At 44.4% G+C, this 57,671-nt stretch carries 58 protein-coding genes (2 of these 58 cut by a window edge); 25 read left to right on the forward strand and 33 right to left on the reverse strand.

The window, feature by feature from the left end; translation table 11 throughout:
- The 25 genes from fliF to AACW75_RS21055 all read right to left on the reverse strand — a co-directional run.
- A protein-coding gene (gene fliF / locus AACW75_RS20935; RefSeq protein WP_017073205.1) for a flagellar basal-body MS-ring/collar protein FliF crosses the window boundary here: on the reverse strand, window positions 1-191 show its 5' portion. The gene continues 1,552 nt to the left of window position 1, outside the view; only the first 191 of its 1,743 coding nucleotides appear in the window; the start codon lies at window positions 189-191; its stop codon lies off the left edge, out of view.
- Window positions 192-207: 16 nt separating this feature from the next.
- A complete protein-coding gene (gene fliE / locus AACW75_RS20940; RefSeq protein ID WP_017073206.1) occupies window positions 208-519 on the reverse strand; it encodes a flagellar hook-basal body complex protein FliE in 312 nt (103 codons plus the stop codon).
- A gap of 132 nt (window positions 520-651) precedes the next feature.
- On the reverse strand, window positions 652-2,061 hold the full coding sequence (locus tag AACW75_RS20945; RefSeq protein ID WP_017073207.1) for a sigma-54-dependent transcriptional regulator: 1,410 nt from the start codon (window positions 2,059-2,061) through the stop codon (window positions 652-654).
- Window positions 2,062-2,094: 33 nt separating this feature from the next.
- Window positions 2,095-3,135, reverse strand: a complete 1,041-nt coding sequence (locus AACW75_RS20950; protein ID WP_017073208.1) for a sensor histidine kinase — start codon at window positions 3,133-3,135, stop codon at window positions 2,095-2,097.
- Window positions 3,136-3,318: 183 nt separating this feature from the next.
- A complete protein-coding gene (locus tag AACW75_RS20955) occupies window positions 3,319-4,785 on the reverse strand; it encodes a sigma-54 dependent transcriptional regulator (protein ID WP_145570320.1) in 1,467 nt (488 codons plus the stop codon).
- Window positions 4,786-5,013: 228 nt separating this feature from the next.
- The gene (fliS, locus tag AACW75_RS20960) at window positions 5,014-5,424 is read right to left on the reverse strand and encodes a flagellar export chaperone FliS (RefSeq protein ID WP_017073210.1); all 411 of its coding nucleotides are present in this window, start codon (window positions 5,422-5,424) and stop codon (window positions 5,014-5,016) included.
- A 12-nt stretch (window positions 5,425-5,436) separates the two neighbouring features.
- Window positions 5,437-5,742 carry a flagellar protein FliT gene (locus tag AACW75_RS20965; RefSeq protein WP_145570318.1) on the reverse strand — a complete coding sequence of 102 codons (306 nt, stop codon included), beginning with the start codon at window positions 5,740-5,742 and terminating at the stop codon, window positions 5,437-5,439.
- A 3-nt stretch (window positions 5,743-5,745) separates the two neighbouring features.
- A complete protein-coding gene (gene fliD / locus AACW75_RS20970; protein WP_145570316.1) occupies window positions 5,746-7,773 on the reverse strand; it encodes a flagellar filament capping protein FliD in 2,028 nt (675 codons plus the stop codon).
- A gap of 22 nt (window positions 7,774-7,795) precedes the next feature.
- Window positions 7,796-8,221: a flagellar protein FlaG gene (flaG, locus tag AACW75_RS20975; RefSeq protein ID WP_017073213.1), complete on the reverse strand. Its 426-nt coding sequence runs from the start codon at window positions 8,219-8,221 to the stop codon at window positions 7,796-7,798.
- Between the two features lie 81 nt (window positions 8,222-8,302).
- Entirely contained in the window at window positions 8,303-9,433 is a 1,131-nt protein-coding gene (locus AACW75_RS20980) for a flagellin (RefSeq protein WP_135457925.1), read from the reverse strand.
- A gap of 682 nt (window positions 9,434-10,115) precedes the next feature.
- Window positions 10,116-11,249: a flagellin gene (locus AACW75_RS20985; RefSeq protein ID WP_237297507.1), complete on the reverse strand. Its 1,134-nt coding sequence runs from the start codon at window positions 11,247-11,249 to the stop codon at window positions 10,116-10,118.
- A 665-nt stretch (window positions 11,250-11,914) separates the two neighbouring features.
- Entirely contained in the window at window positions 11,915-13,051 is a 1,137-nt protein-coding gene (locus AACW75_RS20990; RefSeq protein ID WP_017073288.1) for a flagellin, read from the reverse strand.
- A gap of 420 nt (window positions 13,052-13,471) precedes the next feature.
- The gene (gene flgL / locus AACW75_RS20995; protein WP_017073287.1) at window positions 13,472-14,662 is read right to left on the reverse strand and encodes a flagellar hook-associated protein FlgL; all 1,191 of its coding nucleotides are present in this window, start codon (window positions 14,660-14,662) and stop codon (window positions 13,472-13,474) included.
- 9 nt (window positions 14,663-14,671) lie between these two features.
- Entirely contained in the window at window positions 14,672-16,552 is a 1,881-nt protein-coding gene (gene flgK, locus AACW75_RS21000) for a flagellar hook-associated protein FlgK (protein WP_102550774.1), read from the reverse strand.
- Window positions 16,553-16,774: 222 nt separating this feature from the next.
- On the reverse strand, window positions 16,775-17,731 hold the full coding sequence (gene flgJ / locus AACW75_RS21005; protein WP_145566039.1) for a flagellar assembly peptidoglycan hydrolase FlgJ: 957 nt from the start codon (window positions 17,729-17,731) through the stop codon (window positions 16,775-16,777).
- A 10-nt stretch (window positions 17,732-17,741) separates the two neighbouring features.
- On the reverse strand, window positions 17,742-18,833 hold the full coding sequence (locus AACW75_RS21010) for a flagellar basal body P-ring protein FlgI (RefSeq protein ID WP_017073284.1): 1,092 nt from the start codon (window positions 18,831-18,833) through the stop codon (window positions 17,742-17,744).
- A gap of 93 nt (window positions 18,834-18,926) precedes the next feature.
- Window positions 18,927-19,703: a flagellar basal body L-ring protein FlgH gene (gene flgH / locus AACW75_RS21015; protein ID WP_017073283.1), complete on the reverse strand. Its 777-nt coding sequence runs from the start codon at window positions 19,701-19,703 to the stop codon at window positions 18,927-18,929.
- Window positions 19,704-19,790: 87 nt separating this feature from the next.
- On the reverse strand, window positions 19,791-20,579 hold the full coding sequence (gene flgG, locus AACW75_RS21020) for a flagellar basal-body rod protein FlgG (protein WP_017073282.1): 789 nt from the start codon (window positions 20,577-20,579) through the stop codon (window positions 19,791-19,793).
- A gap of 21 nt (window positions 20,580-20,600) precedes the next feature.
- Window positions 20,601-21,350 (reverse strand): flagellar basal body rod protein FlgF, encoded by a 750-nt coding sequence (locus AACW75_RS21025; RefSeq protein WP_017073281.1) that lies wholly within the window; start codon window positions 21,348-21,350, stop codon window positions 20,601-20,603.
- Window positions 21,351-21,619: 269 nt separating this feature from the next.
- Window positions 21,620-22,924, reverse strand: a complete 1,305-nt coding sequence (gene flgE, locus AACW75_RS21030) for a flagellar hook protein FlgE (protein WP_102550776.1) — start codon at window positions 22,922-22,924, stop codon at window positions 21,620-21,622.
- 49 nt (window positions 22,925-22,973) lie between these two features.
- Window positions 22,974-23,687: a flagellar hook assembly protein FlgD gene (gene flgD / locus AACW75_RS21035; RefSeq protein WP_017073279.1), complete on the reverse strand. Its 714-nt coding sequence runs from the start codon at window positions 23,685-23,687 to the stop codon at window positions 22,974-22,976.
- 17 nt (window positions 23,688-23,704) lie between these two features.
- Window positions 23,705-24,118, reverse strand: a complete 414-nt coding sequence (flgC, locus tag AACW75_RS21040) for a flagellar basal body rod protein FlgC (RefSeq protein ID WP_004736176.1) — start codon at window positions 24,116-24,118, stop codon at window positions 23,705-23,707.
- Window positions 24,119-24,122: 4 nt separating this feature from the next.
- The gene (gene flgB, locus AACW75_RS21045) at window positions 24,123-24,518 is read right to left on the reverse strand and encodes a flagellar basal body rod protein FlgB (RefSeq protein ID WP_004736175.1); all 396 of its coding nucleotides are present in this window, start codon (window positions 24,516-24,518) and stop codon (window positions 24,123-24,125) included.
- Window positions 24,519-24,773: 255 nt separating this feature from the next.
- Window positions 24,774-25,601, reverse strand: coding sequence for a protein-glutamate O-methyltransferase (locus AACW75_RS21050; RefSeq protein WP_017073278.1), 828 nt, complete (start codon window positions 25,599-25,601; stop codon window positions 24,774-24,776).
- Window positions 25,602-25,612: 11 nt separating this feature from the next.
- Window positions 25,613-26,539, reverse strand: a complete 927-nt coding sequence (locus AACW75_RS21055) for a chemotaxis protein CheV (RefSeq protein ID WP_017073277.1) — start codon at window positions 26,537-26,539, stop codon at window positions 25,613-25,615.
- Between the two features lie 77 nt (window positions 26,540-26,616).
- Here AACW75_RS21055 and flgA point away from each other — a divergent pair, with 77 nt between their 5' ends.
- The 3 genes from flgA to AACW75_RS21070 all read left to right on the forward strand — a co-directional run bounded on the left by flgA (window position 26,617) and on the right by AACW75_RS21070 (window position 28,349).
- Window positions 26,617-27,363, forward strand: coding sequence for a flagellar basal body P-ring formation chaperone FlgA (flgA, locus tag AACW75_RS21060; RefSeq protein ID WP_102550777.1), 747 nt, complete (start codon window positions 26,617-26,619; stop codon window positions 27,361-27,363).
- Between the two features lie 176 nt (window positions 27,364-27,539).
- The gene (gene flgM, locus AACW75_RS21065) at window positions 27,540-27,857 is read left to right on the forward strand and encodes a flagellar biosynthesis anti-sigma factor FlgM (protein WP_032497647.1); all 318 of its coding nucleotides are present in this window, start codon (window positions 27,540-27,542) and stop codon (window positions 27,855-27,857) included.
- A 66-nt stretch (window positions 27,858-27,923) separates the two neighbouring features.
- Window positions 27,924-28,349 carry a flagella synthesis protein FlgN gene (locus AACW75_RS21070; RefSeq protein WP_017073275.1) on the forward strand — a complete coding sequence of 142 codons (426 nt, stop codon included), beginning with the start codon at window positions 27,924-27,926 and terminating at the stop codon, window positions 28,347-28,349.
- A gap of 314 nt (window positions 28,350-28,663) precedes the next feature.
- Here the strand turns inward: AACW75_RS21070 and flgP are convergent, their stop codons facing one another.
- Both flgP and AACW75_RS21080 read right to left on the reverse strand, forming a co-directional pair.
- Window positions 28,664-29,095: a flagellar assembly lipoprotein FlgP gene (flgP, locus tag AACW75_RS21075; protein WP_135455388.1), complete on the reverse strand. Its 432-nt coding sequence runs from the start codon at window positions 29,093-29,095 to the stop codon at window positions 28,664-28,666.
- Between the two features lie 9 nt (window positions 29,096-29,104).
- Window positions 29,105-29,740: a FlgO family outer membrane protein gene (locus tag AACW75_RS21080; RefSeq protein WP_017075191.1), complete on the reverse strand. Its 636-nt coding sequence runs from the start codon at window positions 29,738-29,740 to the stop codon at window positions 29,105-29,107.
- Between the two features lie 192 nt (window positions 29,741-29,932).
- On the opposite strand from AACW75_RS21080, the gene AACW75_RS21085 reads away from it, so the two are divergent.
- Both AACW75_RS21085 and AACW75_RS21090 read left to right on the forward strand, forming a co-directional pair.
- Window positions 29,933-31,066: a flagellar assembly protein FlgT gene (locus AACW75_RS21085; protein WP_017075190.1), complete on the forward strand. Its 1,134-nt coding sequence runs from the start codon at window positions 29,933-29,935 to the stop codon at window positions 31,064-31,066.
- Between the two features lie 139 nt (window positions 31,067-31,205).
- The gene (locus tag AACW75_RS21090; protein ID WP_017075189.1) at window positions 31,206-31,712 is read left to right on the forward strand and encodes a hypothetical protein; all 507 of its coding nucleotides are present in this window, start codon (window positions 31,206-31,208) and stop codon (window positions 31,710-31,712) included.
- A gap of 177 nt (window positions 31,713-31,889) precedes the next feature.
- Here AACW75_RS21090 and AACW75_RS21095 read toward each other — a convergent pair whose 3' ends face one another.
- The 3 genes from AACW75_RS21095 to AACW75_RS21105 are packed head-to-tail and all read right to left on the reverse strand — an operon-like array spanning window position 31,890 to window position 34,648.
- Complete coding sequence (locus AACW75_RS21095) at window positions 31,890-33,131, reverse strand: NAD(P)/FAD-dependent oxidoreductase (protein WP_135455390.1); 1,242 nt, start codon at window positions 33,129-33,131, stop codon at window positions 31,890-31,892.
- A 25-nt stretch (window positions 33,132-33,156) separates the two neighbouring features.
- Window positions 33,157-34,230, reverse strand: a complete 1,074-nt coding sequence (locus AACW75_RS21100) for a methyltransferase (protein ID WP_017076618.1) — start codon at window positions 34,228-34,230, stop codon at window positions 33,157-33,159.
- A 28-nt stretch (window positions 34,231-34,258) separates the two neighbouring features.
- A complete protein-coding gene (locus AACW75_RS21105) occupies window positions 34,259-34,648 on the reverse strand; it encodes a hypothetical protein (RefSeq protein ID WP_145572162.1) in 390 nt (129 codons plus the stop codon).
- A 93-nt stretch (window positions 34,649-34,741) separates the two neighbouring features.
- Between AACW75_RS21105 and AACW75_RS21110 the strand changes: the two genes are divergently transcribed.
- The 18 genes from AACW75_RS21110 (at window position 34,742) to AACW75_RS21195 (ending at window position 50,945) form a co-directional block, all read left to right on the forward strand.
- The gene (locus AACW75_RS21110; RefSeq protein ID WP_135455577.1) at window positions 34,742-35,470 is read left to right on the forward strand and encodes a beta-ketoacyl synthase chain length factor; all 729 of its coding nucleotides are present in this window, start codon (window positions 34,742-34,744) and stop codon (window positions 35,468-35,470) included.
- Window positions 35,467-36,237 carry a lysophospholipid acyltransferase family protein gene (locus AACW75_RS21115; protein ID WP_135455393.1) on the forward strand — a complete coding sequence of 257 codons (771 nt, stop codon included), beginning with the start codon at window positions 35,467-35,469 and terminating at the stop codon, window positions 36,235-36,237. Before AACW75_RS21110 ends, AACW75_RS21115 begins: the two co-directional genes overlap by 4 nt.
- Window positions 36,238-36,341: 104 nt before the next feature.
- Window positions 36,342-36,602 carry a phosphopantetheine-binding protein gene (locus tag AACW75_RS21120; RefSeq protein ID WP_102445120.1) on the forward strand — a complete coding sequence of 87 codons (261 nt, stop codon included), beginning with the start codon at window positions 36,342-36,344 and terminating at the stop codon, window positions 36,600-36,602.
- A gap of 10 nt (window positions 36,603-36,612) precedes the next feature.
- A complete protein-coding gene (locus AACW75_RS21125) occupies window positions 36,613-36,870 on the forward strand; it encodes an acyl carrier protein (RefSeq protein WP_004739745.1) in 258 nt (85 codons plus the stop codon).
- Window positions 36,870-37,427, forward strand: a complete 558-nt coding sequence (locus AACW75_RS21130; RefSeq protein ID WP_145572161.1) for a COG4648 family protein — start codon at window positions 36,870-36,872, stop codon at window positions 37,425-37,427. The genes AACW75_RS21125 and AACW75_RS21130 overlap by 1 nt, the downstream gene beginning before the upstream one ends.
- Window positions 37,428-37,433: 6 nt before the next feature.
- A complete protein-coding gene (locus tag AACW75_RS21135; RefSeq protein WP_145572160.1) occupies window positions 37,434-38,816 on the forward strand; it encodes an AMP-binding protein in 1,383 nt (460 codons plus the stop codon).
- A gap of 89 nt (window positions 38,817-38,905) precedes the next feature.
- Entirely contained in the window at window positions 38,906-39,268 is a 363-nt protein-coding gene (locus tag AACW75_RS21140; RefSeq protein ID WP_145572159.1) for an ApeI family dehydratase, read from the forward strand.
- Window positions 39,261-41,105, forward strand: a complete 1,845-nt coding sequence (locus AACW75_RS21145) for a glycosyltransferase family 2 protein (RefSeq protein WP_145572158.1) — start codon at window positions 39,261-39,263, stop codon at window positions 41,103-41,105. The genes AACW75_RS21140 and AACW75_RS21145 overlap by 8 nt, the downstream gene beginning before the upstream one ends.
- Window positions 41,083-42,630 (forward strand): HAL/PAL/TAL family ammonia-lyase, encoded by a 1,548-nt coding sequence (locus AACW75_RS21150; RefSeq protein WP_145572157.1) that lies wholly within the window; start codon window positions 41,083-41,085, stop codon window positions 42,628-42,630. The genes AACW75_RS21145 and AACW75_RS21150 overlap by 23 nt, the downstream gene beginning before the upstream one ends.
- 73 nt (window positions 42,631-42,703) lie before the next feature.
- Window positions 42,704-43,234, forward strand: a complete 531-nt coding sequence (locus tag AACW75_RS21155) for an acyl-CoA thioesterase (RefSeq protein WP_145572156.1) — start codon at window positions 42,704-42,706, stop codon at window positions 43,232-43,234.
- Window positions 43,221-43,919, forward strand: coding sequence for a LolA family protein (locus AACW75_RS21160; protein WP_145572155.1), 699 nt, complete (start codon window positions 43,221-43,223; stop codon window positions 43,917-43,919). Before AACW75_RS21155 ends, AACW75_RS21160 begins: the two co-directional genes overlap by 14 nt.
- Complete coding sequence (locus AACW75_RS21165; protein ID WP_145572154.1) at window positions 43,891-46,263, forward strand: MMPL family transporter; 2,373 nt, start codon at window positions 43,891-43,893, stop codon at window positions 46,261-46,263. The genes AACW75_RS21160 and AACW75_RS21165 overlap by 29 nt, the downstream gene beginning before the upstream one ends.
- Window positions 46,260-46,883 carry a DUF3261 domain-containing protein gene (locus AACW75_RS21170; RefSeq protein ID WP_145572153.1) on the forward strand — a complete coding sequence of 208 codons (624 nt, stop codon included), beginning with the start codon at window positions 46,260-46,262 and terminating at the stop codon, window positions 46,881-46,883. The genes AACW75_RS21165 and AACW75_RS21170 overlap by 4 nt, the downstream gene beginning before the upstream one ends.
- 5 nt (window positions 46,884-46,888) lie before the next feature.
- Complete coding sequence (locus AACW75_RS21175; RefSeq protein ID WP_135455410.1) at window positions 46,889-48,073, forward strand: beta-ketoacyl-[acyl-carrier-protein] synthase family protein; 1,185 nt, start codon at window positions 46,889-46,891, stop codon at window positions 48,071-48,073.
- Window positions 48,066-48,530, forward strand: a complete 465-nt coding sequence (locus AACW75_RS21180) for a hotdog family protein (RefSeq protein WP_102447594.1) — start codon at window positions 48,066-48,068, stop codon at window positions 48,528-48,530. The genes AACW75_RS21175 and AACW75_RS21180 overlap by 8 nt, the downstream gene beginning before the upstream one ends.
- Entirely contained in the window at window positions 48,527-49,252 is a 726-nt protein-coding gene (locus AACW75_RS21185; protein ID WP_145572152.1) for a 3-ketoacyl-ACP reductase FabG2, read from the forward strand. The genes AACW75_RS21180 and AACW75_RS21185 overlap by 4 nt, the downstream gene beginning before the upstream one ends.
- Entirely contained in the window at window positions 49,249-50,472 is a 1,224-nt protein-coding gene (locus tag AACW75_RS21190) for a beta-ketoacyl-ACP synthase (RefSeq protein ID WP_017076635.1), read from the forward strand. The genes AACW75_RS21185 and AACW75_RS21190 overlap by 4 nt, the downstream gene beginning before the upstream one ends.
- An 8-nt stretch (window positions 50,473-50,480) precedes the next feature.
- Window positions 50,481-50,945, forward strand: coding sequence for an Sbal_3080 family lipoprotein (locus tag AACW75_RS21195; protein WP_102447593.1), 465 nt, complete (start codon window positions 50,481-50,483; stop codon window positions 50,943-50,945).
- Window positions 50,946-51,096: 151 nt separating this feature from the next.
- Here the strand turns inward: AACW75_RS21195 and gltX are convergent, their stop codons facing one another.
- Entirely contained in the window at window positions 51,097-52,524 is a 1,428-nt protein-coding gene (gene gltX, locus AACW75_RS21200; protein ID WP_102447592.1) for a glutamate--tRNA ligase, read from the reverse strand.
- Window positions 52,525-52,855: 331 nt separating this feature from the next.
- Between gltX and AACW75_RS21205 the strand changes: the two genes are divergently transcribed.
- Window positions 52,856-55,639, forward strand: coding sequence for a copper-translocating P-type ATPase (locus AACW75_RS21205; protein ID WP_145572151.1), 2,784 nt, complete (start codon window positions 52,856-52,858; stop codon window positions 55,637-55,639).
- Window positions 55,629-56,069, forward strand: coding sequence for a DUF411 domain-containing protein (locus AACW75_RS21210; RefSeq protein ID WP_102447590.1), 441 nt, complete (start codon window positions 55,629-55,631; stop codon window positions 56,067-56,069). The genes AACW75_RS21205 and AACW75_RS21210 overlap by 11 nt, the downstream gene beginning before the upstream one ends.
- A gap of 246 nt (window positions 56,070-56,315) precedes the next feature.
- Here AACW75_RS21210 and AACW75_RS21215 read toward each other — a convergent pair whose 3' ends face one another.
- Window positions 56,316-57,029, reverse strand: a complete 714-nt coding sequence (locus AACW75_RS21215) for an oligogalacturonate-specific porin KdgM family protein (RefSeq protein ID WP_145572150.1) — start codon at window positions 57,027-57,029, stop codon at window positions 56,316-56,318.
- Between the two features lie 534 nt (window positions 57,030-57,563).
- Window positions 57,564-57,671 carry the 3' portion of a beta-N-acetylhexosaminidase gene (locus AACW75_RS21220; protein WP_145572149.1) on the reverse strand. The gene runs 2,544 nt beyond the window's last position, so only the last 108 of its 2,652 coding nucleotides appear in the window; the start codon falls outside the window, past its right edge — the gene reads right to left on this strand; the stop codon is at window positions 57,564-57,566.

Below are 57,671 nucleotides of genomic sequence, written 5' to 3' on the forward strand. Positions count from 1 at the left end.
ATAGAGATGGAAAGGACCAAGACGACCTGACGAAGTAAATCGAGATCGCCCACAGCCATATCGAACTTCGATGAGCTGCGTTCACCTAAATCGGGATTTTGCCCTGTTCCGTCAAGATCAGAACCCGCCATGAGAGCGTGGTCGTTGCTATCGCTTACGGTTAAATCTGTTGTTTGACTATTATCTGCCACTATTCAATTACCTAACTTATACCGGCATATTCATCAGCTCTTTGTACGATTCGACCAATTTATTTCTAATTTGGATCGTCGCTTCAAAAGCCACACTAGATTTATTACGAGCAATCATCACATCAGACAGTGACACGCTTTGGTCACCGCTATCAAAACGAGCTTGAAGACTGCCTGAGGTCTTTTGTAATGAGTTCACATTATTGATGGCTTGCGTAAGCATGTTGCCAAAGTCTGCACCAACCGCTTGCCCTGTTCCAGTAGGACGCGCGCTAGCAGCTTCAACCATCATTGCCTGCATTTCGCCTTGTAAACCATCTATTCTCATCTACTACCTCAGGAGTCAAAATTATGACTATCTATTTCGCTGTATTATTGACTGAGCAATTAGCGTGCCACACATTATTTTGACTAGACATCGTACTACAACAGTCAGAAACCTGGCACTACTAATCTATCCTCAGTTTGGGATATCTATTCCAGCATCGCGCATTTTTGCTAACTTATAACGTAATGTGCGTGGACTAATGCCCAGTTTTTCAGCCATATCTTTACGTCGGCCACTGCAAGCAATCAATGTTTCAAGAATAATTGCATACTCTTGATCTCTAAGTTCATTACCAAGCCCTTCACTGCTGGCAACGACTTTGTTGATCGGATTAGATTCAGCAATAGGCTTAATTTCTGGCGATGCAACGTCATTGCCTTCGACAATTTGTTGTAGCCCACTTGCATCTTGCCAATCAACACCTTCAAGAAGGATATGCTCACCAGAAATATGATCTTGTTCGCTCAAGATCAACGCTCGTTGAATGACATTATCTAACTCACGAACATTACCCGGCCACGGATAATTGACGAGTTTACTGATGGCTTGCGCTGACATCACGGGTACGGGCATACCAAGTTTGGTGCAATTACGCTCAACCAAATGCTTAGCTAGAGGCTCAATATCGCCTTTACGCTCACAAAGTGGCGGCCAAGATATTGGGAAAACATTCAGTCGATAGTATAAATCTTCACGGAAGTTCCCTTCAGATACATACTGTTTTAAGTCACGATTACTGGTCGCCAACACACGAACGTCTAGCTTGATGCTCTTACGGCTCCCCAAACGCTCAACCTCACGCTCTTGCAACACACGCAGTAACTTAGCTTGAAGGCTAAGCTCCATCTCACTGATCTCGTCCAGTAAAATAGTGCCGCCTTGTGCTTGTTCAAACTTACCTGGACAAGCCTGAATAGCGCCAGTAAAGGCACCTTTTTCATACCCAAAGAGTGTCGCTTCCAACATATTATCTGGGATCGCAGCGCAGTTAATCGCGACAAATGGACCATCTTTACGGCTTGAGGCGTTATGAATGTAACGAGACATAACTTCTTTACCGGAACCGCTCGGCCCTAAGATCATTACGTTAGCATCCGTTTTTGCGACTTTATCAGCCAGCATCATTAGCTTGATACTTTTTTCATCGGCAACGATGGCATCACCATTGTCATCCGACTTAACAGGAGCGTAACGGCTCACCATGTTTAGCAGTACTTCTGGCGCAAAGGGCTTTGCCATGTAGTCGATAGCACCCTCTTTCATTGCTGCTACGGCATCTTCAATGTTGGCATACGCTGTCATCAACAATACAGGCAAATTAGGCCAATGCTGCTTGATGTTTCTTAGCAATGCTAAGCCGCCCATACCTGCCATCTGCACATCAGAGACAACGATATCAACGGAGTTCGATTTCAATTTTACCAGAGCATCTTCCGCACAATCCGCTTCTAGCCATTCATAGCCAGCAAGCGCGAGAGTGTCGACAAGGGCTTCGCGTAGACCTTCATCATCTTCGACGATTAACACTTTGCTTTGAGCCATAGGATTCTCCAGTGTAAATTCAGTTAAAACGTATTAGTCTTCAGTTGAAGCGCTTCTTTCGAGCGGCAAGCACATAGTAAAGCATGCGCCATCACCTTCTTCTGAGATCAATTCCAGTCGGCCTTCATGTGCACGACATACCATTTGTACAACCGCCAAACCTAAACCTGTACCTTGTGAGCGAGTGGTAAAGAAGGGTTCCATAATTTTACCTTGAAGCTCTTTCGCAACGCCGGGTCCACTGTCTTGTACTGATATCTTAAGTTCGCCGTTGACGGGCCTAAAAAAGACATCAATCTGCGACTCTTTGCCTGCAATTTGAACCGCGTTCAAAACCAGGTTACTCAGAGCAGACGCAATAGCATTGGCGTTACCAAACATTTGAGTTTCTTCGCCCTCAACTTCCTGGCAATAATCAATCTGGTTGGTCTTTAGTGCCGCTTCCACCATTGGGTGAAACTCAGTGATCAGTTCAGCCACAGTAAATGGCTTAACCACTTTATTGTCGCCACCTTTGGCAAACAACAGCATGTCATTCACTTGCTTCTCTAAGTCATGCAATCTATCCATAAGCTTAGATTGAAAACGCGTTTTTGTTGCCGGCGGTAAGTTTGGCGCGGCAAGATTTGATGCATACAACATCGCGCTAGAAAGTGGCGTACGCACCTGATGCGCCAATGAGGCGACCATTCTACCTAACGAGGACAAACGCTGAAGATCACTAACACGAGACTGTAGAAGACGTGTTTCTGTCAGGTCGGTAATCAGTATCAGTTGACCGGTGGTAGAAGCTGAAATCGCCAAACGAACCTTACGTCCGTTCTTTAGTGAGATCTCATGTCCATCATCGTCTTTTGGGTCAAAGGCACTTTGAATAACCGAAAACCACTTCTCACCCACCAGTTCCACACCTAAAATTCGGTGCGCTTCAGGGTTCGCTTCCCTTACTTCCCCATGAGTATCTAACAAGATGACACCTGCTGGCATCACATCAAGCACTTGCTTATAGCGCTCAACCTGCTGTTCAACTGAATCTAGGTGTGATTGATTTTCGGGTTCGTTAGATAGTTGCATGTCAAAAATTTGCCTCAAATACTAAAACAGCCTGACACGTACAACACGAGCCAGGCTATTTGCTATATTTATCACATAGTTAAGTAAGCAACAACTCGACTATGCCATCTCTATTCTCTCAATCAGAGCACACTCTAATTAAATATGAGTAATAATTTTATATTGTTGAACGTAATCTGATCTCTAACGCTGCAGATTATACTTACGCATTTTTTCAACCAAAGTCGTTCTGCGCATTCCAAGCATATCAGCAGCACGAGCAACAATGCCACCCTGCGCCTCCAAAGCTTGGTTAATCATATTCACTTCCATATCAGCGAGTAGCTCTTTGAGGTTAACCCCTTCTGGCGGTAACTCTTGAGGCGCATTCGCGTTATCGGCAAGATCATCTTGTTGATCAAAGCTAAAATCTTCTGAAAATATGTCAGCCAATGCATCACGTTCCTGATCTTCCTCAGACGCAAAGTTATTAAACTCTGGTTGGAATTCAGGAATATCACTGTATCGATATTTAGTGGGAAGGTGGTTCACGTCAACCAAGCTGTTTGGATAAAGGATAACCATTCGTTCAACTAAGTTCGCTAATTCACGAACGTTGCCAGGCCAATAATGCTCCATCAAAGAGTTGATAGCACGAGGCGTAAAACAGATTGGCATGCTACCTTCCGCTTCCATTCGGGTCATCAGTTCTTGAAGCAACAGAGGAATATCTTCTTTGCGATCTTGAAGTGCAGGCATTTCAATTGGGAATACGTTTAAGCGATAGTAAAGGTCTTCACGGAACGAGTCATCGTCGATCATATCTTCAAGATTACGGTGCGTTGCCGCAACTACTCGAACATCCGCTTTAATGGTGTTGTTACCACCTACACGCTCAAAGCATCGTTCTTGTAAAACACGCAGCAATTTAACTTGCATCGCCATTGGCATATCGCCAATTTCATCAAGAAATAGTGTGCCACCTTCAGCCAGTTCAAAGCGTCCTTTACGTGCGGTAATTGCACCAGTAAATGCACCTTTCTCGTGACCAAACAATTCACTTTCGAGCAACTCTGCAGGAATAGCGCCACAATTCACTGGTACAAATGGCCCAGTACGACGCTTAGAATGATAGTGAATATTGCGAGCTACAACTTCTTTACCTGTACCTGATTCACCAAGAATCAGCACGTTAGCTTCCGTAGTAGAAACCTGTTCAATTAAATGACGTACTTCTTGAATACCAGCACTTTGCCCTACCAGGCTGCGAAACAGTGTGTTCTTACGTGTAGAAGATACAACTTGAACGCCTTTACGGCCTAAGAAGTCTTTACAGTGTCTTAATGCATCACTGAGTTGAGGATAGTTAAGAGGAAGTTCGAGTTCGCCAACAAAGTTGGTGAGTTCATCAACTGGGTGATTGTTTTTACCGATCACAAGCAATGGAATGTGATTGGCGTGAACAAGCTTTTCATTGAGTAATGCGTTGAAGCCTTTACCTTTAATTGAGCCGATAATGCAGCCTGCCCACTGAAGTGACCAGTCTACTTTGCGCGCTTGTTCAGAGCTGATAACTTCGCAACTCTCTCCTACAAACTCTAATATTGTGCTTAAATTGTCACGATCTTGAGCGTTATCGTCGACGACAAGCAGTTTTGCCAAACCTTGCATAAGTAGGAATTATTGCCTTTATTTTGGTGCGATGCGGAAAAACGGTGAGCGACGTAGTCGATAAAACAGAGAAAAAACATCAATGATTATGTTTACGTGGACAAATTTAGGAAATCAGCAACGAAAAAAGCCATTAGGCTATCTAATGGCTTCTATTTTATTTGATTAAAAAAATAAGGCAACCAACCAATTGAGGGATATGAGATTGGTTAAAACTGCAATTTTTCTTTAAATACCTACTTCATCAGACGTCAAGTTGTGATATTCGTTCGGAATTTGGTCCCAAGCGCTCTTAATTTCACGGATAATATCGATAACATCATCAATTGGCTGTGGGTCATTTTTGTGATTTGCCGCAGAAATTTGCGTGATCATGAACTCATAAAGTTGATCTAGGTTTTTCGCAATATCACCACCATCGGCCATAGAAAGGCAACTGCGTAGGCTAATAATGATATCTAGAGCCTTACCAAGGCGCTCACCTTTCACCGGAATGTTGCCCGCTTGCATTGCCGCTTTACCTTGAATCAAGCGTTCAATAGCGCCTGCCATCAACATTTGTACAATCTTATGGGGTGAGGCAGCTGTTAGCTGACTATCCACTGATACCTTTTTATATGCCTGTAAAGAACCGCGCATAGTAAACCTCTTCTATAAAAACTTTTTGTATTGTTGAACTGATTTAGTACCGTGACGATATTTGTGTAGGGTCTTACCTACTCGACTCGTCTCAGACTGCATCAATTCGACTAATTTTCTGGTTCTGATAATGGCTTCAAACCATTCAGAACTTTGCTTAACGTCGGGATGTGAGTCGATGAATTGAAGCACGTTTTGCAATAACTGTTCTCTGTTATCGACAAGCTGCGTTATTTCTTCAGCATTAATTTCGCCAAATTCAAGCTTAGAGATAATTAGTTGATCCAGTTCACAAAGCTCTTCAAGCTGGTTGTTCATCTATTAACCTAACGCATTCATCATGCTGCCCAATTGGGATTGCATCTTACTGGTCGCATCTTGCATAGCAGTAAACTTAGAGTGCGTGCGGCTCTCTAGGCTGTCCATTCGGCGGTCCAATGCACCTTGATCATCAGCCAAGCGATAATTCTGTTCGACTAAGCTCTTTTCTCGTGTACGAATTGAGCCGGTAATGCCTGTGATGCCTTGAATCGCATCTTCCACTTTTTTGGCGAAACCGTTGTTGCCACCAAAGAACTCCCCCAACTTATCAAAGTTATTGTTAAGTTGACGGTCAAGCATGTCGTAGTTAATTTCTAGCGAACCTTGTCTCGTTGTCGTGATACCAAATTCAGTCAATGACTTGAGGTTATCTGGCGCACCTTCAATGCTCGACGAGAAGACACCTTTCAGTCTCGAGTCGGCGTTACGTACCGTACTATCGCCAGAAAGAGGCCCCTTTTGACCAGTCGTTGGATCCACACCAGCCAAGTTTTTAGAGACTTGGTAAAATTGATTGTAGGAATTAACAAAGGTCTCAATGTCTTGGCGAACACTTTTACGGTCGTACTCAACACCAATTTCTGCCGGCGGCTTATCTTTTGGTGTTTTTCCTTTCACCGTAATATCGATACCTTCAACGGCATCTTCAATCACATTGTTATTACTCGAAAGCTGAGCAACGCCATCCAAGACGACCATTGAGTCTTGCCCAGCCTGAACTTCAGCCATACCGCTATAGGTATCAAAAGACTGTTGTGCCAATTCGAGGTCAGCTTGCGCTTTATCGACTTGCTCTAAAAGTTCACGCTCTTCGGGCTCCAATTTCGCACGCTCAATTTTTTTGGCTTGTTCAGCGGTCAATTCGCCTTTTTGAACTTTCTCAGCCAGATCGGCTTTTTCTTGTGAAATTTTGTCTTCGATACGTGCTTGTTCAGCTTCAAGCTTTTGTTGAGCCTCTTTCGGCGTCACGTAAGAATCGGTCAGAGTACCCGAGGCAGCATTTGACCACCCTGGAACATCAGGAGCCTTCTCTATCGCTTTTTCATCAAGCTCGAGTTCTGGTGTGTAGTAAGAATCTAAAAGAGTTCCTGACGCTGTTTCAGTCCAACCCGGGATATTGTCTTCAGGCATCACTGATTTAGCGGCTTGAGCTGCGTCTAGGGCAGCTTGACCATCGGCTGCAGCTTGCTCGCCATAGCTAAGACTTTGAGAGTCTCCGTCAGCGGATGAAGCAGCATCGGTTTGATTTTTTGGGATAATATTGCCGTCTTCATCGAGTGTTTCACTCGCATTTGGGTCATCGTTAGCGATCGCTTCATCGATGAGTTCAACGGCTTTTCCTGCAGGGGTTAGAGCAAGAACATCTTGAGCAGCAAGGCGTGCTTTCTCTAGCGCCTTAACGCGTTCTTCAAGCGTTTTGTATTCGAGTTTTTTTAGAGGGTTAGCAGCATCAGATTCTACATTAATGCTGATCTGCTGATCTGAACCAGACTGGTTCGAGGCAACAATAAGTCGTGGGCCTTCGACATCATTGATAATAGATGCACGAACGCCTGGGTTGCTATCTGCACCATTAATACCGCGAACAACATCGATAAGTTTCGATCTGTCGCCAACTTGTATGTCAAAACTATCATCACCAAGCGAAACCTGCAGCTTACCTGGGCCAAATTTCATGTCCTCTGATAATACATCAGAAGCCACTTTATGGCTCTGGGCAAGCTGCAACACATCGATGGCATATTTGCCAGCGATCGCTTCGGTAGTCGCTGTTGCAGAGACAAGAGCTTCATCGGTACTCTCTACTGTTCGCACAGCGAAAGCTTTTTCCTGACGAAAATTTGTCATCAGGCTTTTCATCGAATCAAGGGATTCTCTGAGTCTTCCATAGGCACTAATGCTGGTGTCGATTCGCGTTCGTTCATTGTCGATTCGTTGCTGTTTAGGTACACGCTCCGAATCTACAATTTTGCTGACCATGGAATTGATATCCATGCCAGACGAAATCCCCATTGGGCCAAAACTCATTAAACCACCTCAATAATACGACTTAAACCTTCACCTCAAATATTCTACTATTCGAGTTTTGGGCTGCTAGGCGCCTTAGAATTTCAAGCATTTCTTCATCAGGTATCTGGCGAATAATATCACCTGTTGTAGTCTCATAAATGGTGACCACATCTCTACCCGATTCTTCATCAACTTTAAAAGCAACACCCTTATTGAGAGAAGAGATAAACTCGTTTACCTTTTCTACCATCTTGACTCGCTCTTCATCATTTAACTCTTGTCGAACTTGAGCTAATTGAATCGCCGCTTCGGTAGCCTCTTCTTTCGATTTCTCTACCTTGCCATAAGATGTTACTTCTTTCAGTCGTGAAATGCTCGACGCACTACTACCTTCATCGCTTGCAATTTTAATGCCATTAGGTGAGCCGTAAGGCTGGATGTTCGATGCGTTGGATGGAATTTCCATAACACTCTCCCTCCCTCCTTTATGAGCCAAACAGTAAAACTCTACGCTCAGTAGAGTTTACCGCTACTTACCGGAGTAAGTTTAGCCCAATAAGCTTAGAGCTGCTGATGGTGATTGTTTTGCTTGAGCTAAGATAGAAGTACTCGCCTGTTGTAGGATTTGAGACTTCGTCATTGCCGTTGTTTCTTTCGCGTAATCGGTATCTTTGATACGGCTCTTAGAAGCATTAACGTTTTCGTTAATGTTATCTAAGTTGCTGATAGCGTGATCAAAACGGTTTTGGAAAGCACCAAGAGAAGCGCGGTTACTGTCCACTGATTTTAGTGCACCATCAATAACAGATACGGCTTCGTTTGCACCAGCAACCGAGGTTACATCGATATCGTTAACGGTAACGTCTTTAGCTGCACCGATACCTAGTTCACCAGCAAGGCTGCCACCGAACTCAACATCACCTTCAACTTTTTGGCTTGAAGCGAAAAGTTGCAGTTTACCGCCTTCACCTACCGACGCTTTAACGTCTTGGCTTTGACCGTTGATGTAAGTTGCTAGCTCTTCCATATCGTTGCCTTCCTTCGCAGAAATAGCCAACTCTTGTGCTTCGCCAAACTTATCGTTGTATTTGATCGTTAAATCAGAACCAGCACCTACGCGCCAAGAAGCATCTTTGCCTTCTGTAACACCGTAGCTCTTACCACCCATGTCTTGAGTGTCAGTACGCATGTTGTTCATCGTTAGCATTACTGCTTCACCAGAATCAGCACCGATTTGGAAAGATTGGCTACCGTAAGTACCGTTAAGAAGCTTGTTACCACCAAAAGAGGTCGTTTCAGCGATACGGTTAAGTTCAGTGTTTAGAGCCGATACTTCTTCTTGGATCGCAACACGTTCAGATTTGCTGTTTGAACCATTTGAAGATTGAAGAGAAAGGTCACGCATACGTTGCAGAATGTTGGTTGACTCATTCATTGCACCTTCAGCAGTCTGTGCAATTGAGATACCGTCATTCGCATTTTTCACAGCCATATCTAGGCCACGACTTTGCGACGTTAAGCGGTTAGAGATTTGTAGGCCAGCAGCATCATCTTTTGCGCTATTGATTTTATAGCCAGAAGACAAACGCTCCATTGATTTTTGAGTACCTTCAGCCGCGCTATTTAGGTAGCGCTGAGCCGTCATTGCAGACACATTAGTGCTTACATTAATCGCCATAGTTGATCTCCTTTAGGCATTTTTTAGTGCACCTATGTGACTCTCACCTCACACAAATCCACATCAATTTGTTTTACATACCAGTGTCTCTCTCACCTTACATTGGTACATATCATTTCTCTCAATCCCTTTAACGGCCCCTTAATTAGAAGCTTTAATAAAAAATCGTTTTTTTTCGCATTATTTTCAATAACAAAGGAAAGTGTGATCGTTCTTCAATTAATAGGCTCATGTCCGCTAAAGCCAAATTTATCATTACGGGTATCGCTCTCCCTCATGAAAATGAGATAGGAAACCGGCCTCTAATACCTCGTTCTACTCAATTCTAAGATGAGGATAGGAAGGTAATTCTTCGTATTCGAATCACTACTTATGTCGGCCAAAAACGTCGAAGCGTGCGAACAAAAAATTCATCATCTAGAAATATTTGTCATTCCCTACCGCGAGGGATAAGCGTGATGGGGAATCCCGTTTTCATCCCGAATCACCGACACGGTTATTTCCCCGAAGACATCCTTTGCTAAATAACAGGCAATAAAAAACCCAGCCGAAGCTGGGTCTGTTTAGCGCTCATCTCTCACCACGAGCTAATTTGTGGAAGCCTAACGTTAACGTTTATGATCAACTGCGCTTATGATCAACAGCGCTTATAACCAACGTGGCAACGTGGCCTTTCAATCGATTAACCTAGTAGGCTAAGTGCCGAGTTCGGTGCTTGCTTCGCTTGAGCAAGAATCGAGCTTGAAGCTTGAGAAAGGATCTGAGACTTAGTCATCTGAGTCGTTTCTTTCGCGAAATCGGTATCTTTAATACGGCTCTTAGATGCGTTAACGTTCTCGTTAATGTTGTCTAAGTTGCTGATAGCGTGGTCGAAACGGTTTTGGAAAGCACCTAGCTCAGCACGGTGGCTATCTACATACTTAAGTGCCGCATCGATAACTGCAACAGATTCTTGTGCACCGCCAACTGATGTTACGTCGATAGTATCAACCGTTACATCTTTGCTAGGTTGCATGCCTAGTTCACCAGCAAGGCTGCCAGAGAATGCCACTTCGCCTTCAACTTTGTTGTTGCCAGTAAACATTTGCAGCTTACCATCTTCAGTTACAGACGCTTTCACAGAGTCTTGTTGACCGTTGATGTACGTTGCTAGCTCTTCGATGTCATCGCCCGCTTTCGCAGACACATCGATTTCTTGTGCTTGACCGAAGTTATCAGTGAACGACATTTTTAGGTCGTTTGCGCCAGCTTGAACATTCCAGTCTTTGTCTTTCGCGTTCTCAGTTTGGTAGCTTTTACCACCCATCTGAGCATTATCAGAACGCATATCTTTCAGTTGAAGCATTACCGCTTCACCGTTATCCGCACCGATTTGGAATGATTTAGTACCGTGAGTACCGTTAAGCAGCTTGTTGCCACCAAAAGACGTGGTTTCCGCAATACGGTTCAGTTCGTCGTTCAGTGCTGTTACTTCTTCTTGAATCGCTACACGCTCAGATTTTGAGTTTGAGCCGTTTGAAGATTGTAGAGACAAATCACGCATACGTTGCAGGATGTTAGTAGTCTCGTTCATTGCACCTTCAGCAGTTTGTGCAATAGAGATACCGTCGTTCGCGTTACGTACAGCAACATCAAGGCCGCGGCTTTGAACGTTCAAACGGTTAGAGATTTGTAGGCCCGCAGCGTCATCTTTCGCGCTGTTGATTTTAGAGCCTGAAGCTAGACGCTCCATTGATGTTTGTTGTGCGCTGTTTGCGTTGTTTAAGTAACGTTGCGCTGTCATCGCTGAAACGTTTGTATTTACATTCACTGCCATGGTGATTTCTCCAATTGATTTTCCGGTATAGCGGTTTCCGACGTCTCGGAAAACCAAGTAGTTCTCTCAAAGTTACATTTAATAACGGCTCAAAATCCCGAAGCTTTAGAAAAACTTTTAAAAAACCACAAAAAAAATATTAATTACCTATTTATCAGACACTTAATTTTCGTCTTTTTCTGAAACCGTGACCATTTTCAACGGAGAAAAGACCTCAATCTGTTTAAAAAACACTCTAAATGACTTATTAGTTAGCGAACGTATAGAAATGATCAATCACGAAACATTTCGTATTAGCGAAGATTTGATGTTCTAAGACGGGTTATTTATAGCGAAGCAGACTCGTTAAATAGAAGCTTTAAGCATTAACAAAGACAAAGCTAGAGGCTAGATGGGGGAACAGAAAGACAGAATAATAAAAAGGTAGATAACAGAAAGGAAAAAGCCCCTTTTCCTTTGAGAGAACCGGGGCTAGTTGGCGCGTCAGAGCCTGTGTGGAGATCATCGAGAAATGAACACATTTCCGACTTGCCGTTGCATTCTTACTGTAAAAATGGATAGCAGGTGAGAGATGAGAGAGCTAAACACTCAATAGTAAGTATGCTTGCCAGTTTCCCTTACTGCATGGCTCACGTCTGAACACGAGCAGTAAGTTCAACCAATAACTATTGCAATAGTGTCATTGCAGAGTTAGGCAACTGTTTTGCTTGAGCAAGTATCGAAGTACCTGCTTGTTGCAGAATTTGTGATTTGGTCATTTGCGTCGTCTCTTTCGCAAAGTCCGTATCTTTGATTCGGCTGTTTGAAGCGTCTACGTTCTCTTGAACGTTTGCCAAGTTATTAATACTGTGGCTTAGACGGTTCTGTTTAGCACCCAAATCAGCACGCTGTGAATCTACATACTTCATTGCAGAATCAATCACGCTGATTGCGTTTTGTGAACCTGCAACGCTGGTTAGGCTAATATCTTGAACCGATGTTGCACGGCCTTCACTCTTAATACCTAGCTCAGATGCTAGGCCACCAGAGATCGACATTGCACCCTCAAGGTCAGGTTCAGCAACGAATAGTTGGATGCGACCATCATCGGTAACCGATGCGTTAACAAGATCAGATTGACCATTAATGTAAGTAGCAAGCTCTTCGATATCATCACCGGCTTTGGTATTGATATCTAAAACGATGTCTTCACCTGCTTTGGTTTTGAATTCAAACTTAAGGTCGCTCGCGGTTGGCGGCACTTCCCAGCTTTTATCTTTACCGTTTTCAGAATCGAACGTAGTACCGCCCATACGGAAATCATCAGCACGAACACTAGTGAGTCCCATAATCATCGCTTCACCAGAGCTAGAACCTATCTGGAAAGATGCTTCACCAAATGAACCATTCAACAGACGACGGCCACCAAACGAGGTTGTTTCCGCGATACGGTTTAGCTCATCTTGAAGTGCCGAAGACTCTTCATCAAGCGCTGTACGCTCCGCTGCCGAGTTAGTACCGTTTGATGACTGAATAGCTAGATCACGCATACGTTGTAGTACGTTTGTTGATTCGTTCATCGCGCCTTCAGCGGTTTGAGCAATAGAAATACCATCATTGGCATTACGCATTGCGACATCAAGACCACGAGATTGCGCCGTTAAGCGGTTCGAGATTTGCAGACCAGCTGCGTCGTCTTTTGCGCTATTGATTTTATGACCTGATGACAAACGCTCCATAGAGGTCGCTAAGTCATTAGATGCTTTATTCAGGTAACGCTGTGCTGTCATAGCAGATACGTTAGTGCTTACATTGATAGCCATTTTGCTCTCCTTATGAGTTCGCAAAGTTTCTGCGAAGCGGCCAGCTTTACTCTCATATGGATAAGCACTGACCGTGTATTACTCGTTAAACCTCATTCAAGGTTTAAGAACTGTATAAATCATTTATGACAAACACAGATACAAGTTATATGCCAAGTTTAATTATCCATTAATTATTTTTATAAGATATAAAAATCAATAAGTTATAATTAATCATAGCGCGATATTGTATTACTACTACGGAATCATGAACTAAGCTCATTCATGAGTTGCCGCTTTTTGCCGCTCATATCAAACACACTGTGTTCTGTATAATAATCCGGCAAACTTTAAAGTGATTCGCACGTATGGCATAGCACATAAGGCAAAGAATCTACTTCAATGGTGAGTGTTAATTCACCACTGAATACCGATTGATCATTAAATATAGTTGAACAAGGTTAGGTCTTTAGTTTTACCAAACGCTTGTTGAGAAGCTTGCAATGCTCGAGAGTTTTCATTGAATTCAATGATAGCCTTCGAATAATCCAAATCTTCAAAGTTGCTTTTTGCTTTGGCTAAAGACAACTTAAAATCTTCATGTTGTTGCTCTTGAATATCCAGTGTACTTAAACGCGCACCAACATCGGTTCTCGCTTTCGTCAAATGGATAAACGCGGCATGGAACTCTTCAGTTACTTGGTGCAATTTCGCTGTTGCAGATGCGTCCGACACCGGGTTTTCAGCCTGCTCAGCCGCTTCTTTAAAGGTGTCAAAAATCGAGAAGGTTTCTCGAGGTTCCAAAGTAATTGAATCTCCCCTGGTTATTTGACCTTTAATTTGGATATTGAGCCCTTCAAATTGTATGCCTGTCGAAGGATCAAAATCTTCAGCGGCGACTACGGCACCGTCTTTTTCTAGCTGATAAGCAAACGTTCCTGTCTGCATATCAACAAACGTCACTTTATACTTCGATGAATCTTCAGCCGAGTTCGTCGCTCGTTCCAAAAGCAATTCAGAAGCGGGTTCAAGCTCATACTGAGGTTCGTAATCACCGAACGGGTTATCTATTTCCATAAATAACTTACTGCCCGGATCATTCATCGCCATCTCGAAGCTACTCGCGACACGCATCTTGCGTTGATAGTCATCACCTTGGTAGCTGACGTTACCTTCATTATCTCTAAAGAAAGGTTGATTCTTCGGCTTCGTACCAGCAAAGGTGTAATTGCCTGATTCATCTTGTGAATTCGACAGATGCAAAAAGTTATTCGAGAGTTCTTGAATTTCACGCTGTTTAGCCAAGCGATCTTCTGGAGAAAGTGCACCGTTGATCATTTCCATCACAGTTCGCTTCGCTTCATCAGCGAATCCTTCCGAGTTAGCGATCATGACTTCATGATGCTCTAAACGGTTTCGAACTAACGTAATCGCATCTACGTACTGTTTGAGCTGCTCTGACTGCTGACCAATGTTCTGCAAATAGTGCGTCGCTAATGGGTCATCACTTGGCGACTGCAATTTCTTGCCCGAGGCCAATTGCGCTTGGTTGTGATGTATCTTGTTCTCTTGACGGCGTAAGTCATTCTGAACAGATTGGTAATTATGGAAGCTCGAAATACGATTCAACATTTATACTTCCTACCTCAGAGCCAAAATAGTATTAAACGTATCATTAGCCGCTTGCATGATGCGTGAAGAAGCCATATACGCTTGCTGAAATTTCATCATATTTGCCGCTTCTTCATCGAGGTTAACCCCCGACACTGAAGCAATACGTTCCTGAGCGGATTCCTTTTCTAAGGTGGCAATGTCGCTTAAGCGAATTGCCGTCGACGCTTTCAGGCCCGTGTTAGTATTCAAGTTATGATAGAGATCCAAGATCGTAGACTCACCATCATTCAATACCTTTCCTGTCTGGAGGTTTTGTAATTTACGCAAGTTTCCGTTGTCGCCTTCAGAAGGGACAAGGTTTGCCGTAAATTTATCGTTTGCCACAGCGCCAGAGGTCAACTCGAAAGTCGTGCCATTAATCGTAACCGGCCCTTCAGGTGGGTACGGCTGAGGCTGCATTAAAATATTGCCTTTCGGGTCAGTCACGGCAAACTGTTCACCTTTTGGTGACACAATCACTTCAAATTCACGCAGTTGACCGGCGGCTAAGATCTTAAATCCAGCGCTGCCTTTAGCAAACGTGGTTGATGCCTCATAACTTTGCGCCGCAATATCTTTGGGATCTTTGGTTTCCATCTGCATTTGAGCAGCGAAATTACGTGTTGGGCGCAACAAAAGCTTCTCACCCAATTCTGGGGGATTTCGAACTTCGACTCGCATGCCATCTAAATAAAAGGCATTGCCACTTGAATTGGTGCTGACCTTTACGGTTTCACCGTCGGGCTTAGTCACGACATAGTCACTTCCGTCATACTTAAGACCATATTCTCCGCCTTTTAAGGCAGACATATCATCAATATAAACGGCAACATCAGCCTTTGATTGACTGCCAGCCGTAACGCGAGATTTAGCAACTAGCTCAGAGTTCACATCAGTAAAGAGGTTTTGACCAACGTTACCATTGAGATCTAACCCTTGTGATTGGAGTGAATTCACTTTCTCCGAGAAAGCCGTCGCCAAACGTCCAAGCTCATCCATGATGTCAGGAATGTGTTCGTCTCGCATATCAAGCATGGCACCGATCTTCCCATCGATATCATTACTGGTGATCGCCTTCAGAGACTTGCCTTCAACAATTGCAAGTCGACGCTGATGTGTATCAGGTAAACCATCAACCAGCTTCAATTGACTCGCTTCACTGCCAGAAACTAAGGTATGGCCATTACCAATATGGACGTTAAAACCTTCCGCGTTAGAGCGTGGTGTCACCGTCACTTTGGTATAACCGGATAGTTCATTAATCAGTTTTTCGTGCTGATCTCGCAAATCATTGTGAGGCCCTGGCGTTCTCATCATCAAGCGCTGGACGTCACGAATTTCAACCGCAAGTTGGTTGACACGTTCAATGCCGACTTCTAATTTTTTATTCGTAGAATCAGACTGTTGACGTACCGTTTCATGAAATTCATTTAGGGTTTTAGTCAAGAGCCCTGCTTTTTCTAGCACGACTTTACGAGCACCCACATCGTTCGGTGTATCGGCTAGTGTCTTAACTGAATCAAACCATTCATTGAGGTTTTCTGGAATCTTCTTTGAAGCGACCGATGACAACATGCTCGACAACATATCGAGGTTGGCTTCTGTATCGCCTTTATTAGCGGCATTGGTTGTCGATAAGTTAAGTTCTTTGACGGCAAACTGATCCCAAGAGCGGCGAACATTTTCCACATGCACACCCATACCATAGGATTGACCACCGTACTGACGTGGGTCATTCACACCTTGAATCACAGACTGACGGCTATAGCCCTCTGTGTTGGCGTTAGAAATGTTATGACCTGTGGTGTTTAGCTGTCTCTGAGCCGTAAGAACACTTTGTGCCCCTACATTCAGAAGATCCGACGCCATAATGCCCCCAAAAAACTTAACAAAATCAGAATGAACTGATTAACTACTACAGCATATTACCAAGATATTTAGCAAAATATGTGCCAACAGGTAAGGCAGTGAGTTGAAAGAAAATATTTAGTGAGAAATGACAAGAGGAAGATAGGGGACAACAAGAAAACGTCAAAGGCTAGATAAGAAAAGAGCCTGCCAGTAGCAAGCTCTCTATGTAGATCAATGAAGCTAGTTCATCTCATCAATCTTGGCTTTAACTCGTAAAACCTTGTCTGCATAGTTAGGGTCAGTGGCGTAACCAGCCTGATGAATGCCTTTGATGAAATTCTCTGAATTACCTTGATGCTGCAGAGCGGTATCGTACCTTGGGTTTTCGTTCAAGAACTTAACATAGTCGTTGAAGCTATCTTCGAAACTGGAGTAAGAACGGAATGAAGCCGACTCTTTAACGGCTGTTTTACCATGGAACTCTAAAGTCTGAGTTGCAACCTTATCGCCCTTCCAGCTTCTGTCTGCTTTAATATTGAACAGGTTATTGCTGTTGCCCAAAGAGTTTTTAACCATTTTAGAACCCCAACCCGTTTCAAGTGCTGCTTGTGCCAACAACAGCGATGAATCCACACCGAGTGCACTTGCCGCTTTTTCGGCATAAGGCTTCATCGACGTAACGAACGATTCCGGCGAATCAAATGAAGCGGGTTGTTTTGCTACTGACACGCCTGTTGTTGACAGAGCTGATGCTGACATAGCTGACGCAGATTGTACTTCAGAAGCCTTACCTTCTGAACGACCTGAGAACTGAGGCCTTTGCAATGAAGTATCAAACCCTTCACTACGAACTTTCTCTTCAGACTCATCACTGGCTTGGCCTGCACTCAATTGAGCGACAATCATATCCGCAAGCCCTAATGAACCAGAAGCGCTCAACTCACTCGCCATTTGGTCATCTTGCATTTGGCGATAGAACTGCTCGTTCTGACTATTCAACATATCCGACTTAAAGCTCGAGTTCGCACTTCGCATCGACTTAAACAACATCGACGTAAAAATAGATTCAAACTGTTTTGCAGCAGCAGTTAATGCTTCTTTCTCACTGCCTTCTTCACCATTTACGGCTTGTTGACGAAGACGGTCTAGGCTACCGATGTCGTGAATAAAGCCGATGTCATTGTTATTCTTAATCATGCTTTATGCCTTAAATAATGATCAACTGGCCTTCAATCGCACCCGCTTGTTTCAGTGCTTGAAGGATTGCCATTAAATCAGAAGGTGCAGCGCCCACTTCATTGACTGCGCGAACCAAATCATCGAGCGTTAAACCAGGTTCAAACTTGAACATCTTGCCATCGGCTTCTGTTATTTCGATATCAGAATCGGGAACCACCACCGTTTGACCACCAGAGAATGCATTCGGTTGGCTCACGTTTAGGTTTTCTTTGATTGCTACCGTCATGCCACCGTGCGTAACCGCAGCCGCTTTTAGGCGAACATGTTTACCAACAACAATAGTGCCTGTACGAGAGTTAACAATAATCTTTGCAGAACCTTCTGCTGGGTCAAATTCAATGTTTTCGATGGCAGACAAGAAAGCCACACGCTGGCTGATTTCTCGTGGTGCGCGTACTTTTACTGACGTTGCATCGACCGCAGAAGCCATTTGTGGACCAAGGAAATTATTAACCGCATCAGCCAAACGTTGCGCTGTGGTGAAATCAGATTGGATTAGGTTGAAAGTGATGTAGTCGCCACGACCAAAGGGGGTTGGGATTTCTTGCTCAACTGTCGCACCACTAGAGATGATGCCAACGTTAGGGTTATTACCGACAATCTTAGATCCGTCATTCCCTTGAGCACTAAAGCCACTCACAACCAAGTTACCTTGTGCCACAGCATACACTTGACCATCTAGACCTTTTAGGAAAGTCTGCAGCAAGGTACCACCACGCAGGCTTTTTGCTGCGCCGATAGAAGAAACCGTTACGTCAACTTCCTGACCTTGCTTTGAGAAGGCCGGCAGTTCAGCGGTAACAATTACCGCGGCGACGTTTTTAGTTTTTGGCTTAGTGCCGGGTGGCAATTGAATGCCAAAATTTTGCAGCATTGCGTTAAACGTTTGATCGGTAAAGGGAGTTGTCTCACCGGTGCCCGGCAAACCCGTAACCAAACCATAACCGACAAGTTGGTTACTACGAACACCCGCCACTTTTGCCACGTCTTTAATACGCGCAGCATGGGCACTGGTGGCAAGAAATAGCATGCCGAATAGTACGAGTGTCAGTTTTTTCATTGAGTAACCTGTCTGTATTGCTTTAATTTATAATGAGTTAGCTTGAAATTAGATAATTCTAGGAGTGTCAGTTTGTCGACACTGTCTCAAGCTCTACAAAGATACATTAAAGAATCGTGCCAAGAATCCAGGCTCTTGCATATCTTTCTGAACGCCAGTACCTGAGTACTGAATTCGCGCGTTAGAAACTCGGTTCGAAGCAATGGTGTTTTCGAAGTCAATGTCGTCCGGGCGAATCGTGCCACTTAGGCGGATGTACTCATCACCGGTATTCAATGTCATCCATTTCTCACCACGAACCACTAAGTTGCCATTGGCTAATACTTCGATGACTTCAACGGTAATATAACCGCTGATGCTGTTACTTTGGTTGGCTGACGCATCACCGGCAAAGGTGTTGGTGTTACTCAGATCATAAGAGAAGTTGTACTTGTCGATAGTGAGCTCTTGACCACCGACTGCCAATGGCTCCATAGAAGCATCATTCGACTTAGACATGTCTGCGTTGGCTTTTTTGGTCGCTCGAGTATTCTCGTCTAACGCCACAGTAATGATGTCACCAATGCCACGAGGCTTTGAATCGTCATACATGCTGCCAATATGACTCACATTGAACAAAGAGCCTGTTGCCGCTGCGTAGTGTTCTGGTTTTTGCTTTGGATTGATTGGCGCCCATGCAGGATCACCAGCAATTGGGTCTGTTCTACCACGAAGCGTATCGATAATGCCTGAGCTCTCTTGAGCCGACTTATCACCTTCCACCGCATCAACCACTGTGGTCGCGTTTTCTTGTGCCGGAGTTTCAATCGGATCCAGTACAGTACAACCCGTCATTGAGGCTAACAAAGCTAGGCAAAAAATACGTTTCATGGCGATATACTCTCAGTAGGCAATGGTAAATAGATTAATTAGAAACAGATCTATTAATTATAAATAACTAAACGGCTAATAAACCAATTACAGCTGTTGGTTAACAAAGCTCATCATCTTGTCTACCGACGAGATAACTTTCGAGTTCATTTCGTATACACGCTGAGCTTCAATCATGTTAACCAGCTCTTCGGTTACGTTTACGTTTGATGTTTCTAGCATCGACTGACGGATATTACCTAAGCCATCAAAGCCCGGCACACCCTCTTGTGGATCACCACTTGCGCCTGTTGGCAAGTAAAGGTTTTGACCGACTGGCTCTAAGCCACCTGGGTTTACAAAGTCTGTAATTGTAATTTGGCCGACTACCACGTTGTTTTGTTCACCACGTAGACGAACCGATACTTCACCGTCGTTACCTACCGTCACAGAGATCGCATCCTCAGGGATAACGATTTCTGGTTGCAGCGCATAACCTTGGCCTGAGGTTACGATTGCGCCGTCACCGTTCAGCGTAAACTGACCATTTCGGCTGTAACCTGTTTCACCATCTGGCATTTCAACTTGGAAGAAACCATCGCCTTCGATCATCATATCTAAGCTGTTTGTAGTGGTTTGAGCATTACCATGAGTATGCACTTTTTGAGTGGCGACGACTTTTGAACCGGCACCCAACATCAAACCGCTCGGTAACTCAGTATTCTGTGAAGATTGGCCACCCGGTTGGTTAATGTTCTGGTAGAACAAATCTTCAAATACCGCACGACTCTTTTTGAAACCAATGGTTGAGGCGTTGGCAAGGTTGTTTGAAATTGTTGAGATGTTGGTTTGTTGGGCGTCTAAACCTGTTTTACTTACCCATAATGCTGGATGCATAGCAAATTCCTTTAAATTCTATTAGCTCATACGAAGCAGTGAATCAGACGACTTGTCCATTTCCTCTGCCGTGCTCATCATCTTGACCTGCATTTCAAACTGACGTTGTAAGTCAATTAGGCTGGTCATTTCACCAACAGCATTTACGTTGCTGCCTTCGATGGCACCTTTTAGCAACGTTACCGCTGCATCTGCTTCGTATGCCTGATCTGGGTTTTTCGAACGGAATAAACCATTCGTGTCTTTAAATAAGCTTTGGTTGTCTGGACGCACAAGCTTGATACGGTCGACAATCGCTAATTCTTCAGCTGGAGCGCCTTGAGGAATCACCGAAATTGTACCGTCTGTGCCGATTTCGACTTTACTGATAGGAATGGGTAGTGTGATGGGTGCGTCGTTCTCGCCTAACACCAAATGACCGCTTGCGTTAGTTAGCAAACCGTTTTGGTCAACCTTTAGGTTACCGTTACGCGTTAGTCCTTCACGGCCAGTGTTGTCCATCACCGAAATCCAACCATCACCTTGAACAGTAACATCGAGATCTCGACCAGTGGTGACCACACTACCTTGTGCGAAATTATGACCCGGACGCTCTGTCATGCTGAAAACACGAGTAGGCATGCCTTCACCGTACGCTTGCATTGAACGTGCTTGTGCTAAATCAGCACGGAAACCCGTTGTACTTACGTTGGCAAGGTTGTTAGCACGTAGCTGCAAAGCTTGCATATTTTGCTTAGCGCCACTCATGGCAAGAAACAGTGCGCGATCCATAATTTTGCTCCAAAAATCATCTTCTGGAGCTAATAAAGCAAACACTGTGCCAATATTTTTAACTGTTATTTATCAATAATTTAAATAGAAAACAAACAGGAAGGGCGATCATCAAAGGATCATTGAGGAAGAATTGTTGCCAGTGGCATTACCGTGCGGCAATAGGGGCGGCAAATAGAAAAGCAAACAGCCATATCAAATTCAGCAACAATACCCAATTCAATAACATTGAATTGGGTATTCGCAGATGATTCAAACGCTCGAAACGATTAACGAATCTGAAGAATATTCTGTTGTAGTTGGTTGTGTACTTCTAGAGAACGCGAGTTCGCTTGGAAGTTACGTTGAGCAGAAATCAAATCAACCAGTTCTTGAGTCATATCGATGTTCGACTGCTCTAGCGAGCCGTTGTTGATGCTACCAAATGAACCTTTGTTCGATTCACCCCAGATCTTAGAACCTGAGTCATTAGTAGAATCCCACTGAGTGCCGCCTTTCTTATCTAGGCCTTGCTCATTGGGTACACGAACCAAGCCTACACGGCCAAGCATCACGTTTTCACCATTTGAGTAAGTACCTAAAACACTGCCGTACTCATCGAAATCGATTTTGGTTAAGAAACCTGTTGTCGCGCCATCTTCATCAAACTTAGTCAGTTCAAATGGAGCGGCAAACTGAGTTGATGAATCTAGACCAAACTTCAGCACTTGCGTTGGATCAGCACCGTTCAAATCGATTGGGTTAGGGCCTGCACCTAATGCTTCAGAGTTAATTGGCTGACCATTGTTAAGGCTCGCCAACGTACCGTCATTATTGAACTTCATTGTGTGGCCAACATGACCTTGTGCATTCGTCGCATCACCACCAGTAATGTTTACCGGCTTTTCGCCGTTCTCATCTGACATGGTGTAATACGTCTGCCAAGTGTTTGGTTGCGTCTGATCTTTGAGGTAGTAAGTCGTTAACTTGTAAGACTGACCCATAGAATCGTATACCGTCGAAGACGTTGCACGGTTATAGGTATCAGAATCTTCGAAGTTAAATGCAGCCGGGTCTTTAAGATCACCGTTTGCAGGAAGGTTAACCCCTACTTCAATGTTTTCTGTCTGTTTTGGCTTACCAAATTCAGCAGGAATGTCGAGAGGCTTTGGTGCGTAAGAAAGAACTTCACCCGAGTTAGGATCAACATCATAACCTAACAGAAACTCATCGTTAGCCGTAACCATGTAGTTGTCTTTGTTTAGGTGAAATGCACCGTTACGCGTTAGTTCGTTGATCTCTGGCACCATACGATCTTTCGATACTGCAAAGAAACCTGTACCACTGACACGTAAGTCCATTGGGTTGTTCGTGTAAATACTTGAACCTTCATGGAACTGTTGCGCGACTTGGGCAGCTTGTGCACCACCACCAGCAGTCGTTTTTGCGTTAGTGAACAACGAGCTTGAGTAAACATCACCGAACTCTGCACGCGACTCTTTAAAGCCAAATGTGTTTGCGTTCGCAATGTTGTTACTGGTTGTATTCAGGTCTAATTGTGCAGCGGATAGACCGCTTAAAGCTACATATGACATTCCAATATTCTCCTAATCTATCTAGCTAGCATAATCACTCTATAAAGCGCTACGCCTTACCAACTTCTAGTACTTCAGCAAGTCGTACTGGCGATGTGAAACCAGCCAGATTGAGTAGTACGTTGCCATCACCCTTACCAAGAAGCACACTGTTCACGTTCGCATAACTTGAAACTTGGAACTCTGTGTTCTCACCATCCAATAAACCTGACGCTTTCACGTTGTATTTACCGGCCGGCAATGGGTTACCGTCTTCGTCTTTTCCGTCCCATTCAACACGTGTATCACCTGATGGTTTAGAGCCGATATCAAAAGTGCGAACCAATTGTCCAACTTCGTTCTCAACACGGACCATTACATTTTCCATGGCTTGAGGAAGTTTAACCATTGACGCCATACCGCCATCACCGGGTTTTACACCTGCCGCACCAGGTACCAATACATCACGGCCAACCAAAGAAGAGGCTTGTAATGCTTGGTTAGAAGTCATTGATGAATTCAAGCTTTCAAACTGTGTATTCATTTTGCCAATGCCATCTACGGTCGCAAATGAAGCCATTTGCGCAATCATCTGGTCATTGCTAACCGGCTTGAAAGGGTCTTGTTGGGCTAATTGCTTAGTCAACAAAGATAAGAAGTCTTCTTGTTTAAGATCCTGCTTACCTGTTGTTTCGTCGGGCTTCTTAGTACCATCTTGAAGACTCTTCAGCTGGTCAACATAGGACAAGCCGCTTTGACCAACATTGTTGTTGATTCCAGCCATGTGCTACCTCCTTATCCTTATTGACCCATCTGCAGCGTACGCAGCAGCATTTGTTTACTCGAGTCAGCAACCTGTACGTTTGTTTGGTACGCACGTGATGCCGAAATCATGTTTGCCATTTCTTCCATAACGTTCACGTTAGGCTTGTAGATATAGCCTTCGTTGTTCGCTAATGGGTGATCCGGGTTGTACTCCGCGCTCAGCGGCTTATCGCTTTCCACAATACCTAATACTTTCACAGGCACAGTATGACCACTGTTGCGTGCTTTATTTAACTCAGCGCCGAACACTGCGTGACGAGCCTTGTAAGTTTCTTCAGCAGAACTACTTACACTGTCCGCGTTCGCAAGGTTGCTCGAGGTCGTATTTAGACGAACAGATTCAGCACTCATCGCAGAACCAGTCACATTGAATACATTGAATAAACTCATCTAATTATTCCCCTTTAATCGCTTTAGTTAAATTCTTGAACTTACTTCCTAAGAAGTCGAGAGAGGCTTGATGCCTAATTTGGTTTTGCATGAAAAGGTTTCTTTCCAAATCCAAATCAACCGTGTTGCCATCTCCTGTATCAGGTTGGGTAGGAATTCGATACTTCGTTTCCCCATTCACCGTTGTTGAGGCAGAAATGTGCCGACCATCTGTACGGCTAAGACCAATGCTTGCCCCAGAACTTGCCGCTTGCAGTGATTTCTTAAAGTCTAGTCCTTTTGCTTTATACCCAGGCGTGTTTGCTTGCGCGATATTGGTGGAAAGCACCTCAGCGTTACGCTCACGTACACCAACTGTGTGTTGGTGAATGCCTAAAGCATTGTCAAAAGAAATAGCCATGTAAACCTCAACTCAAGAACTGACTGTTATGAAGTAACCAAAGCAATATGTATACCAACTTTAAAAAACAAGCGGAGCACAAATACTTTTACAGGTTACTCATGGGTAAACTTGCAATATACAAGCCAAAAAATAGAGTAAATTGGAATGTCACTCTGACTTAAAGATATAGGTTAAGCAGGAAAAAGAAAACCCAGCACTTGGCTGGGTTTTAAAATTAGACAATAGCGTTGCACCTTATATTGGTGTTAGCAATTACTTTAATTTGTAGATAATGCCAGGGTTGCAGCGAACCATCTCAAAACGATCCGTTAAGCCGGTTAACGATTCAGATGCACCCAACAAAAGGTAACCACCAGGATTGAGGCTATTTGCCATCTGGTTAAGTACTTTTGATTTCATGTCAGGCGAGAAGTAAATCAGCACGTTACGACAAAAAATGATGTCGAACTTACCTAACAATGCATAGCTATCCATCAGGTTTTGTGGACGGAAGTTCACCATGCGCTTTACGTTGTCTTTTACTTTCATGCGACCATCGCCCGCATCTTCAAAGAAAGTACGACGGCGCTCAGGAGAAAGTCCACGTCCCAACGCAAGGTTGTCATATGCCCCAGTGCGGCACATGTCTAGCATGCTTGCTGAGATGTCAGTTGCAGTAATCGATACATTTGGCAGCATACCCGGCTTACGAGCTTGAGTTTCAAGAATCGTCATTGCCATTGAATACGCTTCTTGGCCTGAAGAGCTTGCCGCAGACCAAATCTTAATAGGACGTTTATTTGCCGCTACTTCCGGTAGAAGCTTATCCGCAAGCACTGCAAACGGGTAAGTATCTCGGAACCAAAGTGTCTCGTTCGTCGTCATAGCATCCACTGCTGCCACTCTCAACTCACGATTTCGACCTGTTACTACATCTCTCAACAAATCAGATAACGAAGCTAACTTAAACTTCGTTACTAATGGGCTTAGACGGCTGCGCACTAAATACTGTTTGCTGTCACCTAATACAATGCCACATTGAGATTCTAAGAAACGGCTGAAATCGCGATACTCTTGATCACTTATTGTTATAGCAGTCATTAATGTCTCTTTTAGTTAGTTAACGCAGTTTTAACCGCTGCACCAAGTTCATCAGGGTTGAATTTAGCGATGAAGGAGTTAGCCCCCACGCGCTCAACCATGGCTTGGTTAAATACACCACTCAATGATGAGTGTAAAATTACGTATAAATCTTTAAGTTCTGCGTGACGACGAATCTCAGCAGTCAGCGTGTATCCGTCCATTTCTGGCATTTCGATATCAGAGATCACTAATGAAATTTGATCGTAAATACTGCCCTCTGATGCCATCTGCACCAGTTTCTCGTAGGCTTCTTTACCATCTTTCACAGAAATAACCTCAAAACCGATAGATTCAATAGCACGTTGAACTTGCTTACGAGCAACGGTTGAGTCATCAGCAATCAAGATACGACGAACCAGTTCTTTCTCTTGTTCGACTTCTGCGATTTCTTCAGCGATTCTGCTGTCCATTGTTTCATCAACAGGCGAAATCTCAGCCAGAATTTTTTCAACATCCAGAATTTCAACTAATTCGTTATCGATGTTGGTTACCGCAGTCAAGTAGTTCGCTCTACCTGCACCATCCGGCGGCGGAAGAATCGATTCCCAGTGCATATTAATAATGCGCTCAACTGAACTGACCAAGAAACCTTGAATGGTTCGGTTAAACTCAGAGATAACCACAAAACACTTTTCAACATCCGTTGTAGGACGGCCACCAATCGCTAAACTCAAATCGATCACAGAGATCGTTTGGCCACGAATGTGTGCTACACCTTTAACTAGTGGGTTCAAGTTTGGCATCTTTGTCAGCTTAGGGCATTGAAGCACTTCTTTTACTTTAAAGACATTAATGCCGTAACGCTGACGCCCCATTAGGCGAAAGGTTAGTAATTCTAATCGGTTTTGACCGACGAGTTGCGTACGCTGATTCACTGAATCAAGAATACCCGTCATGAGCTCATCTCCATATCAAACTTTTTTGGATAAAAAGTGTTAGTCTACTGCAGGCTACGAACTACTAGAGAAACAGAATGACGCATCATAAAGAGAATCTGCCTCCTTTTTCCATAGCAATGTGTAGAGCTACTTTTAAAACTGTCGCTAAGTTTATCGGCATTTTATCAATATTGTTTAGTTTTTTTATACAAGCTGCGACTCCAGAACAAATTGAAATGATTAAGTCTGCCGCGGAGCAACACATCCTTGATACGGTTGAGCAACCACAAGGTGGCGAACTCTTTGTAAATTCAGCAAATGTTGACTCAAGAATCAAAGCGACAGACTGCCCCGTCTCTCTTGAGACAAGCGCCTCTACAACCACCAATACCCGCAGTAGCATTACGGTTTTAGTGCAATGCATTGATGATGAATGGCGAGTTTATGTGCCTGTACGCTTATCAATGTCAGTGCCACTCGTTACCACCACACGCTCCATCGCAAGAGGCGAAATCGTCGGCCAATACGATGTCACCACCGACATGATTTCTCTTAACAAATTTCGTCGTCAAGGTTTCACCAACCCACAACAAGTCATTGGCGCCAAGGTAAAGAAAAACCTCAGGCCGGGTGATGTCGTCGAAAGAGGCGATATCTGTGTCGTGTGCCGAAACGAGAAGGTTATCATACAAGCAGTTAAAGGTGGCATGACCATTACCACCAAAGGTACTGCTCTCACCGATGGATCTATGGGCGATCAAGTAAGAGTGAAAAATGATAAATCACAGCGTATAATTGAAGGGATAGTTACCAGCATGTCTGAAGTCACGGTGTACTTTTAACGCTTCACTTTAAATTGACGGTACTGCTAATTATTTGTTCTCAACTCCAGAGCAAAATATTACCGCAGCGTCGTTTTGTTCCTTTTCGACTATTGAGCTAAAAATTGCTAAAGTAATCGAATCCTTGGTCGATATTGACTGTACAGGTTCCCATTTTTGAAAAAAAAGGCTTAACTATGGCAGGCATTGATAATATTCGTTCAGGGCAAACCCTAACGACCACTAACCGATCATCGGTACGCTCTGATTCTAGCTCTGAGGCATCACGCTCTGATGTGTCAACTAAATCACCAGCAAGCAAAGACGCGGTTTCACTGAGCCAACAAGGCAAAGCAATTGGTCAACTTCATCAAGATATGGCGGCACAACCAAGTTTTGACTCTGTAAAAGTTGCGGCGATCAAAGAAGCGATTGCGAACGGTTCATATACTGTTGATCCAGAAAAACTGGCTGACAACATGATCAAGTTCGAAGATGAATTAAAAGGCCTTTAAGTAAATACTAACTTTTCACTGAAGTTATTGTCTTAAAGTACATGAGGTTATTAATAGGTTTACATTATGGCGGCACTAGCAGATTTAGTTAATTTTCAACTTCAAAATGCCAAAGCCTTATCTGAATTATTGAATTCAGAGAAAACCGCTATTACGAGCCGACAATCAAATGATATTGAGCGAATTGCCAAAGAGAAAGTTGTCTTAGTCGAACAACTAAGAACAACCGATCAACGAATAGAAGCGCATAGTAATATCTCTGAACTGACCGAGAATCCTGATCTAGCTCAGTTAGTTAAAACCATCAAATCTATTGTGTACGATTGCCATCAAGCGAACCTGGTAAATGGTGAAGCCTTGAATCGAGCACACCTCAGCTTTAAAAAACTCAGCAATATGATGCAGCAAAGCCACGGAAAAATCGGCATGACCTACAATGCCGGTGGTCAAACGCATACGATTTCTACGCTTGGCACCAACGTGAAAGCCTAATCAAGCCACCAGCCACTTCCCTTTCTCTATTCCCTTTCTCTATTCTCTATTCTCTATTCTCTATTCTCTAGCCAGTACAGTAATCCACCCCGTACCTTTCGCAACACCAATCCCTGCTTCCCTACTTCCCTACTCAACTTATATTTCACACAAAACCTAGATTCCACAGCAAACCTGTAAATACAAAAAAGCGGCAAGTATTTTCATACTTGCCGCTTTTACATTCACAGGCGCTATTCATTGCCGCCCTGCCATCTGGAAAGCGAGGGCAACTTATACAACTCGTCGGTCATAAACTTAAATGGTCATAAAAACTAGAATAGCGTTTGTTGTCTCTTCTCTGGCACCGCTTGAACTTCACCATAACTGCGCAGTTGTTCCATCTTACGGATATCTAACTGAAGCTCAGTCACATAGCTATCACCAACAGGGTAACTGCGCACAACTTCTGCACCACGGATTACACCATCAACCGCACCAGAAGTTCGTTCGGTACCAAGGCGTTGGTCCTCAAGCTCTGCTCGACCACTTACTCTCATGCCATAAACTTGCTCAGCAAGCTCACGATACGCATCAATTTTGGAGGCTCTCATCGCTCGAATACGCCTCTCTTCGTCGTTACGACCTTTCTGCTCACTGATACTCGCGTAACCAACGGCAACTAAGTAGTCGTCCGGCCTCATGTTTTGTAAAGGTTGGCAGCCGATAAGCAATAAAGCGGCAACAACAAATATTAACTTCTTCATCACGAACTCCTAAGGGCGAAGAATAACAGTGTAAGGCTGAGTCATGGTTGGGTCAGAGCGAATAATGACACCATCTTGAGTTCGAATGCTGTTCAAAGTATCTAAGTCACGACCAATGCGATCCGCGGGCAAGAAACCTTGTGCGGAAGCAACCACGATGCGAGTTTGCATACCAACAACACGAGCATTCACTAGAACACCACCTTCTTGGCGAAGCATTGTTCCCGTCAACACGTATTGGACATCTTGCTCTTGAGCTAAGTCTTTCCAGTCGCGACTTAATGCAAAGTCACCCTGGTGAGTCACTTGGATAGAGCCTGTCGTTTTGAAATCAATAACCTTGAAACCGCGACGCTGAAACTGATGAATGAAGCCTTCTGATACCGAATTTCCTAACCAGTTTGTTGTATCCATATGCTGCAGGTCAACAAACGAGGTAATCGCAATCGGTGTTCTTGCTGAAATACTTGTATTCGAGACGATCAAATCTTCGGTCATGCTTTCCACGAAAAAATCCATGGTATGACGAGGGCTGTCCATCAACATAAACTGACTACCTGAATACTCAGATTTGCCGTTATAGATTGGCGAATAAGCGCATGATGTCAGTAACATGACACTCATTACTACGAGCCATTTTTTCATTCTCTTATCTCCAGATATATTTAGTGCTGCCTGTACCAATATGTTCTCACCATTATTCTTTTCAATGGATTACAATGTTGGAACAGTCCTTGCTTTTCATTAATGGTTCAGATTAAGAAAAACGCACTTAAGTCAGCTTCAAGCTTATAGTTATTTGTTAAGCAATATTTATACCCAACTGGTAACGAATAGATGAAAAAAATAATTTCTTACTTATTTTCAATAAGTTCACTGATAACAATAAGCTTCAGTGCTCATGCCTCTTGGTATGAAGTTACCGGTACAGCAGCGATCGTATCGTCAGAGGAAGCCGCAAGGATCCACGCCCTGGAAGACGCGGTATATAAAGCAGTACAGTTCTCAGGGGCTGATATTGGTAGCATCTCTAACCTCACGCCTTATCTGGATGCGAACAAAAAAGAGTTCCAGTTTACCAATCACGAAGTGCGCTACATCTTGGTAGATAAAGAGAAGACACGCGGTGGCAATATAATGATTACTGCAAGGGTTGATATCTACCCTTCGGCAAATGCTTGCCATGAAAGCCAATATAAGAAGACATTTTTGGTCGGCAACATTGACGTGACCTCCCCTCAACAAGCGGTGATGGGCAGAATCTACAACATCGGTGATGATTTCAGTCATGTCGTAGATCGACAGTTAGCTCAAGAATCTCGCAGCTTTGTTTCTGTTGGCACGACAAATTACGACATCGACAGGCGTCGACCTGAAGTCATCAAAATGATCGCACAAGACACGGGAGCACAGTACATTATCGGCGGTGATATCACCGATTTAACTGCGACCATTGAATCCAAGCTTCTAAAAGACGACATTATAAACCGCCAGTTTGCCTTAGAAATGCAAGTCTTCGATGGCAAAACAGGTCATCAGGTTTATAACCGTAGCTATCGTGAGGTGGCAAAATGGCCATTCGCTAAGACCAGTGAAGTCGATACACGTAGTGCGCGTTTCTGGGCATCTACCTACGGCAGCATGATGCTTCGCGTCAGCCGCAATATTATGTTGGACTTAGAATCTGAAGTGTCATGTAAGATCACCCTTCCAGAAGTTGCCGCTGTGTTTGGCAATACTGTGACCATTGATTTAGGTCGAATGCATGGCGTCCAACAAGGCGACAAACTGCAGCTGTGGCACACCGGCTCTTTTATCGATCAACAAGGTTTACCGCGTAATAAAGTCTCTCAAAGTGATATCACACTCACTGTTTCTCGCGTTTACGAAAACGAAGCTGAACTGACGATTGATCAACCAAGCCTTGCTGGAAGTATTCAAATTGGTGATGTAATGCAGAAAATCATGTAGTTAACGACACTCACGTTTCATACTTTCTAATATAGCCTTAGCACTTTTGTTAAGGCTTTATTTTTTTCACGATGATTAGTTTCGGTTTTGGCGTATTTGTCGTAACCTTATTAATAATATAATCATCACTTAGCAAACTATGAGCCTGAATAATCTAATTGGTGCTACCGGTTACCGCTTTATCTCGAAAGGTAAAACCGCTTTTAAAATCCACATTCATACTCCCGACGATACGGTACTGCATCGTTCTGTCGGCTTTGTTCGTATGGGTGAGGATAAAGCACTAAAGAAAACCATCAAATTAAGAGACGAACTGGGCAGACAGCTTTGGGGTAAGTTTTGGCCTAAAGTCCTCAAAGAGCCTTACCTTATGACGCGCTTACCGCATAGTTTGGAACCTAAGATTGTATTCAAGCCTAATCCAACCCAAAGCGATCCTGAACACCGTGACGAGTGCTACATCGCTAAGTGGCGTGTATTCTCAGACAACGGCGACTACAAATACAAAACCAAAGTGTGCTCAATCAGAAAGCACGGGCGACTTGCCGCTTATAGTCAAACTAAGAGAGCACTGCTTGATGCACATAAAGATGTGATTGATTTGCTTATGTTTATGGGACGACTCAACAGTATCGACTTGAAGTGATGCGAGATTCGCTCGATTTGGTTCATTCGTTAATTCGTTAATTCGTTAATTCGTTAATGATTAAAGCTATCTACTCAAAATTGACCAGATATAAAAACAGCCGCTATTGCGGCTGTTTTTGTTTGTAAGCTAACCCTAATAGCGATTTAGAATGTTCTCACAGATTAAATAGACAACCTAGCTTCGGCATATCTCAGCAAGAGTCGCCAGTCGGCGCCGCGATTCTTTCACATAAGGATTGGTTTGATCCCATGCGTAGCCAGCCAAAATTGAGCACACCATTTGTTTAATCTTCGGGTTTGGAGCTTGATAGAAAATCACATCCTGCAAAGTACCTGAGTACCAGCCTTCAACATACGTTCTAAAGGTGTTTACGCCAACCATAAGCGGATCCGCATAATCACGGTCCCAATCAACCTTCTCACCATTGAGCTGCTTTTCCACGCACTCGACCGCAAACTGAGCCGACTTCATCGCAATCGTCACGCCTGATGAAAACACAGGATCAAGAAACTCACCGGCGTTCCCTAGCAAGGCATATTTATCGGTCGCCAAGTGCTTCACATTGGCAGAATAACCACCGATTTCACCCGCAGGGTTCGGGTACTCTGCATTTGCCAGTATCTCAGCCAAACCCGGCTCTTCGGTTACCAGTTGCTTAATCGCGGCAATCTTGTCTTCTGGGTATGATTCAAAGAACTTAGGCTCCCCGACAATACCAAACGAAGACACACCGTTACTAAACGGGATCAACCAATACCAAACATCAGGGTTGGTTGGATGCACGGAGATCAGGATTTTGTTACGGTCATACTCCAGGTCGGTCTCGACCTCTGAAATATGATCGTGAATGTGTGTGAAAATAGCTTTACGTGGTGGAAGTGATGACGGCTCTTCCAAGTTAAGCATTTTAGGAAGCACTCGACCAAAGCCACTACCATCTAGCACGTATTGCGCTTCTATTTGATAGCGCTCTCCATCCTGCACTTGTACGTCTAAGATAGAGCGATCTTCGGCGAAATTAATGTCCATCAACTCATGTTGGTAATCAATGTTGACGCCTTGCGCTTCAGCACTATCGGCTAACACCTTATCAAAGGTACCTCTTTGAACCTGAAACGTGGTTCCCGGCCCAGCAGAGAACTTATCTTCAAAATTAAACGCGGTGTACACACCATTTTTACGAAAGGCTGCACCATCTTTAAATTGGAAGTTAGCGTCAGCCACCGCTTCGCTCATCCCAGCTTGTTCAATCACTTCCATGCAAGCAGGTAGTAGGCTTTCACCAATCGAAAAGCGCGGGAAAAGGCTCTTTTCAATCACTCGAACATCGATGCCTTTTTTATGAAGCAAAGACGCGGCAATAGACCCTGATGGCCCAGCTCCGATGATCACTACTTGAGTTGACAGTTTTTTCATTAATTTAAGCCATGTTTGTTATTTTTTATTGCGCGCCAGCTTTCAGTTCAAGAAGCGTATGACCAAGGCCGATATCGTCGGTACGGGTCACCACTTCAAAGCCAGCTTCTTCAACGATCTCTAAGAAATCTTCACTGCGATAAAAACGGCTGTTGCCGTTGGCCAAGCAAGTGAAGTAAAGAGAAGTCGCGTTTAAGCTATAAGAAGCCGCATCGTATTTCTGTGCATCCCAAAACAGTTCAAGGATATAGACCGTCGCCTCTTCTGACATATGAGAGCGAACACGCTTTAATATGCTCAGAATTTCCATTGGCGAGAAGCAATCAAGGAACTGGCTCATCCACCACACATCCGCGCCTGTAGGCAACGCTTGTTGTTTGTCGAGCATGTTAGCTGGGAATGGCGTCACTCGGTCTTGATGGCCATGTTGTGTCGCGTTTGCCATTGCCATTTCTAGTTGCTGTGGCAAGTCGACAATTGTTATCTCAACATCTGAGTCGTGGTTGCAGCACTGCATTGCCCACTTACCCGTGTTACCGCCAATATCCACCAGCGATTTAGGTTTCTTGCTGAAGACTTTCTCAAGCAAAACAGGGAACGAACGGTCTGAATAGAAGTGATCAAACTTAAACCAACTCTCTTTTGCTTTTTCTGGCAATTGAGATAAACCTTGGTAAATGGTTTCCCAATCTCCCAGTTCTTTCAGGCCGGCAGGTGTACCTTCTTCAATCGCTTCGGTTAGATGCATCATCGCGGCGTAACAAACATCGGCTGTGAAATCCATGTTTGCGCTGGTCATGCCATCGTGCAAAAGGTAGAAACCGAGGTTAGCCATTTTATAGTTAGGCTTTTCCCAAGTAACAATATGAGCGCTTAACGCCATATCAAGCAGAACTTTTACACCATACTCGGACACACCGGTTACCTCAGAGATAGTCTCTGCTGGTAAGCCATCATTACCCGCGTCATCTAAGGCTTTTAAAATACCTAGGTCTCGAAGTGTGCGAGCGGTATGAAAAACAATGGGAGCGAAAGACAATTTTTGCGCTTCTGTTTTCGCTTCTAATGCGTTGAATGGATCTAATTTATATTCCGACACGAAAAACCTAACTTTAAATAATGGAGGGTTACTCAGCTGACATTTGTGCAAGCTTACGTTTAATATCAACGTTTAAGTTATTCACCCAGCGGTTGTAATTACGGTGTATTTCACCATCGTCATACTTCAAATTCTCTGATTCAACGTAAAGAATAGAGTAAAACTTGTCACTATAAGGAATTTCAACCACAGCATGATGTGAGCGCACATACAACTCAGCACGAATCAAGCCAGGCTGTATTTCTGAAACCAACCAACCTCGGTTCTTAGCTGATTCATAAATAGCTGATTTCACCTGTTTACTTTGAAGATTCAGTGCAACTGGAGTATCCTCAACATTCATTACTGGCTGTACACGTCCGCAGCCTGCAAGAACCAACATGAACAATATTGAAACGACTATTTTTAGTAATTTCATTTAAATTCCTTACCTGTGTTTATTTATAAGCGCGCATAGTATTTAGTTAGACCCAAAGCAAATCAATACTCTATGTCAAATCAATCCAAATTAATGTCGTTTAATATTGAGAAATGGTCTGCAAATGCGGCCGGTCTTAATTCTGATGCCGAATGGCAAACATGGAGCACTAATTTAGCTTGGCCAGATAATGGTACAACTGAATTTAAAGCCATCCCTCCAATGATGCGTCGTCGAATGAGCGTGCAAAGCAAGCTTGCGGTCCAAACCGCATTAACGCTATTAAAAGACACTTCAATTGATTACCTAGTGTTTGCCAGTCGACATGGTGAACTGCACCGAACGGCTACATTAATTCAATCGATATTAGAAGGTGATGACGCCTCGCCAATGGCGTTTTCCCAATCCGTGCACAATACCGCAGCAGGCCTAACAACAATTGCCGCGAAAGCACCGATTCCACTGACCTCAATAGCGGCCGGACAAGACACCTTCCACAATGCATTGATTGAGGCGTACCTTTATCTCCACCAGCATCCATCACACCGTGTTTTAGTCATTGATTTCGACCAACCTCTGCCAGATCTCTACCAAGAGTACGAGACACAAAACTACGCAGATTACGCGTTAGGCTTAATTCTCACAGCCGGCGATGACTACTCTATTTCGAGAACGATAGAAGCCAACCAATCATTTTCAGAGTTACCGCAAGGCCTACAAACGCTGCAACATATCCTTTTGGATACACAGCGTTGGATAATTACAGGTAAAAATCAAACTTGGTCTTGGACAAATAACGCCAAAACTGGAACTCAAGAATGAGTAAGGTCGATCAATATTGGCGAGTATTCGCGACAGGGCTTTGCTTCTCCATCTTTGGTCTAGGAGGCTTAGTTCTCAGCTTCTTGATCTTGCCGTCGATCGCACTCACCACATCTAACACCATTAAAAAAGAGCTTAAGGCTCAACGACTGATTCGTTTTTCATTCAATGCCTTTTGCCAAATCATGAAGTTTACAGGCGCAATTGATTACAGAATTGATGGCGCCGAATTGCTGCGCGAAGATCGCAACTGCATCATCGTAGCCAACCACCCGAGCTTGATTGACTATGTTTTGATCGCATCTCAATTGCCTCAGTGTGACTGCCTCGTTAAAGCGGCAATATGGGAAAACCCTTTTATGAAGAGGATCGTTAAAGCGGCAGGTTATATACCAAACCAAGCACCTGACGATCTTTTAGAACGCTGTGAAGAACGTTTCTCTCGTGGCAATGTACTACTGGTTTTTCCCGAAGGGACTCGCACAACACCAGGAATTGAACCATCATTACAACGTGGTGCGGCGCAAATTGCTACTCGAACACAAACCGATTTACGCGTGATTCATATTACGGTTTCTCCGACATTCTTAACGAAAGAGAAAAAATGGTATCAAGTTCCTGCGACGAAACCCTTTTTTCATATTGCGGTGAAAGGTAAAATAGAAGTCGCACCATTTATTGAGAATTCGAACAACTTAACTTCGGCAGCAAGACGCCTTAATCACCATCTTGCATATACTATTTTCCCTTCCGAAGAAAACATTTAGATAATCAATAAACAGCAGGCGATATCGGCATTTCGAAAATACATCGCATAATGTAGAATCGCCCCATTGAAGCAGCATTTAGATAAAGCATTAAGTAGGCCAAAGTGGAAACATTACACAACGAACTGAAACAACTAATCATCGACGCGTTAAACCTTGAAGATATGAGCATTGATGAAATTGAAACAGAAGCTCCACTATTTGGTGATGGACTTGGACTAGATTCTATCGATGCACTTGAGCTTGGTCTTGCTATCAAGAAAAAGTACAACATTATCATCGATGCCGACGATTCAAACACTCGCCAGCACTTTGCCTCGGTTGAAAACCTAGCGAATTACATCTCATCTCAAACGAACAACTAGACAGATCTTTATGACACAAGCTAACCAACAAGAAGTATACAACCAGGTTAAAGATGCGCTGATTGAGCTGTTTGAGCTTGATGCTGAAGATATCACTCCTGAAGCACACCTTTATCTCGATCTCGACCTAGACAGCATTGATGCTGTCGATTTGGTCGTTCATCTACAGAACGTAACAGGTAAGAAGATCAAACCTGAAGAGTTCAAAGCAGTACGCACCGTTAATGACGTTGTAGAGTCTGTGGTTGAACTTTTGAAGGACGCATAATGCGTCCTCTGCTGACTTTACTGTCGGCAATCATACTGTTCACTTATCCAATAGCGGTTTACTTTGGACTCAACAAGTTTGGTCTACAAACCGTTGGTATCGTCTTGGCCGTTATCTTTGCTGTTCGTATTTTCTCTGGCGGGCAGGCTAAAATAAAAGAGCTAAAACACTTAGCTTGGATCAGCGGAAGTGCCGGAATTGTTCTGCTAGCACTAGGATTAACCTTCAAGCAGCATGGTTGGTTAACCTATTATCCCGTCATCGTTAATGTTTGTATGTTGGCTGTATTTGCTTCAAGCCTATGGCAACCTCAAACGATTATCGAGCGCCTTGCTCGCCTCCAAGAGCCTGAACTTCCGCAAAGTGGCGTTGATTACACGCGAAAAGTCACCAAGGTTTGGTGTCTGTTCTTCGTTATCAATGGCTCAATCGCGCTTTACACTTGCTTCCAACCGCTTGAAATCTGGACCTTATACAATGGCCTACTCAGCTATTTGTTTGCCGGGTTACTCTTTGCGGGTGAGTGGGTAGTTAGACAGCGCATTCGTCAGAGTTAAATTGTTATGACCCAAACCGTCTCTTACACTTCCTTGTCTGCGCTTCTCAGCCAGAACAGATCGCCAGATTCTATTGTCTGCTTTGACGACAATAGCGAGATTACGTGGCAAACATTTAACGACGACTTATCTCGACTCGTCGACCTTTTATCTTCATCCCCTTTTAAACGAGTCGCGATTTGTACCCAAGACAGCTACCTATTTTCTGTGGCCTTTTTGGCATGTACGGTAACCAACAAACACATCATCTTACCGGGTAACTATCAACCTTGCGCACTTGCCGAGTTGAGTGAACACTTTGACAGTCTGCTAGTCGATGATGCGATTGGTGCAGTGGAAATAAGTGAAGTTCGCAATATCCGAACCTTATTAGACACCGAAAAACAAGAGCTTCTAGCCGATAATCTTCCCGCCATTTATTTAGCAGAAATCCAATTGACCTTATTTACTTCAGGCTCAAGTGGCACGCCAAAGGCAATCAATAAAACACTAGAACACCTAGATATTGAGATTGCTCAGTTAGATAAAAACTGGGGCAAGTTGCTTAAAGGGAACCGTATCCACAGTACGGTCTCACACCAACATATCTATGGTCTGTTATTTCGAATCTTATGGCCGCTTTGTTCTGGCGTTCCGTTTGCTCGACACAATCTCGAATACCCTGAGCAGATCCTATCTCACGCTAACAAACAGAGCGTGCTGATCAGCAGCCCTGCGCTACTCAAACGATTAAAACACGAGACAAAGTCTGCACAGCTAGCTGGTGTGTTCTCTTCTGGTGGCCCTTTACCCACCGAATCGGCTCACCAGTCACGAAACCTGCTTGGTCATCTACCTATCGAGGTATTTGGCAGCACAGAAACCGGTGGCATCGCATTTCGTCAGCAAGAGAGCGCTCAAACGCCTTGGCAGCTTTTTGACTGTATTGAGGCTAGTCTCAACAGTGAGAATTGCATTAAGTTATTGTCGCCGTACATCGACAAAAACAACTGGTATCAAACCGCCGATGAGTGCGAAATGGTTTCGGATAATCAATTTATATTGAAAGGCCGAACCGACCGAGTGATCAAGATAGAAGAGAAACGAGTATCACTGGTAGAAGTGGAAAAACGATTAGAACAACTACCCTGGATAACCGAATGCGTGGTAATTCCGTTTGAAGAACCTGAGCGCTTAATCTTAGCTTCAGTTTTAGTATTATCAGAGGAAGGCCAAGCAACTCTCGCCACCATGAGTAAAGGTAAATTCTGGTTGATGCTGCGTTCAGAACTTAGAAAGTGGTTAGAACCGATCGCTATCCCAAGAAAGTATCGTATTGTTGATGAGATTCCACTCAACAGCCAAGGTAAGCGATTAACGTCTCACATCGAACAGCTAATAAAATCATAGAAACCGCTGATCGTATTTTACACTGAGACTGTCTTTTTATATTTTTGTCAGAACACCCATTTTCAGCCCAAGGATTCTAAGCACGCGCTATGGATAAGAGAAAACCAAACGTAATTGCTGTTGACACTGCAGAGAAAGAATCGACCCTGACACTCCAAATTACTGGAGACATCACCGATTTTAAGGGGCACTTCAAGAGCTTTCCTATTCTTCCTGGCGTTACACAGATTGATTGGGCACTTCACTACGCAGTTCAAGAGCTAGGTGTCCCTGGTTACTTTAAAGGCATGGAGGTCATCAAATTCCAAGAGCCTATCTTGCCTGACTCAACTATCCAGCTTTCACTGAAATGGGAAGCCGATAAAGATAAATTAATCTTCAGTTACACATCGAACAACGGTGAACAAACCCACTCTTCAGGAAAAATGAAGCTGGGAGAGAAAAGTGAATAGCGCTCCTGCCGATGCTGCTTATCAACAAACTCTAAAAGAAAGTAGCTACAACGCTTGCTTCCTAATCCCGTGCTTTAACCACGGTGCCACCATGCCAACTGTGGTCTCATCACTTCTTAAGTTCGAACTGCCGATTATTATTGTTGATGATGGAAGTGAACTCGCAACCAAACAGTTTTTGACTCCCCTTGCTGATAACCCAAGCGTAACTCTGGTGACACTTGAGCAGAACCAAGGTAAAGGTGGTGCAGTAAAGGCTGGCATCAAGCGAGCGCAAGAGCTCGGCTTTAGCCACACCATCCAAATTGATGCAGACGGCCAACACGACTTAGATGCCCTGCCCGCATTAATCGAAGCGTCACAAGCTAAGCCACAACGCCTTATCTCTGGTCAACCGGTCTATGACGAGAGCGTGCCTAAGGCAAGGCTCTACGGACGTTACGCGACACATATCTGGGTATGGATAGAAACCCTATCTCTCTCGATTAAAGACAGCATGTGTGGCTTTAGAGCGTATCCAATTGATAAGACGCAAACCGTACTGAATAAATACGATGTCGGTTCGAGAATGGACTTTGATATCGAGATTCTGGTTCGCCTGTATTGGGAAGGCTGCGATATCGACTTCGTTGAAACGCGTGTTATCTACCCAGAGAATGGTATATCTCATTTCGATGCACTGTGGGACAACGTAAAAATCAGTTGGATGCACACGCGACTGTTCTTCGGCATGCTGCCAAGAGCACCAAAACTGATCGCGCGTCATTTCAAGTCGGATTCAGCGAAGAAGTTATCGGCTGAAAATAGCCAAGATTCCTCGGCAGATTCAAGACAGGTACATTCAAAACAGATAAATTCAAAACAGATAGGTTCAGAACAACCCCATTGGTCACGTACTCAAGAACGCGGCACTGTGCTGGGAATCAAACTGTTATTGGCCGTTTATACCTTGTTAGGCCGAGGCGTATTTAATCTGATTTTACGCGGTGTGATGCGTTACTACCATCTAACGGGCACACGTGCACGAAACGCCTCAGAACAGTACCTATTTCAGCTTAAGGCATACGCTGAACAACAGAATATTGAGTTACCAGCGAAATTAACCAGTTATAACCATCTGCTCTCGTTTGGCCATACCATGCTAGACAAGTTGGCTGCATGGAAAGGGGATTTTTCGGTCGATAACCTGAGCATTCATGGTCAAGAACAATTTGAGAGCATGGTGGCAAACCAACAAGGTGTGCTGATTCTGGGTTCTCATCTTGGCAATATCGAATTGTGCCGCGCTTTAGGTCGCAGACACTCAAACATCAAAATCAATGCACTGGTTTTCACCGAGCACGCTGAGCGTTTCAATTCAGTGATGAAAGCGGTCAACCCGCAGTCTGACTTAAACTTGATTCAAGTGACCTCGATGGGGCCTGATACGGCTATCTTGTTACAACAGAAGCTGGAGCAAGGCGAATGGATCGTGATTGTCGGCGATAGAACTTCCACCAGCAAAGAGAGCCGTTCAGTATGGGCAGAGTTCTTGGGTAAGGAAGCGCCCTTCCCTCAAGGACCATTTATGTTAGCCTCTGTTCTCAAAGCACCAGTATTTCTATTATTTGGGCTACGTGATGACTCACAATCTAAGCCTCATTTTAATGTCTATTTTGAGCATTTTAGCGACAAGATAGAACTACCAAGAAAGACTCGCGAACAATCTTTACAGCAAGTCGTGCAAAAATACGCAAATCGACTTCAGCACTACACACTGAAAGCACCGCTTCAGTGGTACAACTTTTTTAATTTTTGGACATTGAGCAAGCACCATGACGAAAAAGAATCCAAATAGCATCACCTTTGGTGCCGAACGCCTCACGATTGAGGATGTTGTCGCTATCTCACAAGGCGCAAAAGCCTCGATGAACTCAAGTGAAGCCTTCACATCTAAGATCGACCGTGGTGTCGCTTTCTTAGAGCGCCTATTGAAAGAAGAAGGCGTGATCTATGGTGTGACAACGGGCTACGGTGACTCATGTACCGTTGCGATTCCGCCAAACCTAGTTGATGAGCTACCACTGCATTTAACACGCTTTCATGGCTGTGGTTTAGGCGAAATATTGTCTCACGAACAATCTCGTGCGGTATTAGCAACGCGCCTTTGTTCTTTATCGCAAGGTGTCTCTGGTGTGACTCATGATTTGCTCAACCAGATCGTTACTCTGATCAACCAAGATATCTCACCGCGTATTCCTCAAGAAGGTTCGGTGGGTGCCAGTGGTGATTTAACGCCGCTGTCTTACTTAGCGGCCGCACTGATTGGTGAGCGCGATGTTATCTACAAAGGCGAAGTTCGCCCTACTAGTGACGTCTACAAAGAGCTAGGAATTAACCCTATCAAGCTTAAGCCAAAAGAAGGCTTGGCATTGATGAATGGCACGTCAGTAATGACGGCTCTGGCTTGTATCGCCTACAAACGTGCAGAATATCTAGCTCAGCTGTCGACTAAGATAACGGCAATGGTATCTGTGGGTATGCAAGGCAACGACTTCCACTTCGATGAAGCCTTGTTCGCAGTGAAACCTCATCCAGGTCAACAACAAGTTGCTGTATGGCTGCGTGATGACTTACAAGCGGATCGCCCACCACGCAACAGTGACCGCCTACAAGATCGTTATTCACTGCGTTGTGCTCCACATGTTATTGGTGTGGTTCAAGACTCTCTACCTTGGCTACGCCAAATGATTGAGAACGAGCTAAACAGCGCTAACGATAACCCAATTATCGATGGCGACAATGAGCGCGTACTGCACGGTGGACACTTCTACGGTGGCCATATCGCAATGGCAATGGATACACTAAAAACAGCGGTAGCCAACCTTGCAGACCTACTTGATCGCCAAATGGCACAGCTAATGGACTACAAGTTCAATAACGGCCTGCCATTTAACCTAACAGGCGCTGAAGGCGAACGTAAGCCAATCAACCACGGCTTCAAGGCGGTGCAGATTGGCGTTTCAGCTTGGACAGCAGAGGCATTGAAACACACCATGCCGGCAAGCGTGTTCTCTCGTTCAACCGAGTGCCACAACCAAGACAAAGTCAGTATGGGCACCATCGCAGCTCGTGACTGCTTACGCGTTCTAGAGCTAACGGAACAAGTGGCAGCAGCATCACTTCTGGCGGGTACACAAGCACTTGAGCTTCGTAAACGTCATAATGAGCTTGATGAGCACCACATGAGTGAAAACCTAAAGCACATTCGCGACGAAGTACTCAAAGAATTTGAGTTTATCGTAGAAGATCGACCACTTGAAGGCGATCTACGCCACTTCATTGCTCGTATTCAAAGTCAACACTGGTCACTTTACTCATAGAGTAGTTAACCTCATAGAGTAGCTAACCTCATAAAGTAACCAACCCTTTACGCAATATTGTTGAGAGCGATTTATGTCTGAAATCCTTCATCCACTACAATCTGAGGTAACTCTAATTACCTCATTCCAAGATGCCGACCCGATGGGCGTGATCTATCACGGCAACTACTTCCGATTTTTTGAAGAAGTAAGGCGCATCATGATGGATAAGATTGAGTACAACTATCATGAGATGAAGGATTCCGGCTACATGTGGCCAATCATCGACACGCGCGTAAAGTACATTAAAGCGATCCCTTTTAATCATCAGATCAAGGTATCAGCTAAGCTGACCGAGTGGGAAAATCGCTTGCGTGTTGACTACGAGATTCACGATGCCAACACTGGAGTTCGTATGACGCGAGCTCATACCATGCAGGTTGCGGTGACCATTGAAGAACAAGAAATGTGTTTTGCTTCGCCGAAAATATTTACCGATAAAATCGATCATTGGCACCAATTTGGCTGTTTGCCACAATCAAACACCACTCAATCAAATAATCCGCTATCCGATCAATCTCAAGCAACTAACACACAGCAGCAGGTGAAACATGAGTCTGTTTAAACACGGACGTAAGCAAATCAGCATCGCACTACTAGGGCTTGCCTCTGTGATGGCGAGTAGCTTTGTTATTGCTAATGAAAGTACAGCTACGGTTGGCTCTATTTCAGATCTTCAAACAGTATTAAGTGCAAACAACATCGTGCGTGGAGAGTTTACTCAAACACGCAATATGGAAATGTTCGCTCAGCCTTTAACATCACAAGGTACTTTCCTGTTAGACAAATCGAATGGTTTACTTTGGACACAAGCGACACCCTTCCCTGTGAGCTTGGTGCTAACCGACAACAAACTGAGCCAAAGGTTTGCTGATCAACCAGCTAAGATCATCACCGACCAAGAAAACCCAATGGCGTTTTATTTCAGCCATATATTCCTATCGGTGTTCCACGGTGATACTCAAAAACTCCAAGAGCAGTTCTCACTGTCATTTGAACCCGCGACTGAGCAAAGCTCAGATGAAAGTGCAAATGAAAGCACAGAGGGTACGTCATGGATGCTCACTCTAAAGCCCAAAAGTGCGCCAATGAATGCGGTATTTGAAGCCATCACACTACAAGGTAACAACGATATTGAACGCATTGAGCTGAAAGAGATTCGTGGAGACAGCACAGTGATCGAATTTAGCCAGCTAAGCCATCAACCGGAAGTATTATCAGATGCTGAAGCGCAACAATTCCAACTCTAGCCTTGCCCTTATTTGGCTTGTTGTCGTGGTGCTATTTAGCGGACTGTTAATCAAACAGTTCGCTTTTTCTTCTTCAGTACCGATTGAAAGCAACATTATGAAATTGCTGCCAGAAAACCAGCAAGATCCTATGGTAGAACAAGCCTTTCAACAGATTTCCAACTCGATGAGTGAGCAAGTCGTCTTCATAATAAGTGGCTCTGATATCGAACATGCCACCGCTGCCACTAATGCTTTTGAAAAAGCCCTCAACCAAAGAGCGTTCTCCAGTCAGCCAACTCTTTTTAAGCACGTGCAAGGCAAAATCAACGCCAGCACTCAAAGCCAATGGAGCGATTTCTATTTTCGTCATCGGGCTCAACTGTTGACCGTTCAACAAAAAGAAACACTGGTACACTCGCCCGAATCTCGCGCTCAACATGTAATTCAGTCGTTATACAATCCATTTTCAGGCGTCACTGCAGCCGAACTGACACTCGATCCTTTTTTGTTATTTCGAGACTACATTAGCGAAGTTGGTACTCGTTCGAGTAACTTTAGCCTTAAAGAGGGCTACCTAACGGCGCAATCGCAAGATCAGTCACACATTTTGGTTACCGCAACCTTGGCTGGCTCTCCCTATAGCTTGGCTATTCAAGAGCAACTTCCGGCACTTGACGCTTTAGAGCGAGACATAGAGAAGCAATTTGACGTCAAAGTTCAGCACACTGGCGTGGTTTTCTACGCTAATTATGGCACTCAAAGTGCAAAATCTGAGATCAGCACCATTGGTTTAGGATCGTTAGCTGGCGTTATTTTGTTGGTGTGGCTGACATTTCGTAGCGCCCTACCACTTGTCTTGTCTCTACTTTCGATAAGTACTGGATTACTGGTTGCACTCGCGAGCACCGTCGCTATCTTCGGCAAAATTCACTTGTTCAGCTTAGTGTTCGGTGCCAGTTTGATCGGCGTATCAATCGATTACTCTTTTCACTTCCTTACCGATCGCTTAGCGGCAGGAAGTAAATGGCAAAGTAAAAAAGGGTTGCAACATATCCTTATTGCGATCAGCTTGGGGCTTATTACTAGCTTGATTGGCTACCTAGGCTTGCTTGTTGCACCTTTCCCAGGCTTACAACAGCTTGCTTTGTTCTCGTCAATTGGACTCATTGCAGCTTACGCCAGTGTAGTGTGTTGGTACCCCGTTTTAGCGGCGAAACCAAGTCAGGAACGTCCACTCCCCCTAGCGAAGCTTTGGCATAGTTGGTTGAGTGTATGGAGCAAGCCAAAATTCAGAATAGGCTTACCGTTAACGGTGACTGTCGTTAGCATAATGTCACTCAGTCAAATTCGTTACGACGACGATATACGCCAACTTCAGGCAATGCCAGAACAGCTCAAACAGCAAGAGCAAGCCATCACTGAGATTTCAGGATTAGGCAGTGGTCAAAATATGCTGTTGGTGACTGCGAAAAGTAATCAAGCATTACTGAAAAAATTGGCATTGATCACCTCTGAATTAGATTCATTGATCGAGAAGCGAGGCATCTCAGGATATCGCAGCGTCAATCAACACCTGCCAAGTGAGCATGAGCAAAATGAAAACTATCGGCTGGTGAAACAGCTCTACGCTAATCAGAGCTCAACATTACAAACCACATTAGGTTGGTCGAGTTTCCCTGAGCTTCCTAACTATGAACCAATAACAGTTGATGGGTTTTTAGCATCACCAGTATCAGAACCCATTCGTCCTCTTTGGTTGAGGCCGATAGATGGACAAGCTGCGTCTGTTATTTTAATCAAAGATGTCACTGACTCAGAGCTGTTCTCTCAATGGCTTGGTTCAGATTTTGCTCAGCAACAAGATGTTAAGTTCCTCAATAAGGCCGATGAAATATCGTCGCTTTTTGCTGAATACAGAGTCAAGATCACCGAACTATTATTAATAGCATTGGCAGCCATTGGAATGGTTTTAGGTTGGCGCTATGGCGTAAAACAGAGCCTGTTGATGCTGTTGCCGTCTTTGATTGCGGGAATCGCAGGGCTAGCGATCACCGGCGTTTTAGGTTCGACCTTAAACCTGTTTAACTTACTGGGTCTGATTCTGATTCTAGGGATTGGCATCGACTACACCCTTTTCTTTGCTGAGCAGAAGAAATCACTGAGCACCTTGTTAGCCATTACCTTGTCTGGCCTCACGACGCTGCTTTCATTTGGTTTACTGTCACTAAGTCAGACTCATGCCATTCATAGTTTCGGCGTTACCGTCTTAACGGGTATTTTTGTGGCGTGGTTGCTTTCTCCACTCGCAATCAATACAGAGAAAGCCGCAAGAAAACCAAAACCTCATGAGGCTTTTAGATGAAAAATACAATACAGATAACGCTGGGCGTTGTATTGGGTTTACTACTCAGTGCCTGTTCAATGGTTTCTCAACAGCCGACTGGCGCAAGTGTGTCTATCGATAATGACACCGAATTAGCCTTACCTTTGCCTTCTGAGCTTGGATACTCATTTACGGCGAGCCAGTTGATTAACGCGACCTGGCAAGAGGAGACTCAACAACTTCCTGTCCAAGTTGAAGTGACACCAGATAAAGTGGTGTTAGCTGGTTTTTCATCTTGGGGTACTCGAATTTTGTCACTGCAGTACCAAAACCAAGTGATTGATACACAGGTTTTATCTGGCCTTGGGGCGACCCTGCCGCAACCCGAACAGGTGCTATTTAATTTAATGCTGACCCTATGGCCAGTTGAAGCGTGGACTCAACCTTTAGAAAGTATCGGCTGGCATTTGGTCGACACAAAAAACAGCCGCACAGTGTTTGACGATAACCAACAGGCAATCATTCGAATTGATTACCAAGCGGATTCCGGAGCTGACAAAACTCGCGGCGATATTGTTTTCACGCATTTGACCCAAGGCTATACCATCACTATACAAACGTTGAACTCAACGATTGTCGACAACCCAAGTAAGAGCTGAACACTATGCCTATTTACATCCAATACTGTGGTTTCCACTCGGCGCTAGGCTCAAGCGTTGCTGAAATTCACGACTGCCTTACAAATGAGCACCGCTCGAACATGGTTGAAGTGGACGATATGCTGAATGACGGCAAGTCGACTGTCGTTGGTAAGGTAGCGGGCGATCTGCCTGAAATTCCTCAGCACCTTGCCGAATACGCTACTCGTAATAACCAGCTCGCGTTATCGGCCCTAAACCAAATCAAAGATTCTATCGAGCAAGCAAAATTACAATTTGGCTCGGATAAAGTTGCTGTTGTTATAGGCACTAGCACCTCAGGTATTTCTGATGGTGAAGCGGCTTTCAAACATAAATTGACACACGATGAGTTTCCTGAGCATTACCATTACTCGAAACAAGAGCTTGGCAATACTTCTGAGTTCGTCAGCCAGTACTGCGCGATAACGGGGCCAAGTTATGCAATCTCGACGGCTTGCTCATCAAGTGGCCGTGTATTTCTCACCGCCGAGCGACTGTTAGACTCCGGCATGGCCGATGCTGTTTTGGTTGGAGGTGTCGATACCTTATGTAAACTTACGCTCAATGGCTTCCATGGCCTTGAAGCGCTTTCAACGACACATTGTCAGCCTTTTAGTACTTCTAGAGATGGTATTAATATCGGAGAAGCCGCCGCATTTATGCTGCTTAGCAAAATAAAACCATCGAACAACTTACCCAATATTGCTCTGTTAGGTTGTGGTGATAGTTCTGATGCGCACCATATATCAGCCCCTCACCCTGAAGGAAATGGCGCAGAACACGCCATGAGAAAGGCACTGAACGCTGCACAGCTAACAGCAGAGGACATCGGCTATATCAATGCCCATGGCACCGCTACGCCTCTCAATGACTCAATGGAAAGCAAAGCCATTCATCGTATTTTTGCAAACAAGGTTCCCGTCAGTTCCACCAAGCCACTCACCGGGCATACTCTTGGAGCCGCGAGTGCGATAGAAGCAGCAATAGCATGGCATATTTTAAAATATGACTTACCGCTTCCCTTACAAAAATGTCAGGATAAAGCTGAGGATATTGAGATTGATTTGGTAAACTGTGCCCAGAAACTTAAAGTAAAGAACATCTTAAGCAACTCTTTTGCTTTTGGTGGCAACAACATTAGCCTGATTTTTGGTGTAGTAAATGACTGATATCCCTTCTGTAGACCAACTCCTCCCACATGATGACCCGATGATATTAATCGATCGTGCTATCAGCGTAGAGGCGTTATCGATTCACTGCCAAGTGGATATTGGAGCACATAACCTGTTCTTTAACGCAGACACTCAAACCGTACCCGCTTATGTTGGTATCGAGTTTATGGCGCAGTCGGTTGCCGCTTGGTCTGGATACCACGCGATAAAAAACGGCACCACTCCACCCATCGGGTTTTTACTGGGTTCTCGTCGTTACAAATCACTTTGTGACCAATTTTCTCAAGGGCAAACCCTTGATATCTACGCCGAGCAACTGATGGAAGACAGTGGCATGGCCGTGTTTACCGCCAGAGTCGAAGACCAAGGCGAATTGATGGCTCAATGCCAACTTAATGTCTATGTGCCAACTGAACACAAATTACAAGAAATGAAAACTAGGAGCCCATCATGACCCGTCAGGTATTAGTCACTGGTGCCAGTAAAGGCATTGGTAAAGCGATCGCTATTCAACTCGCAAAAGACGGATTTGAAATCGCCGTTCATTACATGGGTGACAAGCAAGGTGCCGAAGATACCTTAAAGTCGATCACTGAATTGGGTGGCGCAGGACGTCTGATCCAATTCGATATCAGCAATCGCAGTGAATGCCGTGAAACGCTTGAATCAGATATAGCTAAACATGGCGCTTACTATGGTGTAGTAAATAACGCGGGCATTACTCGTGATACGGCCTTCCCTGCCATGACGGAAGAAGAGTGGGATGGCGTGATCCATACCAATCTCGACAGCTTCTACAACGTACTTCACCCGTGCGTAATGCCTATGGTTCAAAAACGCAAAGGCGGTCGAATCGTTACTCTGGCGTCGGTATCTGGCATCATGGGCAACCGCGGTCAAACCAACTATGCGGCGGCAAAAGCCGGCGTGATTGGCGCGACTAAGTCTCTGGCTCTTGAGCTCGCAAAACGCAAGATCACAGTAAACTGTGTTGCTCCAGGATTAATCGATACCGGTATGGTTGATGAGCACGTGAAAGATCACGCTCTACCTCAAGTGCCACTGCGCCGCATGGGCGAGCCAGAAGAAGTGGCTGGCCTAGTCAGCTACCTAATGTCTGATATTGCAGGCTACGTCACTCGCCAAGTAATTTCTGTCAATGGAGGCTTAGTATGACCCACCGCGTTGTTGTAACTGGCATGTCTGGTGTTACTGCCTTTGGTAATGATTGGCAGCACATCGAGCCAAAACTGAAAGCGTGTGAAAATGCCACTCAATATATGCCAAGTTTTGAGCAATACGATGGCCTCAACACTAAGCTAGCTGCGCCTATTGATGACTTCCAATTACCAAAACACTACAAACGTAAACAGGTTCGAGGCATGGGTCGGGTTTCTCGCTTAGCCACTGTCGCGACTGAAGATGCTTTAACACAAGCCGGATTAATTGGACATGATGTTCTAACTAACGGAGAAACGGGCATTGCCTACGGGTCTTCAACCGGCAGTACTGATGCCGTAGGTGCGTTTGGTGTGATGCTTAATGAGAAATCGACACGAGCAATCACAGCAACTACCTATGTTCAAATGATGCCACACACTGCTGCGGTCAACGTTGGACTGTTCTTTGGCTTGCGCGGGCGCGTGATTCCCACCAGCAGTGCCTGCACTTCAGGAAGCCAAGCGATTGGTTACGCTTATGAAGCGATCAAACACGGCTACCAAACCGTGATGGTTGCTGGTGGTGGTGAAGAACTATGCCCAACTGAGTCTGCCGTTTTCGATACCCTTTTTGCTACCAGTTTAAAAAACGACACACCAGAAAAATCCCCTAGCCCTTACGACAGTGAGCGCGATGGCTTAGTTATCGGTGAAGGCGCCGGTACGCTTGTGCTCGAAGAGTATGAACATGCCGTCGCTCGCGGCGCAAAGATCTACGCTGAGATTGTCGGCTTTGCCAGCAACTGCGATGCGGCTCATGTGACTCAACCTCAAATGGAAACCATGCAAGTTTGTATGGAGAAAGCACTCAAAGACGCACAGCTTCCGGCTGAAAAGATCGGTTATGTTTCTGCTCACGGTACCGCAACTGAAAAAGGCGATATTGCAGAAAGTAATGCTACAGCGAACATTTTCGGAGAAGTGCCAATCAGTTCATTGAAAAGCTACTTTGGTCATACGCTTGGTGCGTGTGGTGCAATTGAGGCTTGGTTAAGCCTAGAGATGATGCATTCAGGCTGGTTCAGTCCAACATTGAACCTTGAAAACATTGACGAACGCTGCGGTAAACTTGATTACATCACGGGCTCAGGCCGCGAACTGGATGTTGAATACCTAATGAGCAACAACTTTGCCTTTGGCGGGATCAACACTTCCATCATCTTCAAAAAAATCTAGGATAGATAATGAAAAACTGGCTAGCTCTTGCTGTTGTCTTTTTACTCGCAGGTTGCAGTGCTCCGAAGTATTCGGGCAATGCACTTCCTGAAGCAAACAACATCGAAAATATCACGATCGTGGAAGATGTAAAAACACGCAGCATTTTCCTCGATTCCATGCTCGATTGGTGCCTGAACAATCAGGTCAAATGTAAAGTCGTTGCAGACGGTTCAGAACATAATCCAGAGGACATTACGCTTGATTATGTCTCTCGCTGGAGTTGGGATTTCAGAACCTTTGTGGCAGACGCCAAGATCTCAGCTTATCAAGATCAACAGCGCGTAGGCAACGTAGAATTTAAGGCACCTAATAGCGGCAATTTATCAAAGTTTGGCGACGATATGGAACGCATTAAAGCGATGATGGATATCTTGTTCGATAAGAAAACAGCGGCTCAAGCGACCCAACTGATTGCTGACGACAAGCTATAACGAATCCAGTTCTGATCAGCAGAGTTCGGTTCGACAAAGCTCTAATCGAAAAAGTTCTAATCGACGAAGCTCTAAGCGACGAAGCTCAAGACAAATAAAAAGGGTCAGTAACCAAGTTACTGACCCTTTTTTGAATCTAGCATTAGCTCAATTAAGCGTTAGCTTCACGCTCAGCGATGAACTCAAGAGCCATCTTGATGCGAGCGATTACGCGCTCTTTACCAACAAGCTCCATTACTGCATCAACAGAAGGAGACTGACCGCCACCTGTTACTGCTACGCGAAGTGGCATACCGATTTTACCCATGCCGATCTCTAGCTCTTCACATACTGCTGCAATCACACCATCTTTGATGTTTGCAGTAGTGAAATCTTCAAGTGCTTCAACCTTAGCAAGAGCAAGATCTAGTGGGCCTTTAGCAACACCACGTAGGTGCTTCTTCGCTGCGCCAGCTTCAAACTCAGAGAAGTCTTCGTAGAAGTAACGAGACTGCTCAGCAAGTTCGATAAGCGTATTACAACGCTCGCCAACTAGCTTGATCACTTCAGTGATCGCTGGGCCGTTTGTTGTATCGATCTTCTGTGCGTCTAGGTGCCATTGCAGGTATTTTGCAACGTACTCAGGCTCAGAAGTCTTAATGTAGTGGTTGTTCAACCAAAGCAGCTTTTCAGTGTTGAATGCAGATGCAGACTTGCTGATTGCTTTAAGGCTGAAGAACTCAATCATCTCTTCTTGAGAGAAGATCTCTTGGTCACCGTGAGACCAACCTAAACGAACTAGGTAGTTGTTCAGTGCATTTGGTAGGTAACCTTCATCGCGGTATTGCATTACAGAAACAGCACCGTGACGCTTAGAAAGTTTCGCACCGTCATCACCAAGAATCATTGCACAGTGAGCGAAAGTTGGAACTGGCGCGCCTAGTGCTTCATAGATGTTGATTTGGCGTGGTGTGTTGTTGATGTGGTCTTCACCACGAACAACGTGTGTAATACCCATATCCCAGTCATCTACTACAACCACGAAGTTGTATGTTGGGGCGCCGTCTGTACGACGAATGATTAGGTCATCAAGTTGGCTGTTAGAGATTTCAATGCGACCACGGATTTGGTCATCAAATACTACGCTGCCTTCTTTAGGGTTACGGAAACGGATAACGCATGCATCACCTTCTTTTGCTGCTTCGTTTGCTGCAACAATTTTAGGGTGGTTAGCATCGTAACGAGCCATTTCTTTGTTTTCTTCTTGCTCTGTACGAATCTCGTCAAGCAGCTCTTTAGACGCGTAGCATTTGAATGCTTTGTCTTCAGCAAGTAGCTTATCAACCATTTCGTTGTAACGGTCAAAACGCTTAGATTGGTAGTAAGGACCTTCATCCCATTCCATACCCATCCATTGCATGCCTTCTAGAATTGCATCAACCGCTTCTTGAGAGTTACGCTCAAGGTCCGTGTCTTCGATACGTAGAACGAATTCACCACCTTGGTTCTTAGCGAATAGCCAAGAGTAAAGTGCAGTACGTGCACCACCAACGTGAAGATAGCCAGTTGGGCTAGGAGCAAAACGAGTTTTAACCGTCATTTAAATACCTTGATTATGTAGGTGATTCTTTTAGTGGGGTCTATTACAAAGTCTGTAATAGCCAAATATCACTAAATTTTGGGCGCTATTTTATCACCACCGCTTAAATCTACAATCAATAGTGAATGATTAATGCGCTGTTGTTGTACGAAAGCGAGTGTAGAAAGGCTAAATTCAGCTTCGATATAGCAAATCTATAGCCTGAGCCAATAAATTATAGCCACGCTTTTCTTTAACTCACGCTTATTTCATCAACGTACCCCACCCATTCATATGCCACCAAGATCAATTTTTTAAATTTATGTTTGACCTTACCCTTACGGTAAGGTTTATGTTGGGTGTAGATGAGAATTGGAGTATCGATATGAACCATTACACTACCGCACTCAACGGCCTAAATTGCATGGGTTGCGCGAAGAAAGTCCGCACCCTGTTTGATGATTTCGATAACACGACGATCAACGACATATCGCCGACGTACATCGATATTTCGACTCCTTTTAGCTACGTTGAACTCAACGAACAGTTAGCGACCCTTAGTTATTCCATGGGTAATTCGATGCATCTATCATTATCAGGACTCAGCTGTGGTAAGTGCGTGAGCAAACTGACTCAAGCGCTTGAGCAGACCGAGCAAATATCAGACCTAGAAATCAGCAAATATGAATTGTCGTTGGTTACTTTGCTTGCAGAATCAGAGCTTATTGCGCTGATCGAAAGCGTGGGTTATCACGCGACTCCCTACTCTGAAGTTAATGACCTTTTATCGAGTTCAGATTCAAAAGAAGATAAAAAACCAGCGCCCGTAGAACCGACACAAGCTAAACCTGCTGCTAGCCAATATACCTATCACCTTGTTCTTGAAGGAATGACATGTGCGAGTTGCGTTTCTTCGGTAGAGAAAGCGTTGAAAAAGAATGAGTTCGTCGACCAAGCTCAGATCAACCTCGCTGAACAGACAGCCTTGGTCTTCACGTCTAAAACACGTGACGTCATCGAGAACGCTCTCATAGAATCGGTAAAAACCGCAGGTTATGGTGCGGAGTTCGTTGATGACGCGGCGACTCAACAACAAAAACAGCAAGAACAACAACTTCGTACCCAAAAAGCTTTCCTAAAGAATTCAGTAAGCGCGCTGCTTATCGGTGCTCCACTGATGGCGTGGGGTCTGTTTGGTGGCAACATGACTATTGCTACATTTAACGACCAATTGGCTTGGGGATTGGTTGGTGTGGTCTGTTTGATACTGCTTGCGACCTCGGGACGCAGCTTCTTCACGAATGCTTGGCAGTCTCTCATGCATAAGCGTGCGACCATGGATACCTTGGTCGCTTTAGGCACGGGTGCAGCATGGTTCTATTCAATGCTGGTTGTACTGATTCCATCATGGTTCCCAGAACCATCGCGTCATGTCTATTTTGAAGCAAGTGCAATGATTATCGGCCTTATCTCTTTAGGACACTACATTGAAGCCAAAGCCAAAGCACGCACCACCAAATCTTTACAGGCACTGATTAACTTACAGCCTCAAAAAGCCGTGGTTATCGTCGATGGTAAAGAACAGACCATCGCCGTCGAAGCCATTCAAGTCGGTATGCAAGTGCGTGTAAAACCGGGAGAAAAAGTCCCTGTCGATGGCGTTGTGGTTTCGGGTGAATCCTACATCGATGAATCAATGCTGACCGGCGAACCGCTTCCCAACGTTAAATTGATTAATGATGGCGTTTCAGCAGGTACCATTAATGGTGATGGCAGCTTAGTGATTGAAGCGACTGGAATTGGCTCAAGCACCATGCTGGCTCGAATCATTCAGATGGTTCGCCAAGCACAAAGCAGCAAACCTGCGATTGCTAAGCTTGCCGATTCTATCTCGGCCGTGTTCGTACCTGTTGTGGTCGCAATCGCCGCCATTGCCGCCTTAGTTTGGTTTCTTGTTGGCCCGCAACCTAGTGCAAGTTACATGCTCGTGGTATCAACCACTGTACTGATCATCGCCTGTCCATGTGCCTTGGGCCTAGCAACGCCGCTCTCAATTACTGTCGGCGTTGGCAAAGCAGCAGAGTTTGGCGTCTTGATCAAAGATGCTGATGTGTTGCAATCTGCCAGTAAAATCGATGCCGTCGTGTTTGATAAAACAGGCACCCTGACCCAAGGTAAGCCAACCGTTCAGCAAGCCTTTTATGGCGATTTACCAGAGCAAGAACTGCTGGCTTACGCCTATTCGGTAGAGGTAGGGTCAGAACACCCCCTAGCGAAAGCCGTCTGCCAATATGCAGAAAGCTTACAAGTTTCGGCACTACCCCATAGCGAATTCGAAAACCAACGAGGGTTAGGAGTACAAGCAATAATTAACGGCAAGAACGTTCAAGCCGGCTCACTTAAGTACCTCACTCAACTTGGCATTGAGACTGAAATTGGCGCGGACTTTATTGAGCTTTGCCGCTCACAGGCATGGACACCAATCTTCGTTGTAATCGATCAAAAACTGGAAGGCATATTTGGTATTTCAGACGCATTAAAAATAGATAGCAAGCAAGCCATTGCTCAACTAAAATCCGCCGGAATTCACACCGTGCTATTAACAGGCGACAACGATTCTGTTGCTCAAGCGATAGGTAAAAGCGTCGGTATCGACGAGGTTATCTCGGAAGTACTTCCAGAGCAGAAAGCTCAACATATTGTTCAGCTTCAACAACAATATAAGAGCGTTGCCATGGTTGGAGATGGTATTAACGACGCGCCAGCACTGGCTCAGGCGGATATAGGTATAGCAATGGGCAGCGGCAGCGATGTCGCGATCGAGAGTGCGCAAATGACACTACTCAACTCATCGCCATTATCAGTTAGCAACGCGATCGAGCTATCCCAAGCTACAGTTAGAAACATGAAGCAAAACCTATTTGGTGCCTTTATCTATAACTCGCTTGGTATTCCGATCGCGGCTGGTGTGCTCTACCCATTCTTTGGATTTTTGCTAAGCCCTGTCGTTGCAGGCGCTGCGATGGCAATGTCGTCAATTACAGTAGTAAGCAATGCCAACAGGCTGAGATTGTTCAAGCCCACTCATTCTAATATCAACAAAAATCATATTCATGAGGTTCACCATGATTCGTAAAGTTATGACTCTTACTGCACTCGCTGCTATTTCAGGACAAGCTTTAGCTACTGATGTTCTAAACCACAAATCACCATACTGCGGCTGCTGCACAGCATGGACTGAACATATGCAAGATGCCGGGTTCGATGTCACAGAGAAGCTCCACGATGACATGAATCCAATCAAACAAAAGCTAGGTGTAACGCCAGAGCTTGCTTCTTGCCACACGGCAGAGATCGACGGCTACGTATTTGAAGGGCACATTCCAGCAGAAGACGTGAAAGCCTTTTTAGAAAACCCACCACGTAATGCGATTGGCTTGGCTGTTCCTGGCATGCCAATGGGCTCTCCGGGCATGGAGCATGGCGATAAGAAAGACGAGTATTCTGTGTACGCGTTTAACGAGAAAGGTCAGGTGTTTGAATACCGTCATTACAATGGTAATTAGAACGTAAAAAGACGGACACAAAGCAATATTTAAAAAGCCATGAAAATAGAGCCTAGCATTAGGTAAACCCAAGACTGTGGTTTACTTGCTAGGCTCTTTGCTTTTAGACAGTAAAGCAAATCTTGTAGCGGTACCAACCGGGCTGTTAGTGCTGCTATGTTTTCGTCGCTAGTCAACAAAAAACTAATGAACGAATAAGCTCACTTGGCTAATAATCGAATCGACTAAATAGCCAAGTGAATCGGCTTAGAAGCCGTAAGAAGCGCCAAATACGAATGCGTTGTTCTGCTTAGAAGCACCGTTTGCGAAATCTACACCGTTAGCTTGGCTACGGAACTCAAAGTAAGGTTGAACACCTTGACGAGTCCATGTTGCACGTAACTCGTGGTCCATCGCTTCTGCATCAATCATGTATACGTTGTTGTAGCTAAGCGCTAGGTCTGCATTCACTGTGTAAGCAATGCGGTTATCCATGCGGTAGTCTGTGTCAGCATTAGCAGAAGTATCATCGATGTGTGCACGAGTACGGTTGCTAATAGAGATACCGTTATCGAAGTTGTAGCCGATCTTAACTAATGGACGGAACTGAATGCTCTCACCCGCAGAGAATAGATGTTGGTAACCAGCAGCTACCCATAATTTATCAGTAATATTGAAAGATTGCTCACCACCGACAGTGATGCCAGGAGTATTGTTACCTGTTGTTGGTGCACCACCAGTTTCAGCTGAAGTCAGGCCTTCAAGCTCACCCAATTGGATGCCATCAAACTCAGAGTAAACCGTGAAGCCGCCTAGAGAGTTGTCAAACGTGTGACCAGCTTCTAGCGTAGAAGTCATATCAGAACCGTGGATACGGCCGTCATCGTGAATTTGAATGTTACCTGTTACGTAAGAAGAACCAGCGAAAGCACTAGAAGCGAAAGTAAGAGAAAGAGCACTTAGAGCGATAATTTTTTTCATAGTAAACTGCCTTAGTTTGATTTTTCAGCGGCACATCTTCGGTACATCATTCACCTTCACCGCTTGAGTAGTTGGTAGCCTCCCTGGCATGAAATCTATGTTGCTCGAATTAATTTGCGTTTCAAAATAAAAGAGTGGACAGAGTGATCTCTCTCACTATCAAAAAAGAACAAGTTATTTAACACATTAAAATCAGTCACTTAAAAACATAAAAATTGATAAAAAACTCAAGACGCAAAAACGTACAGATCAAGATCACATTATTTTACGACGCAAAATTAGATTCGGTTAGTTCAATCACATCTGATTTAGAGTTTTTTATAGGGGACTTATTTTTTGAAGAGAATAATGAGAAGCCCGTCACTTTTGCGACGAAACTCACCTTATGTGCATTGTTGACGATATAAACAAAGACGGTTTCTATATGTTTCAGTTTAAGAGAAAGACTTAACTCGCCTTAAACAAAAAGAGCTCCCGCTTTTTATCTAAGTAAGATAATAGCTAGAGAGCCCTTTTGTTAATGTTGCTTATCGATTATTTAACCGAAGTAACTCGGCTTACTCTCTCGCCACTTTCAGAGATAGATCGGATGTACGTTTCGCTTGAAACCGAAGGACGTTGCTGCTCATCATAAGTCAGCCA

Source organism: Vibrio sp. L3-7 (assembly GCF_963898195.1).
Classification (GTDB): domain Bacteria; phylum Pseudomonadota; class Gammaproteobacteria; order Enterobacterales; family Vibrionaceae; genus Vibrio; species Vibrio echinoideorum.

Excerpts from the sequence above, each read along its gene's own strand:
- AACW75_RS21050 (WP_017073278.1), bottom strand. The coding sequence starts at position 25,601 with ATGACTGCTATAACAATAAGTGATCAAGAGTATCGCGATTTCAGCCGT.
- AACW75_RS21010 (WP_017073284.1), bottom strand. The coding sequence starts at position 18,833 with ATGAAAAAACTGACACTCGTACTATTCGGCATGCTATTTCTTGCCACC.
- flgH (WP_017073283.1), bottom strand. The coding sequence starts at position 19,703 with ATGAAACGTATTTTTTGCCTAGCTTTGTTAGCCTCAATGACGGGTTGT.
- AACW75_RS20955 (WP_145570320.1), bottom strand. The coding sequence starts at position 4,785 with ATGCAAGGTTTGGCAAAACTGCTTGTCGTCGACGATAACGCTCAAGAT.
- flgC (WP_004736176.1), bottom strand. The coding sequence starts at position 24,118 with ATGAGTTTATTCAATGTATTCAATGTGACTGGTTCTGCGATGAGTGCT.
- AACW75_RS21090 (WP_017075189.1), top strand. The coding sequence starts at position 31,206 with ATGAGCCTGAATAATCTAATTGGTGCTACCGGTTACCGCTTTATCTCG.
- AACW75_RS21215 (WP_145572150.1), bottom strand. The coding sequence starts at position 57,029 with ATGAAAAAAATTATCGCTCTAAGTGCTCTTTCTCTTACTTTCGCTTCT.
- AACW75_RS20945 (WP_017073207.1), bottom strand. The coding sequence starts at position 2,061 with ATGGCTCAAAGCAAAGTGTTAATCGTCGAAGATGATGAAGGTCTACGC.
- flgP (WP_135455388.1), bottom strand. The coding sequence starts at position 29,095 with ATGAAGAAGTTAATATTTGTTGTTGCCGCTTTATTGCTTATCGGCTGC.
- flgM (WP_032497647.1), top strand. The coding sequence starts at position 27,540 with ATGGCAGGCATTGATAATATTCGTTCAGGGCAAACCCTAACGACCACT.
- AACW75_RS21165 (WP_145572154.1), top strand. The coding sequence starts at position 43,891 with ATGCTGAAGCGCAACAATTCCAACTCTAGCCTTGCCCTTATTTGGCTT.
- AACW75_RS21140 (WP_145572159.1), top strand. The coding sequence starts at position 38,906 with ATGGATAAGAGAAAACCAAACGTAATTGCTGTTGACACTGCAGAGAAA.
- flgG (WP_017073282.1), bottom strand. The coding sequence starts at position 20,579 with ATGCATCCAGCATTATGGGTAAGTAAAACAGGTTTAGACGCCCAACAA.
- AACW75_RS21195 (WP_102447593.1), top strand. The coding sequence starts at position 50,481 with ATGAAAAACTGGCTAGCTCTTGCTGTTGTCTTTTTACTCGCAGGTTGC.
- flgA (WP_102550777.1), top strand. The coding sequence starts at position 26,617 with ATGACGCATCATAAAGAGAATCTGCCTCCTTTTTCCATAGCAATGTGT.
- AACW75_RS21125 (WP_004739745.1), top strand. The coding sequence starts at position 36,613 with ATGACACAAGCTAACCAACAAGAAGTATACAACCAGGTTAAAGATGCG.
- AACW75_RS21210 (WP_102447590.1), top strand. The coding sequence starts at position 55,629 with ATGATTCGTAAAGTTATGACTCTTACTGCACTCGCTGCTATTTCAGGA.
- AACW75_RS21070 (WP_017073275.1), top strand. The coding sequence starts at position 27,924 with ATGGCGGCACTAGCAGATTTAGTTAATTTTCAACTTCAAAATGCCAAA.
- fliD (WP_145570316.1), bottom strand. The coding sequence starts at position 7,773 with ATGAGTTTTGGCCCAATGGGGATTTCGTCTGGCATGGATATCAATTCC.
- AACW75_RS21025 (WP_017073281.1), bottom strand. The coding sequence starts at position 21,350 with ATGGATCGCGCACTGTTTCTTGCCATGAGTGGCGCTAAGCAAAATATG.
- AACW75_RS21105 (WP_145572162.1), bottom strand. The coding sequence starts at position 34,648 with ATGAAATTACTAAAAATAGTCGTTTCAATATTGTTCATGTTGGTTCTT.
- AACW75_RS21170 (WP_145572153.1), top strand. The coding sequence starts at position 46,260 with ATGAAAAATACAATACAGATAACGCTGGGCGTTGTATTGGGTTTACTA.
- AACW75_RS21095 (WP_135455390.1), bottom strand. The coding sequence starts at position 33,131 with ATGAAAAAACTGTCAACTCAAGTAGTGATCATCGGAGCTGGGCCATCA.
- AACW75_RS21180 (WP_102447594.1), top strand. The coding sequence starts at position 48,066 with ATGACTGATATCCCTTCTGTAGACCAACTCCTCCCACATGATGACCCG.
- gltX (WP_102447592.1), bottom strand. The coding sequence starts at position 52,524 with ATGACGGTTAAAACTCGTTTTGCTCCTAGCCCAACTGGCTATCTTCAC.
- fliS (WP_017073210.1), bottom strand. The coding sequence starts at position 5,424 with ATGCGCGGTTCTTTACAGGCATATAAAAAGGTATCAGTGGATAGTCAG.
- flaG (WP_017073213.1), bottom strand. The coding sequence starts at position 8,221 with ATGGAAATTCCATCCAACGCATCGAACATCCAGCCTTACGGCTCACCT.
- flgD (WP_017073279.1), bottom strand. The coding sequence starts at position 23,687 with ATGGCTGGAATCAACAACAATGTTGGTCAAAGCGGCTTGTCCTATGTT.
- AACW75_RS20990 (WP_017073288.1), bottom strand. The coding sequence starts at position 13,051 with ATGGCTATCAATGTAAGCACTAACGTATCTGCTATGACAGCACAGCGT.
- AACW75_RS20980 (WP_135457925.1), bottom strand. The coding sequence starts at position 9,433 with ATGGCGATTAATGTAAGCACTAATGTGTCTGCAATGACGGCTCAGCGC.
- flgK (WP_102550774.1), bottom strand. The coding sequence starts at position 16,552 with ATGGCGTCGGATCTTCTGAATGTAGGGGCACAAAGTGTTCTTACGGCT.
- AACW75_RS21080 (WP_017075191.1), bottom strand. The coding sequence starts at position 29,740 with ATGAAAAAATGGCTCGTAGTAATGAGTGTCATGTTACTGACATCATGC.
- flgL (WP_017073287.1), bottom strand. The coding sequence starts at position 14,662 with ATGTTGAATCGTATTTCGAGCTTCCATAATTACCAATCTGTTCAGAAT.
- AACW75_RS21150 (WP_145572157.1), top strand. The coding sequence starts at position 41,083 with ATGACGAAAAAGAATCCAAATAGCATCACCTTTGGTGCCGAACGCCTC.
- AACW75_RS21155 (WP_145572156.1), top strand. The coding sequence starts at position 42,704 with ATGTCTGAAATCCTTCATCCACTACAATCTGAGGTAACTCTAATTACC.
- AACW75_RS21110 (WP_135455577.1), top strand. The coding sequence starts at position 34,742 with ATGTCGTTTAATATTGAGAAATGGTCTGCAAATGCGGCCGGTCTTAAT.
- AACW75_RS21190 (WP_017076635.1), top strand. The coding sequence starts at position 49,249 with ATGACCCACCGCGTTGTTGTAACTGGCATGTCTGGTGTTACTGCCTTT.
- AACW75_RS20950 (WP_017073208.1), bottom strand. The coding sequence starts at position 3,135 with ATGCAACTATCTAACGAACCCGAAAATCAATCACACCTAGATTCAGTT.
- AACW75_RS21135 (WP_145572160.1), top strand. The coding sequence starts at position 37,434 with ATGACCCAAACCGTCTCTTACACTTCCTTGTCTGCGCTTCTCAGCCAG.
- AACW75_RS21130 (WP_145572161.1), top strand. The coding sequence starts at position 36,870 with ATGCGTCCTCTGCTGACTTTACTGTCGGCAATCATACTGTTCACTTAT.
- flgB (WP_004736175.1), bottom strand. The coding sequence starts at position 24,518 with ATGGCTATTTCTTTTGACAATGCTTTAGGCATTCACCAACACACAGTT.
- AACW75_RS20985 (WP_237297507.1), bottom strand. The coding sequence starts at position 11,249 with ATGGCAGTGAATGTAAATACAAACGTTTCAGCGATGACAGCGCAACGT.
- AACW75_RS20965 (WP_145570318.1), bottom strand. The coding sequence starts at position 5,742 with ATGAACAACCAGCTTGAAGAGCTTTGTGAACTGGATCAACTAATTATC.
- AACW75_RS21185 (WP_145572152.1), top strand. The coding sequence starts at position 48,527 with ATGACCCGTCAGGTATTAGTCACTGGTGCCAGTAAAGGCATTGGTAAA.
- fliE (WP_017073206.1), bottom strand. The coding sequence starts at position 519 with ATGAGAATAGATGGTTTACAAGGCGAAATGCAGGCAATGATGGTTGAA.
- flgJ (WP_145566039.1), bottom strand. The coding sequence starts at position 17,731 with ATGATTAAGAATAACAATGACATCGGCTTTATTCACGACATCGGTAGC.
- flgE (WP_102550776.1), bottom strand. The coding sequence starts at position 22,924 with ATGTCATATGTAGCTTTAAGCGGTCTATCCGCTGCACAATTAGACCTG.
- AACW75_RS21085 (WP_017075190.1), top strand. The coding sequence starts at position 29,933 with ATGAAAAAAATAATTTCTTACTTATTTTCAATAAGTTCACTGATAACA.
- AACW75_RS21160 (WP_145572155.1), top strand. The coding sequence starts at position 43,221 with ATGAGTCTGTTTAAACACGGACGTAAGCAAATCAGCATCGCACTACTA.
- AACW75_RS21175 (WP_135455410.1), top strand. The coding sequence starts at position 46,889 with ATGCCTATTTACATCCAATACTGTGGTTTCCACTCGGCGCTAGGCTCA.
- AACW75_RS21115 (WP_135455393.1), top strand. The coding sequence starts at position 35,467 with ATGAGTAAGGTCGATCAATATTGGCGAGTATTCGCGACAGGGCTTTGC.
- AACW75_RS21205 (WP_145572151.1), top strand. The coding sequence starts at position 52,856 with ATGTTGGGTGTAGATGAGAATTGGAGTATCGATATGAACCATTACACT.
- AACW75_RS21055 (WP_017073277.1), bottom strand. The coding sequence starts at position 26,539 with ATGACGGGTATTCTTGATTCAGTGAATCAGCGTACGCAACTCGTCGGT.